The organism is Ruegeria sp. G7 (genome assembly GCF_056535465.1).
On the sequence record NZ_JBQFIL010000001.1, the window covers coordinates 1,124,761 to 1,180,124 of the forward strand.

Genomic DNA, 55,364 nt, shown 5'->3' on the forward strand with positions numbered 1-55,364 from the left:
TATTTATCAAATACCTGAGTTCTATTAACGTCATCGCGTATGGGGATAACTCTCAGGGTAAATCAGGATATTCCAGTTATCCTGTGTGCCCCAGTTATCCTTACCCAGATTGGATGGCGTTCGAACGACTCGGGGAAGTTTTGCGCCAAAATCCCGGGCTTGCGTGTCAACCGGAAAACCATACAAACCATTCAGGAACACTCAACGATTTACACAGGGGGTTTTCCACATGTCTGTCCCCATACTGCTGGCCTCGGGGTCGTCCATTCGGGCGCAATTGCTGCGCAACGCCGGGGTCCCTTTCGACGTGCAGACCGCGCGCGTGGATGAAGAAACCGCCAAGAGGGCGCTGTTGGCTGAGGGAGCGGCACCGCGCGATATCGCCGATACGCTGGCCGAGATGAAGGCGCGCAAGGTCAGCGACAAGAACCCCGGCGCGATGGTGCTGGGCTGTGATCAGGTGCTGGATTTCAACGGTCAGCTTTTGTCGAAACCGCAAAGCCCCGAGGATGCGCTGGCGCAGCTCAAGGCGATGCGGGGCAAGCGGCATATGCTGTTGTCGGCGGCGGTGATCTATCAGGGGTCCGAGCCGATCTGGCGGCATGTCGGGCAGGTCAGATTGCGCATGCGGATGAGCTCGGACGCTTACCTGCGCGACTATATCGACCGGAACTGGGACAGTATTCGCCACGCGGTCGGCGCGTATAAGCTTGAGGAAGAAGGTGTGCGTTTGTTTGCCACCATTGACGGAGACTATTTTAACGTCTTGGGTATGCCTCTGCTTGAGCTGCTGAATTTTCTGGCCATCAAAGGTGTGATTGATCAATGACCAAGACCCGAATTCCTCTGGCCGGGGTGATCGGACACCCTATTGCGCATTCCAAGTCTCCGACCTTGCATGGGCATTGGCTAAAGTCTTATGGGCTGGCCGGGCATTATATTCCGATGGATGTGGCACCGGCGGATCTGGAACAGGTCCTGCGCACATTGCCAAAGGCGGGTTTTGTCGGGGCCAATATCACCGTACCGCATAAAGAGGCCGCGCTGAGGTTGGCGGATCACGTCTCGGACCGGGCATCAGTGATTGGCGCAGCGAACACGCTGGTGTTCCGCGAGGATGGATCGATCCATGCGGACAACACCGATGGCTATGGCTTCATGCAAAACCTGCGCGGCGGTGCGCCTGATTGGGTTCCGGGTGACGGCCCTGCGGTTGTGTTCGGAGCTGGTGGCGCTGCGCGCGCGGTGCTGCAGGCTTTGGCCGAAGCCGGCGTGCCAGAAATATTGCTGACCAACCGGACCCGCGCCCGTGCGGAACACTTGAAAGAGGAATTCGGCCAGCGGATCACAGTGGTCGACTGGGTGCAGGCCGGGAACGTGATCGAAAACGCTGAACTTGTGGTGAACACAACCTCGTTGGGCATGCAGGGCCAGCCGGAACTGCGCGTGCCTTTGGACGGGCTGCAACCGGGCGCGGTTGTCACCGATCTGGTCTACGCGCCGTTAAGAACCCGGCTGCTGCAAACGGCGGAAGAGGCCGGATGCACCACGGTCGATGGCCTCGGTATGTTGCTGCATCAAGCGGTGCCCGGTTTTGAGCGCTGGTTTGGTATTCGTCCCGAGGTGGATGATCACCTACGCGCGGCAGTCCTGGCATGAGTTTCGCGCTGGGTCTGACCGGTTCGATCGGGATGGGCAAAAGCACCACGGCGCAGCTGTTCGCGGTCGAAGGCTGCGCTGTCTGGGATGCGGATGCGGCGGTGCATCGGCTGTATGCGCCTGACGGCGCAGCGGTTGCGCTGATGCAGGAGGCTTTCCCCGACGCAATAATTGAAGGTGCAGTCAGTCGCGACGCGCTGAAGCGGATCATTGCTGCGGACGCCTCGGCACTGAAACGGATTGAGGCGATTGTGCATCCGCTTGTTGCTGCGGATCGGGCGTCCTTTCGGGCCAGTTCTGATGCCGATATTCTGGTTTTTGATATTCCGCTGCTGTTCGAAACCGGAGGTGACGCAGCAATGGATGCTGTCGCATGTGTTTCGATCCCGGCGGACGAACAAAAACGCCGGGTGATGGAACGCGGCACCATGACCGAGGCGCAGTTCGAACAGATCCGCGCCAAGCAGATGCCGAATGACGAGAAATGTGCGCGGTCGGATTTTGTGATCGTGACAGATACGCTGGACCACGCCCGCGCGCAGGTGCAGGATGTGGTCAGGCAGATACGGGCGGGGATGGCAGATGCGTGAGATTGTACTGGACACCGAAACCACGGGCTTTGACCCCGAGACCGGCGACCGCATTGTCGAGATCGGCGCGGTCGAGCTGTGGAACCATGTGGCCACGGGCGAGACTTATCACGTCTACATAAACCCCGAACGCGGGATGCCCGACGAGGCGTTCGGCGTGCATGGCATCGGCCCCGACCTGCTGGAAAACCCGCGCCCGCCGGAAAAGGGCGAGGTGACGCTGAAGGACAAGCCTGTCTTTGCCAAGGTCGGCCAGGGGTTTCGGGACTTTGTCGGCGACGCCAAGCTGGTGATCCACAACGCCTCGTTCGATATGAAGTTCCTGAATGCGGAACTCAAATGGATGGGTGCGTCGCTGATCCCGATGGATCAGGCCATTGACACACTGGCCATCGCGCGCAAACGGTTTCCAGGCTCGCCCGCCTCGCTGGATGCGCTCTGTCGGCGGTTCGGTATCGACAACTCGAACCGTGTGCTGCATGGCGCTCTGCTCGACTCGGAAATTCTGGCTGAGGTATATTTGGAACTGATTGGTGGACGGCAGCCGGATTTCGGCTTGTCCACCGCCACTTCGAATGCTGCGGGTGGGGCCGATGCATGGCGGCCCACTGCGCGCCCGACCGCTTTGCCATCCCGGATCACCGAGGATGAACGCGCCGCGCATGAGGAATTTGTCGAAAAACTGGGCGATAACGCCCTGTGGACCCGCGCCTGACCCAAGCCATGGCGCGGGTCAGGATGTTTAGGCGTCGGTCTGCTGCGCCTGTGCCGCGGCCTGACGGCGCGCCAATTCATTGCGATACAGGGCGACAAAATCAATGTTGTCCAGATTGACCGGCGGATAACCCCCGTCGCGGGTGATGTCGCTGACAATGCGGCGCAGGAACGGGAACAGCATCCGTGGGCATTCGATCATCAGGAACGGGTGCAGCTGATCCTCGGGCACGCCTTCGACGTGGAACAGACCGCAATAGTCAAGCTCGCACAGGAACAGAACGTCCTCCATGCCTTTCGCCTTCGAGGTCAGTTTCAGCTTGATGGAAACCTCAAACTGGTGGTCCGCCGGGCGTTTTTTGGCGTCCAGATTGACCTGAACCGAAATCTCGGGCTGCACATCGCCCGAGACGCCTTTCTGCGCCATCACGTTTTCAAAGGACATGTCGCGAATGAACTGTCCCAGAACACGCATCTGGATTTGCGGGGCGGCCTGAGCCGCGGTGTTTTCTGTGGCGTCTTCGTCGGCCATCGATCTACTCCGAAACTAAAATTCGCCACTGCTTAACAAGTTGGGCCGGGTAGCTCAATGCTGGTGGGGGCCTTCCACCCATTTCGAGGGCTTTGCAGGGTCCTGACGGGGTCGCACCTCGGTAAACTCTCCGTCAATCACATCGTCTTGTTCAAACGGGTTCGCGCCGGATCGGAACTGAGCGCCGGTGCCCATCTGGAAATGGGTGATAGTGGCCTTGGACCTGAGATAGCGGAATACCGCCACGCGGATCCCCGGAACAAGCAGAGCAAAACCAACCGCATCGGTGAAAAACCCCGGAGTCAGCAACAAAACGCCCGACAGCAGGATCATCGCCCCATGGGCCAAAGGTTCAGTCGGATCGTCCAATTCGGCAAAGGACCGCTGCAGATTGGCCAGCGCCATGCGGCCTTGTGTCCGCACCAGAACAGTGCCCAGCACCGCTGTCAGAACCACAATCGCAAGCGTTGGCCACAAGCCGATCAGGCCGCCAACCTGAATGAACAGGGCGATCTCGATGATCGGAACCAATAAAAAAGCCAGGAACAAGTACATTTGCGGTATCCTTTAGCATTTGCCGGGCTGTGGACTTGGCCCCGACAGTCACCTACATAGTGGCAGAGGGCTGCGTATACAAAGCCCGGGTTCTGAAATGAGGACGAAATGAACTCACCCCTGATCCAGCTTCTGGTGCTGGCCGGAATTGCCGTTTTCCTGATCCTGCGTTTGAAAAGCGTTCTGGGGACGCGGGAAGGTTTTGAGAAACCGCCTGTTCAGCAGCAGCCTGATACCAATGGTGCGCGTCGCGACTTTGAGGTGATTGAAGGCGGGCCGGATCATGACATCACCGACCATGTGGCGGAAGACAGCGAACAGGCGCAGACCCTGACCGCGATGAAACGGATTGAGCCCAGCTTCTCGGTCAGCGAATTCGTGCAGGGCGCACGCGGTGCCTATGAGATGATCGTGATGGGGTTCGAAAAGGGCAATCTGGATGAGATTCAGCCTTTCCTGTCCGAAGAGGTTTTCGACACCTTCGTATCCGTGGTTGCCGATCGCGAAGACAAGGGATTGACCATCGAGGCCGAGTTTATCGGCGTGCGCGAGACCACGCTGGCCGATGCGAAGTTCGATAAGGACACCAATGAGGCCGAGATCACCATGCGCTTTGTGGGTGAGCTGACCTCGGTCGTGCGCGATCGCGGTGGCGACATCATCGAAGGCAACCCCAATACCGTGAAACGTCAAAAGGACAGCTGGACCTTTGCCCGTGTGATGGGCTCGGACGATCCGAACTGGCTGCTTGTTGCCACGGACGCATGATTGCCGCGCTTCGGTCGCTTGTTCTGGGGGTTGTCATGACCACCGCCAGCGCCGCCGGAGCCGAGGCGACGCGAACCATCCTGTCATTCGATGACCTTGATGGCTGGGACGCCGACGATCACGGGGCGGCCCTTTCAGTTTTTCTGAATACTTGCGGCGACCTGAATGACCCGGATTGGCAGGCGTTGTGCGGTGTGGCAAAGACCTATGAGTCTGAGGCGGCGCGGGCCTTTTTTGAACTATTCTTTCGCCCCGTTCTGGTGGAAGACGGTGACGACGCCCTGTTCACCGGCTATTTCGAGCCCGAACTGGACGGCTCCAAAACGCCCACGGGCAAATACCGCTATCCGCTTTATCGCATGCCGCCCGAGGCGCGCGGTGCCGGGCAATGGCTCAGCCGTCGCGATCTGCTGACCGGAGAGGTCATGCAAGGCCGCGGGCTTGAAATCGCATGGGTCGATGACCCGGTTGAGCTGTTCTTTCTGCAAATTCAGGGCTCGGGCCGGATACGCCTGCCCGATGGCAGTGCGATGCGGGTCGGCTATGGTGGCGCGAATGGGCACCCCTACCGCTCAATCGGGGCCGAGCTGGTCCGACGTGGTGCGCTGGGCGCCCATCAAGTCAGCGCCCAGATGATCCGCGCTTGGGTGCGCAAGAACCCCGAAGCCGGGGCGGAACTGCTGTTTCACAACCCATCTTATGTGTTCTTCCGCGAAGTCACGCGCGTTGCGCCCGAGTTTGGACCGTTGGGCGCGATGAACCGTTCGGTCACCGCCATGCGCAGTATTGCCGCTGACCCGGCCTATACGCCGCTGGGCGCGCCGGTCTGGGTTGAGAAGGACGGCAAAAACCCCTTGCGACGCTTGATGATCGCACAGGATACCGGGTCGGCCATCAAGGGCGCGCAGCGGGCCGATATCTTCTTTGGCACCGGCGATGACGCCGGTCAGGCCGCAGGCCGTTTGAAAGACCCCGGCCGGATGGTGCTGCTGCTGCCGATCCAGCGGGCCTATGCCCTGCTGCCGGATGAGTTCTGATGACTCGGCGCAAACTGACCTCGGATGAGATCGAGCTGTGGCGCAAGGTCGCCAAACAGGCCGAAAGATTGCACCCCGAACTGCCGCAGACCGTGCACCCGACCACTCTACCCAAGCCGAAGCCGACCAAGACGCCCAAGCCGCGAATTGATGCGTTTGAGCTGGGCCAGACCGCGCCGCCGAAACCTGCGCGGCAAAGTCTGAAACCTACGGTGACCGAAGGGCTGCGCGCCGCGCCCGTGCAGATGGACACCAAAGCTTTTGGCCGCATGAAGCGCGGCAAGCTGAAGCCCGAGGGCAAGCTGGACCTGCATGGGATGCGGATGGCTACGGCTCATCCGGCGCTGATCCGGTTTGTCCTGACCGCGCAGGCGCAGGGCAAGCGGCTGGTGCTGGTGGTCACTGGCAAGGGCAAGGATCGTGACGAACCGGGTCCGATCCCGACGCCGCGCGGTGTGCTGCGCAATCAGGTGCCGCATTGGTTGTCGATCCCGCCGCTCGCGCAGGCGGTGCTGCAAGTCACCCCGGCTCATATTAGCCACGGGGGCGACGGGGCCTATTACGTCTATCTCAGGCGTGTACGCTGAGGGGCTAGGGCGACGTCACCCGCGCCTGTCCGGTTTCGGTCAGAACGATTTCGGTCGCACCGGTTGGATTTCGAACGCTCGCAGGCGCTATGACATCAAATCCGCGTTGCTCGGTTCCGAAAGTGTTACTGACCCGCCGGGCTGATCCAATGATGGCAAGCAAAGCCGGAGAGGTCGCAGCGATGAAGTGCGAAGATTCTGCATCGCTGTTGAAGGCTGTCGTGTCGATGATATTGATCTTATACTCGGACAACGCTTCGGCCGAACTGATATTGCCCAACCGCTCGCCCTTTGTCGTGCCCCGCAACCGCGCCGAGATGTTCAGCAATTTGTCTTTCTGCGAAACCATCACGATGAACGGATCCGGTGGTGTTTTGATGGTATCCATCTGTGAGCGGAACAGGTCGATATCCAGATCGGGTGCAATCAGAATAACGCCCTCAAGATTGCGGTTTGACCAACCGGGTTCGCGCAATTCGGCCTGTCGCATCATTTCCATTGTCAAAGCGGTGCCCATCGAATGTGCGACCAGAAGAACGCGCCGAACCCCCATGGATTTCAGTTGGCGAATGGTCTGCTCTAACCCGTCGCGGGCAAACAACATGCTGTCCAGATCATAGGCGTAGCCATAGCCCGTTGCCTGGCTGGGCCAGGAATAGACCATCGTGGCGCCGGGAATTTCAAGGTCGTGGCGCAACTGCGCGGCACGGAAGGCGGTTTCCGATTGCGTCGTGTTGTAGCCATGGACAAAAATTGACACCTCGTCCACGCCGCGCAGTCTGGATTTCAAATCCGCGGGACCCTGCAACTCTTCGACCCCGGCCATGACGAACTGCTTGTTGGGGTTGGGGTTGGCATAAGAAAAATCCAGTGTCCCGGGCGTATGGCTTGGCGGGATCGACACGGTCATCTCAAGAAACTGCAACCTGTTAGCCCGCCGAAACCCGTAAGAGCCATCGGGCTCGCGTGCGCGGGTTGTCGTGGCATAGATGGTTTCCGGCGTGCCGACGTTCAGCGCTGAAGGCACGACTTCCGAAATGGTGCGGTCAACACATGCGGTCAGAGTCACCGCGACGGATGCAATCAGGATGTAACGAAGCACAAGGCGGCCCTCAGCTAGACTGTGCCCAATGCTAATAAATCCTGACCCGACGTCCAGCGGCGCAGGGTCGCAACAGCGGCGAAAACCGGCCTGCCTGTGTTACAGAACGTAACGGCTGAGGTCGGTGGATTTGGTCAGTTCACCCAGATTGTCCTCGACAAACTGTGCATTCACGGTGATTTCAGCCCCGGCCTGATCGGGCGCGGTGAACGAGAGTTCTTCGAACACGCGCTCCATCACTGTATACAGCCGCCGCGCGCCGATGTTTTCGACGCTCTGGTTCACATCCGCCGCGATCTTGGCCAGCGCGGCAATGCCGTCATCGGTAAAGCTGACGGTAACCTCTTCGGTGCCCATCAGGGCGGTGTATTGGCGGGTCAGAGCGTTGTCGGTTTCGGTCAGGATGCGCACGAAATCTTCTTCGGTCAGCGCGCGCAACTCGACACGGATCGGCAGACGCCCCTGCAATTCCGGCAACAGGTCCGAGGGTTTGGCGATGTGGAACGCGCCAGACGCGATGAACAGGATATGGTCGGTTTTCACCGGGCCATGCTTGGTGGAAACGGTGGTGCCTTCGATCAGCGGCAGCAGGTCGCGCTGCACCCCTTCTCGGCTGACATCGCCGCCGCGTGCTTCGGCGCGGGCGCAGACCTTGTCGATCTCGTCCAGAAAGACGATGCCGTTCTGTTCGACCGACTCCAAGGCCACGCGGTTGACGGTTTCATCATCCAGCAGCTTGTCGGCCTCTTCCCCGATCAGCGCGTCATAGCTGTCGGCGACGGTCATACGTTTCTTGACGGTGCGCCCGCCAAAGGCTTTACCGAAGATATCGCCCAGATTCATCATCCCCATCTGGCCGCCGGGTTGACCCGGAATGTCGAACATCGGCATCGGGTTTGACGTGTCCGAAAGTTCCAGCTCGATCTCGGTGTCGTCCAGTTCCCCGGCTTTCAGTTTCTTGCGGAACATCTCGCGCGTGGCCTCGCGGGCGTCTGTTCCGGCGATGGCTTCGATCACACGATCTTCCGCAGCTTGATGGGCGCGGGCCTTCACATCTTCGCGCATGTATTCGCGGGTCTGGATGATCGCTGCATCCGCCAGATCGCGCACAATCTGTTCCACGTCGCGGCCGACATAGCCGACCTCGGTAAACTTGGTGGCCTCGACCTTGATGAAAGGCGCGCGGGCCAGTTTTGCCAGACGACGGCTGATCTCGGTCTTACCGACGCCGGTGGGGCCAATCATCAGGATGTTCTTTGGATAGACCTCATCGCGGATATCGTCCGCCAGCTGCTTACGCCGCCAGCGGTTGCGCAGCGCCACAGCGACGGCGCGCTTGGCATCCTTCTGCCCGATGATAAAACGATCCAGTTCCGAGACAATCTCGCGCGGGGTCAGGTCGGTCACGGGGGCAGTCCTTTCGATCAGCGGTTTGGCTTACGTAGTCACCGCACAGGCGAAAACAACATCGGCGGCGTTGCTTAGCAATGCCCTTTCCGCTTTGCAAATGCTTTCCTTAGGTGTTCGGCGCGCCCTCTGATACAGTGATTTCAAGGTGTTGAGGGTCCGGAGCGCGCAGATGACGAAAATTGCCAAGATCACCCTGCTGTTTGTGGTGTTTGTGGACCTGATCGGACAGGGGTTGGTCTTTCCCATCATCAACTCTTTGATCATGGAGACGAAATCGGGCTTCCTGCCTGAAAACACCCCGATGGGACGGCGGCATTTCTACTACGGGCTGGTGATCGGATGTTTCTTCCTGTCGTGGTTTTTGGGTGTTGTCTACGTGTCCAAGGTCTCGGATTCCATCGGGCGCAAGAATGCCCTGCTGATCTGTCTGGGCGGGGCGCTGGTGGGCTATGCGCTGACCATCGCCGCGCTTTACATGAACAGCCTGCTGATGCTGATCATCGGGCGCTCGATCACCGGGTTCACTGCCGGCAACCAACCCATCGCGCAGGCGGCGATGATCGACGGCAGTACTGATGCCGCCGATCGGGATCGGAACATGGGCTATATCGTCACCGGCGTCAGCTTTGGTCTGGTCGGAGGGCCCATCATCGGGGCAGTCCTGTCCGACTCGGCCTTGCTGGGCAGCGCGGCGACGCTGAAAACCCCGTTCTACGGTGCCTTTGTTCTGGTCCTGATCGCCATTTTCATGGTGGCCACATTCTTCAAGGATACACGGACCGAGCGGGCACCCTTTGTTTTCCGCCCCCGCGACATCACCGACAGTCTGATCGCAGTGCGCGGCCATCCGATGGTTCTAAAAATCCTGCCGGTCTATTCATTGTTCATGATCGCCAATGTCACCTTCTATGTGTTCGTCGATAACTTCCTGACCAGCAAATTCGGCTACGGGGTTATCGGTGGCAGCGTCGCGATGGTTGTCATCGGCTTTGCGCTTGCGTTCTCCAGCACCTTCCTTGTGAAACCCGCGCAAGAAAGGTTCAGCAAGCATCAGATCATCTATACCGCGCTGATCGTGATGGTGATCTGCGGCGTGGCGTTTGCCTTCATTCCAAACGGGATTCTGATCTATGTCCCCGTGTTCCTGTTCTATTTTCTGTTCGGCGTGGCCTATCCCACAATGCTGGGCCTGTTTTCATCCGCCGTCAGCGAAGCCGATCAAGGTTGGGTCATGGGGGTGACCACGGCTGTCTTCTGTCTGGCCGGAGGGATCATGTCCCTGATCGGCGGTGGACTGATGAGCATCGATATCCGCGTGCCCTACTACATCGTGATCATTGCCGCGATATTCGGCCTGATCGGCATGCACCGGCGCTGGAAGGGTAAAGAAATCAAGGCGTTGTTAGCTTGATGTCGTTTGCGTTTGATTTGAATCGAAATACGCTGCCTCTCCCTTCGGTCGAACGCGCATTTCGATGTATTTTCCTCGGCTAAACGCAGAACGCCTTAGATGGTTTCGACCGTCAGGTTGCCGTTGGTATAGACACAAATATCGGCGGCAATTGCCATAGCCTCACGCGCAACCGTTTCGGCTGGTTTGTCGCTATCCATCATCGCGCGCGCGGCGGCCAACGCAAAGTTGCCACCCGATCCGATGGCGGCCACGTTATGCTCGGGCTCCAGCACGTCCCCTGCCCCGGTGATCACCAGCAAGTCCTTGCCGTCGGTGACGATCAGCATCGCCTCAAGCTTTTGCAGATACTTGTCTGTGCGCCAGTCCTTGGCCAGCTCGACCGAGGCGCGGGCCAGTTGGCCCGGCGTCGCTTCAAGCTTGGCTTCCAGTCGTTCCAGCAGCGTGAAGGCATCCGCTGTGGATCCGGCGAACCCGGCGACCACCTCGAACCCGCCCGGAGAAAGGCGGCGGACCTTGCGGGCGGTGCCCTTGATCACGGTCTGGCCCAAGCTGACCTGCCCGTCCCCGGCTATCACCACCTTGCCGTCTTTCTTGACGCCAATGATCGTTGTGCCGTGCCAACCGGGAAAATCGCTCTCTGTCATTGAAGCCTCCGTTTTCTCTGGCGTTCTATATGGGCCGAGGGCGTGTGCGGCGCAACCGTTCTCAAACTGCCTAAAAGATATGCAACAGACGCAGACCGGGGCTGTCGAGTCAGCATTTGTGGGACTCGGGGCTTAGGTCTAAACGGTCCTCACAACCGACAACGGGTCGGCTGTTTCTGTTTGAAGGAACGCGCACATGGCTAACGCAATCGCAAAAACCCACGCGCCGCTCGGAGCAGTCACCATTCTGCACGTAGTGGACGCAATCCTCCATCGCTTTGAAAGCGTTGTCGAATGGCATCTGTCGCGGAAAACCCGCAAAGAGTTGTCTCTTTTGACCGACGCCCAACTGGACGACATTGGTCTGAGCCGCGGCGATATCGCCAAGTTCTAAGCTCGACTTACTGATCAAAGCAAGATGGCCGTCTGATCCTCAGGCGGCTTTTCTTTTTGGGACAGGGCAAAAGCCCACGAAAAAAGGCGCCCCGAACGAGGCGCCCTTTTTGCCAGATTCTGAAGCGGGATCAGATCGACTCGTCAATCCAGCTTTGCAGCGCCGCTTTGGGGGCCGCGCCCGCGCGGTTCGACACAACCTGACCGTCCTTGAAGATGAACAGCGCCGGAATGCCGCGCACGCCCATGGCGGCGGCCGAGTTCGGGTTGCTGTCCACGTCTACCTTGGCGATCTTCACCTTGCCGCCGTATTCATTGGCCAGTTCTTCCAGCGCGGGACCGATCTGTTTACAGGGCCCGCACCACTCGGCCCAGAAATCCACAACAACGGGAACGTCCGAGTTCTTGACCTCGGCATCAAAGGTATCGTCGGTAACGGCAACGGTCGACATATTCTGTCTCCTGAATGGGGAATGCTTGGGCACAGAACCTAGGTGCCGCATCGTGGGAGGTCAAGATATCGGGTGGGTGGTCAGGCTATCTGTCACAAGATCGTGTGGCAGCCACATCAGCTGCGCCGTGCGCGTCCACAGGATCGCCGTTCGGATTTGATGATCAGGATAGATCTGCGCCAGCGCATGCGCATAGGCTCCCATCTGCCGCAGCAACCCGACTGGGCAGGTTTCAGGTGTGTCCGGGACGGTGGCATTTGACTTGAAATCAATCACATGCACCTCGGTATCTGTGACGATCAGCCGATCGATGACGCCGTGCATCCGGGTGCCATTCAGATCGGCAGAGACGGGAACTTCGGCCAGTGCCTCGGGGGCAAAAACCAGCTTCAGGTGATCTGCGGTCAGCACCGCTTCGGCCTCTTGCAGCAGCTCTTGCCTGTCGGGGTCGTGCATATCTGGCAGCAAACGGGCGCATAGCTGGGGCCATCGGTCCCTGCTGGTGGCGGGCAAATGTTCCAGCAGCAGATGCAGGCGGGTGCCGCGCAGTTTGGCGGCTTCTTCATCCTGCCCGGCATCCCCCGGCAGCGCCTTGGCCCCGCCCAGATCCGATGGGCTGATGATGTCCGCCGGCGCGGGCGGTTCCTTTGCCGTCTGCCGAAACATCTCAGGCAGGTCCTGTTGCCGCGACGTGTCCGCGTGGTGGTCGATCAAGGGCAGCGCATCCCAATCGCCATGCGCCAGCCGCTGCGTCTGCGTTCCGGGCAATTGCGTCGCCCCGGCGCGGGCCATTGCGGCCTCGACCATCTGGTACCAACTGGTTCCATCGCGGCCCAAATCGCCCGCCGCAGCCACGATCAACCACTTTTCGGCCCGTGTTAGAGCCACATATAGTAACCTCAGCCGCTCATTCTCTTCCCGCTTGCGCGCCTCGTCCCGCGCAGCAGCGACCAGCGCAGGCGATGCGTCGGCAGGCACCTTCCACAGCGGCGTCTCTCCGGCCATCATGATCTCAGCATCGCGCGGAGGCTGCCGTTTGCCCGTATCCGGCAGGATCACAATCGGCGCTTCCAAGCCCTTGGAGCCATGCACCGTCATCACCCGGATCATGTTGCCGACACCGCTCATCTGCCGCTTGATTTCCAGATCGTCGGTCTGCATCCAGACCAGAAATCCAGTCAGGCTGGGGATATCCGTGCGCTCATAGGCCAGCGCCTGCGACAGCAGCGCGTTGATCCCATCCTCGGCCTCGGCCCCCAGCCGGCCCAGCAGCTTTCGCCGTCCGTCATGTCGCGTCAGGATGCGTTCGATCAGGTCGTAGGGGCGCAGAAAGTCGGTCTGACCCCGCAGGTCATTTAGGATTTCCAGCGTCTCAGGGAAGTCTTCGGCCCGCTTGCGCAGCGCGGCCCATAGAAAGCCCTCATCGCGCCGATGCGCCAGATCGAACAGTTGCTGTTCCGACCATCCGAACAGAGGCGATTTCAGCACCGTTGCCAGCGACAGGCTGTCTTCGGGCGTGGCCAGAAAACTCAGCAACGCGGCGAGGTCTTTGACCGCAAGTTCAGCACCCACCTTCAGACGGTCAGCGCCCGCGATGGGCAGGTCTGCGGCCTTGCAGGCGCGAATGATCTCGGCAAACAGGTCCGAGCGGCGCTGGACAAGGATCAGAAAATCCGCCGGCTGCACCTTGCGGCGCACAAAGCTTCCGGGCGTTTCGCCATCTTCTGGGATGGTCTCGCCGCGTGCGATCATATCCTTGATCGAACGCGCCACCTGCTCGGCCAGAACAACGGTATGGTGCCGCGCGCCGGGCCGGTCGACGGGGTCGGTCCAGTCGCCTTCGTCGTCTTCTTCAACCTTCTCGACCACGGGCCAAAGATCGACGCGACCGGGAAGATCAGCTTTAAACGCGCGGTGCAGCGCGTCCTTGTGAAACCCGGCCTCAGTGTGGTTTTCGAACAGAATATCGACTAATCCAAGGATCGCGCTGGAGGATCGGAACGAATATTCCAACGTCGAATCCCACAGTTTAGAGCCTGATTCTTGCAATTTCCGCCCAAACTCGGCCTGCATCCGATCAAAGGCCTGCGGGTCAGCGCCCTGGAAGGAATAGATCGACTGTTTCTTGTCACCGACCACAAAGATCGTGCGCTCAACCCCGGACCGGGCCCCTTCCCCGCTGGTGAACTCCTGCGCCAGTTTCTCGATCACGTCCCATTGGTCCGGGCTGGTATCTTGCGCTTCGTCCACCAGAATATGATCGATGCCACCGTCGAGCCGGTACAGAACCCATTCCGCGACCGCGGGGTCGTTCAGAACCTGCCGCGCGCGCAGGATCAGATCGTCGAAATCGAGCCAGCCGCGCAGTTGCTTGCGGCGTTCGTATTCCGGTAGGAAAGCAGCAGCAAAGCGATGTAATACATGGGTTTTTCGGGCCGCCACCAGTGCGAGCCGCTGTTCCCGTGCCGCCTCGACCCGCAGCATCAGCGCCTCAAGCTGTGGCATCCGGTCGGCCAGCGCACCCTCGCGCAGCGCTTTGGTGGGAAAGCTGTTGATTTTGGCAGTGAAGGGTTCCTTTGCGGATTTGCCGGTCAAAAGAACGCCTTCCAACAGCGGCAAATTCCCGAGCGTTGGTTCGGTAAAACCGGCCAGCTTGACCGCGGCTTTGGCATTGTTGCCGCCGCTCTCGGTCAGCGCGGGCAACAGGGACTGGATCAGTTCAACCTCTCCGCCCATGTAAACGAGGTCCAGTAGGGTCTCTTCGTCGAAATCTGATGGCAGATCAAAGCGTTGCAGCAGGTCGGGCCAAGCAAGCGGATGCGCAAATTGGCTGCGTTTCTGCGCGATGGCGGCGGTCAGCTTGTCAAAACCCGTATCGGTGACAAACCGGGCCACGTCCTCGATCAGCGCAGCCTGCGGGCCTTCGGCAAAATCCTCGACAATCTCTTCGCGCAACAGGGCGGCGGCGCGGTCTTCCATCTCGGTGAATTGAGGGCTGACCCCGGCCTCAAGCGGAAACCGCCGCAGCAGAGAGGCGCAGAAAGAGTGGATCGTCTGGATTTTCAGCCCGCCCGGCGTCTCGATGGCGCGGGCGAACAGGGTGCGGGCCTGCGCCAACCGGTCGCCGCTGATCGCACCTTCAACACCCAGATCAGTGAGTTGTGCCAGCAGCAGCGTGTCGCCCAGCATCGCCCATTCGCCCAGTCGTTTGAACAACCGGTTCTGCATCTCGCTGGCGGCGGCCTTGGTGTAGGTCAGGCACAGGATATGTTGCGGCTGCACCCCGTCCAGCAGCAGCCGCGCCACGCGGTCGGTCAGAACGCGCGTCTTTCCCGAACCCGCATTTGCCGCCAGCCATGTCGAGGCATCCGGGCGCGCGGCTTGCACCTGGCGTTCGGTGGCATCATTGCGCGCGCTCATCTCAGGTCCTCTGGCTTGGTCTCGGTGGACCGGTCCCATTCACCGAACCGGGCGAGATGATCGTAGTCGCTGATATCGGTGTCCTTGTGCAGCATCCGGCGCGAGGAAAAGCCCTGATCAGGCTCTAAATAAGCAGAAATGAGCTGTTTGAGGTCGGCCATAACCTTGTCAGCCGGTTCTTTCGCCAGCGGCGCATCGACTTCTTTGTAAATGCCCCCCATGCCGATGAAGACGGCCTGCGCCACGGGCAGCGGATCGAACCCTTCGATCCCGCCCTGTTCTGCGATCGCGGCTTCGATCAGCAGCTGTTTGTCGAACTTGGCCTGTTGGCTCTCGGTTGGGGGGACGCCGGTCTTGTAGTCGATGATCCGCATCGCGCCGCGGCTGTTCAGATCGATCCGGTCGGCGCGTCCTGCGATGGTGAAATCCAGCGGCGTCAGCGCCAGCTTCATCCCAACCTCAAAGGCCACAGGTCCACCGTCACCGCGACGCTGGATTTCAGCGGATAGAAAACTATCAGTGATCCGGTCCAGCCGCGCCAGCCACAGTTTTTGCGCCGTGGGCCACGCGACATGCTCGCTCAGCACCGCTTCGGCACGTTTCAGGAAATTCTCGCGGGTCAGCAGGGCCGGGTCCAGCACACTGTCGCGGACGAATTGTTCCAGAACCTCGTGGATCACGATCCCGCGCAGCAGGGCGTCGGGCGCGCGGACCAGCGGGTCCAGCGGCTGCAGGCGCAGAACGTGGCGGGCATAGATGGCATAAGGGTCGCGGATCAGCCGCTTGATCTCGGTGACCGACAGACGCCGGGGCCGGGCCGCGACCGGGGGCCGGGGCGAGGGGCGATGCGTGGCGTCGATCCGGGGGGCCTGTTCCAGTGCTTCGGCCCAGCCCAGCCATTGCCGCCCCCGTACGCGCATCGCGGCCAAAGCATCCGCGCCACCCTGTTCGGGCAGGCCCTGCAGCAGGTTGGTCATCCGGTTCAGCCAGCGCGACGGTACGGTTTCTGCATCGTCCGAGCGGGTGGCGCGGGACAAAACCACCTCGGGCGCACCCACCGCCTGCTGGAAGTCATGAGCGGACAAGCCGATGCGGCGTTCGGGCAGCAACAGCCCGGAGGCGTTGCGCATCTGCCGGTTCAGCCATGGGTCCGGTGCGGGGGCCTCGGGCCAGCTGCCCTCATTCAGCCCGCCGAGGATCAGCAGGTCGGCCCCCTGAACCCGCGCCTCGAGCGTACCCCAGATCATCAGATGCGGATGCGGGGCGTCGCGGTCGCGCACTTCCTCTCCGGCAAGTAGCGCGCCCAGAAGGTCGGCGAAATCATGTGCGGTCATTGCTCCGCCGTGCTGCGCCTCGGCTTCCAGCGTGGTCATGACCGTCAGCGCTTTTTGACCGGCGTTCTTGTCCCAAAGCGTGCCGGGTGCGTCCGTTGACCCGGCAGAAATTGCTTCGGCCAGCCCTCGCAGCCGTGCCACCCAATCGGCCAGCGGGCGCTCGGCCGGGCTGTATTGATTGCAGAACGATTGGATCACCCAGCGGGTCCAGTCCTCGGGCGCGTCGGCGCGGATGGCAAAGGCGGTTAGGCTGCCGCTGTCGGGGAAGGGCGGGCCGTGGCGGCGCAGGTCAAGCTCAAGATCGCGGGTGTGCAGCAGGTGCGCGCCACGATCCGCACCGTCGTGGCAGAGCGGGTGTTTGAGCAGGGTCAGCAGCGCCTCACCGTCCAGTCGGCGGGCAAACAGGCCCGCCACATGGCGCAGAAACCGGCCCGGTGGCGACAGTTGCAGCGGCAGGCCCGCGCTGTCATCGGGCAGGATGTTCCAGCGATCCAGCGCGGCGCTGACCTGCCGGGTCAGCATCCGGTCGGGGGTGATCAGCGCGGCGGTCTGACCGGTCTCTGCCGCCTGTCGCAGACGCAGCGCAATCGCCAAAGCCTCGGCCCGGGGTGAGGCGGCCTCGATCAGCGTCACGTCCTGGGTTGCGCCCTGCAGATCGGTCAGAGACGGCCCCTCGGCCATCCACGCATCGGTGACCGGGGCAGGGCGCAAGGCAAGTGAAATCAATTTGTTACGTGCGGGTGAGGGCGGCTGCACCTTGACCCAGGGCTGAATCTGGTCGGGCGTCAGATCAAGATCGCGCATCAGTTTACGAAAGCGGTATTGCGGGTGATCTTCCGAGGTTAGCGCGTCATCGAGGCTGTTCCAGACCTGCGCAGGCTGATCGAAATCATAGCCCGGCAACACCAGCGCGCCCTGCGGTAGGCGCGCGATGGCTTGCATCAGCAGCATCGTCGTTCCGCGTGATCCAGTGGACCCGGCGAGGATGATCGGATGCTGCGGCGGGGTTTCATGCCAACGCGCGATCAAACCTTCCACAACGCGCCTTTGCCGCGCCTGCGGGTCCAGCGCGTCAGGTCCGGTCTGCATGAAATGATCGGCGATCCCGATAAAGGCCTGCGCCCGGGCCCAATGACCGGACATATCACTGACATCCAGCCCACGGATCGCGTCGGGAGAGACGCCTTCACCCTGCATCTCGTCGATCAGCGCCGCCAGATTGTCGGACAGATCAAACAAAGACGACCGCGCGGCCAGATCGGGTTGCTGATCCAGCAGCTTGGCGATCAGCTGCGTCAGCTCAAGCCGTCGGCGCAATGGTGGTATTGCGGATGGCACCTCCGCCAGATCAGCGCCGTCGCCCAGATCGGTGACCAGAGACAACCGTGGCAGCAAACAAGGCGGCCCCTGATCGAACAGCTCGCGCACGCGCCGGGCCATGCGGCGGGTGTTGACCACCAGTTGAACCCGGGCCAGCGCCTCGGGCGGGTGCGACGCAAACCGGTTGCGCAGCCCGTCGACCAGAACGCGCGGGAAGTCCGCGCCGGGCGGGACGGCAAAGACCCGGGGCAGGGTGCCGGGCTCAAACATCGGCAAGCAGACCTTCGGCCAGAGCGATTCCCTCGGGGCGGCCGACATCACACCAGCGACCGGGGTAGGCCAGCGCAAACAGGCGGCGATCCTGCAGCATCCGGTCCCACAGGAGGTTCAGCGAGAACGCATCCTCGGCTATATCGTGCAAACCATCGGTCTTCAGGATCTGCGCGCCGCCATAGATCAGATCTTTACCACGGGTGATCCGCCCGGCTGCGTCCTGGGTGAAGTCTCCGGCACCGGTGTGGCCAATCGTCTGGCCGGTGGGAATGCACATCAGCAGCGCGTCCATCCGGGTTGGGTCCCAATGGTCCTTCAGCATTTGCAGCGGGTTGGGCCCGGCCCAGATTGCATCGCTGTTCAGGGTGAACACCGGACCCGGCCCCAGCATCGGCAGCGCAGCCCGCAGTCCGCCGCCGGTTTCCAGAATCTGCGGGGCCTCATGTGACAGCAGCACGCCTTTCGGGGTCAGGTGGCGGGCCATCTGATCGGCGTGATAGTGGGTGTTGGCCACCACGCGCACCTGCTGTAGCGGCGCGAACAGGTCAAGCGCGTGGTCGATCAGGGGCCGCCCGGCCACCTCGATCAGCGGTTTGGGCCGGTCCTTGGTTAGCACACCCATGCGCGTGCCGAATCCGGCGGCAAACAGCATCGCAGCTTGCGGCATTTCGGTCATTGCGGCCTCAGCTTTGCAAGGTTTTCGGGGTTGGGCGCGGGCAGTGCCTCGCGCAGCAGGTCGGCCACCGAAACCAGCGCCGGGTGTTCCAGATCGCGCATCAGATGGGCCCATGTCGCCGGGATCAGATCGATGTAATGCGGTTTGCCGTAGTCGGTCGCCAACCGCGCGAACCCGCCTAGAATACGCAGGCTACGTTGGGCACCCAGCACCGCATAGGCGGTCCGGAAATCATGACCATCAACGCCGGTCGCCGAGATATAGCGGTCGATCATCCGCATCTCGATACCTGCGGGCACGGTGCGGCGCACATCTTGCAGTAGCGACATCAGATCATAGGCGGGATGGCCCAGCATCGCGCTTTGAAAATCCAGCAGGCCGACGCGGGCCAGCCCGTCCCGTTCGGGCAGCCAGATCAGATTCTCGGCGTGATAGTCGCGCTGAACGACCACGCGCGTACCACCAGTTTCGCGGTGAAGTATATCGGCAAACCGCTGTTCGAAACGGGTACGGACCTCGGCGTCATGCGATCCGAGAATACCGTGGGCGTATTTGGTAAAGGACAGCGCTGCGTATTCGGTCATCAGGGCCGGGTCATAGCTGTCCAGTGTCAAGGTCGGGCCTGCATGCAAATGCACCAGAACATCCGTGGCCGCCGCATAGAGTGTGCGTTCAAGCGACGGATCATCGCGTAAGACGCGGGCAAACAGCGCATCACCCAGATCTTCGAGTAACAAGAACCCGTATTCGGAGTCTTCGGCGTAGATTTCCGGTGCGCTCAGCCCCAGAGACCGCAGGTGGTTGGCCATGCGCACAAAGGGTTTGACGTCCTCGCCCTTGTCGGGCGGGGCGTCCATCAAAACCGCAGTGCGGCCGGTGGCGGGATCTGTCAGGCGTTCATACCGGCGGTTCGACGCATCACCGGCCAGCGGTGCATGTTGTGCGCCACGCCATTGAGTCCGAGCAACCAGAGCTTCGGCCAAAATCGCCCGATTGGTCATGGCATTGTCTCCAGTCTGGTTGCCCATTTCGGGTCTGTCCAGCTCAGCGCGAGCTGTCTTGCATCCTGCATGTCGGGGTCCGTTGAAAAGCGGATCATCAGGGCCGTGTCCGGTTGTAGTGAGTCCAGCTTTTCTGGCCACTCGATCAGGCAGATACTGGTATCAAATGCTTCCAGCAAGCCCAGCTCTTCGATCTCTTCGACAGAGGAAAGACGATAGAGATCGGAATGCCAGACCTCGCCAATCTCGGTGTCATAAACCTGCACGAGCGTGAAAGTGGGCGAGGGAACGTCCTCGGGCACCGCCAGAACGGATTGTATCAAAGCGCGAGCGAAATGGGTCTTTCCAGTACCGATCGCGCCGTCCAGCAAGATGGTATCCCCCTGCTGCAACTTGCGCGCCAAACGGGCAGCAAACGAGGCAGTTTCTTCGGGGGAATTCATGGACATTTTCAGTGGCGCAATCATGGCGCCACAATGAACCCGTGCCCGGTCGGCTGCAACCCGGTTCAGGCGCTGATCTTTTCCGGCTCGGCTTTGTTTTCGATCAGATCGGCAGAGGTGAATCGCACGATTGTTGCCCCGTTCTGCATGGGATTGACCATGCATGTCATTCTGGGTCCGGTTTTCAGGATCAGCTCGGCCGACCACTCGACCCGGTTTTCGCGCGAGTTCACAAAATCCCGGATCTCACCCAGAACCGGGGTGGCGGTACAGCGGTCCTGCCATTGGCGGGTCACGTCCAGAACGGTGGCCTGATCCAGTCCGATTTCGCCTGTATCCCCCCAAAGTTCCTGATAGGCGTAGTTGGTCAAGGCCAGCGTACCATCATCGGCAAACACCGCGATAGCATCGGCGAGCTTGTCGAGAATGGATTGCATCAGGTCCATCTCGGATCGGAAGCGCCGGGTCAGAGTGATCTCGGCCGTGATGTCTTCGAACAGAAAAGCCACCGCGCCGTCGGGATGCGGACGACCGCTGACCGAATAGACTGACCCCGAAGGTAAGGACCAGGTTTCCTGATAATTCCCGTCTTCCGCCGCTTCGATCAGGTCGTTCATCTGCCGGCGCCAGCTCAGGTAGTTCTTTGGTTCAGGCATCATGTGCTGATCCCGCAGCCGGTCGAAGAAGCTGGACAGGCTGGGGCGGCAACTTAGGAAATCAGGCGGCAGAGTGGTCAGGTCTATCAGCGCCGGGTTGAACAGGGCCAGTTGCCTGTTGCGATCAAAGATCGCCAGACCGATCGACAGCTGAGCGAAGGTTTTGGTCATGGTCTGGACAAATTTGCGCTGGGCGGTTTCCGCCTCGACAATGGCGTTTATATCAACGGCATAACAAAGCTGTCCTTCATCGCGGATCACCCGCGTCAGGTCGAACCAAAGGCGCGTTTCGCTATTCCTTACCGTGATCGAAACGCGGGTTTTGCGGCTCAGTATCGTATCGTCCACCTGTGCCGGAAACAAAGGTTCGGTCAAATCGGCATCCGGGCCGCCGACCTTGCGAACCAAGGCGACATAGGCCGCATTGCACCAGCTGACAGTGTTCTCGGCATCCAGCAGCCAGACCGGGTAGGGGGCTTGATCCATCGCCAGCCGAATCGGGTCGTTCACGTCCCGGTGCCGCGCCGGGACCTGTCCCGTCAGATCACGCAGTTCGACCCGTACGACACCATCAATCCAGTCGCACCGGACCTCGCGATCGACCGTGCAATCAATGGCTGAAACCACCAGCGTGCGCTTGGTCCGCACCATGTCGGGAGTTTCGGGAAAGGACGGAAAATCGCGTTTCAGCAAGCGTTTGAGTTCGGCCCAGGTATCGACGGTCTCAAACCCGTTCAATGCGATGTCCGAGTGACTGATAAGACGCGTATCATCAAATAGAAAAACCGCATCGGATAGGGTGCCGGGGCAACACAAGCCGTAATCCTCGCTCCGGGCCAGTCGGCGCGGCGACAGCCAGCGCATTGCAAAACCTGCCGAGCCCAGGCTGATCGCTGTCAGCACGATCCAATCGATCATGAATAGAACACCCCAGTTGCCTTATCCGGACCTGTATGGCGCGCAAGTGTTAATGGTCTCTTAACTCAGATCTGGAATGGCTGGTTGGCACCCGACGGTACCGGAGTCACCCCGAGTTGCGCGTCGATCAGTTTGCGCGGCCATACGACCTTGACCACCGCGCCACGCCGCTCGGGCTGTTCGGTGAGGTTCTGATATGGATCTGCGCCGTTGGCAAAATAGAGTTCGGCGCCGCTGCGTTCGAGCAGGGTCTTGGCGATGAACAGGCCAAGGCCCATACCTTCGTATTCCGGTCGACTGCTGCGATCCGTGCGCCGACGCCGCATGAACGGGTCACCGATCCGACCCAGGATATGAGGCGGATATCCACGCCCGTCATCCATGATGCAAACCATGATCTGATCCGAGGTCCACTCGGCCTCGACCCATACGGTGTCCCGCGCGAAATCCACCGCGTTCTGGATCAGGTTGCGCAGCCCGTGGATGATCTCGGGCTTGCGCAGGATCGACGGTTGCTGCACATCGCCGTCTTTCACCGGGCCTTCGGCAAAATGCACTTCTTTGCCGCGGTTGATATGGGGTTCGGCGGATTCGTGGATCACCGTTGACAACGGGGCCTGACGCAGATGCAGGTCGTCTTTGCCCGCCCGGCCCATGTCGCGCAGAATATCGCGGCAGCGATCGGCCTGTTCGCGGATCAGTGCGGCGTCTTCTTTCAACTCGGGCCGGTCATCAAGCTCTTCAATCAGCTCGGAGCTGGCCAGTTTGATCGTGGCCAGCGGTGTGCCAAGTTCATGGGCGGCGGCGGCCACCACACCGCCCAGATCGGTCAGTTTCTGTTCTCGCGCCAGCGCCATATGCGTAGCCGAGAGCGCCTCGGACATCGACTGCACCTCAGAGCTGATGCGGTGGGAATAAGCGCCGATGAAGACGATGGCGATGATGATCGCGGCCCAATTGCCGAACAGCAGGATATCGGGGATATCCAGCACCAGACCCAGACCGGTTCGCAGGGGAAGGTGGAACTGCGCCAGAAGCGTGGTCAGGACCACCGCAACCCCACCGATTATCACGGTCGAACGCGTGCTCATCACACTGGCCGAAATCGTTACGGGCCCGACCAGAAGCAGCGCGAACGGGTTGTTCAGCCCGCCTGTCAGGTACAGCAAAACCGACAGCTGCATCAGGTCGAACAGCACCATCAGGAAGTTCTCGAACTCGGACAGGCGCTTGTTTTCGGGGAACAACAGGATAGCCGTCATGTTGCCCATGACCGACACGCCGATCGCGAAATAGCACAGGCCGAGTTGCAGCTGTACGTCATAATATTGCTGCGCCACAGTGATCGCGGTGAACTGGCCCATGATCGCAACCCAACGCAGCAGAATCAGCGTCCGAAGCCTGATCCATGTGCTGCGCTCTTGCCCGCGCCAGAGGCTGGTATTGGAATCCGTCATCTGTCGATTATGTCCTATTGCATCGGCCCCCTACGTTGATAGGAGTGCAGGCTGAACCGATCAACAACCTTCGTGCCCGGAGAGCCACCATGATCCGTCTTTATGCCGTCCTTGCGACCGTCGTTCTGGCTATTGGTCTGGGGGCCATGTGGCTGCTGACGCGTGGGGGAACCGACGACAAGTTCGCCCAGTGCCGGTCCAGCCAGATTGCAGGCGGGACGGCGGCAATCGGCGGCCCATTCGAGCTGGTGAATGGCAAGGGCGAGACGGTGACGGATACGGATGTGATCACCGAGCCGACGCTGATCTATTTCGGCTATACCTTCTGTCCCGACGTCTGCCCCTTCGATATGTCCCGCAACGCCGAGGCGATCGATATTCTGGCCGAGCGTGGCCAGTCCGTGACACCGCTTTTCATCTCGGTTGACCCGGATCGTGACACGCCCGAGGTTGTCAGTGACTATGCCTTCAACCTGCACGAACGCATGATCGCGCTGACCGGTTCGCCCGAACAGGTCAAGGCCGCCAGTAAGGCCTACAAGACCTACTACAAGGCCCATGACAAAAGCGACGAGTACTATCTGGTCGACCACTCCACCTTTACCTATCTGGTCACCCCCGAAGATGGATTCCTTGAATTCTTCAAGCGCGACGACACGGCGGAACAGATGGCGGACAAGGTGGGCTGCTTCCTCAATCAGGTCTGATCGGTCACGGGTGGTTTGACCTTTGAAATGGCGCTGCTATTACTCATGTTTAAGCCAAAGGCATGAAATAGCGGAAAGACCCACATATGGCAGATAGTTCCCAGCTTGACATCGGCCCCGATAAATCCCTGCTTCTGGTCGATGATGACGAGCCGTTTCTGAGACGCCTGGCCAAGGCCATGGAAAAGCGCGGGTTCGAGGTTGAAACCGCCGGATCGGTCGCCGCAGGCCGCGCCATTTCCACCGCCCGCCCGCCTGCTTATGCCGTGGTGGACCTGCGGCTTGAGGACGGCAACGGTCTGGACGTGGTCGAAGTGCTGCGCGAGAAACGCCCCGACAGCCGGGTTGTGGTTCTGACCGGCTACGGCGCGATTGCCACCGCTGTGGCGGCTGTGAAGATCGGCGCAACCGATTATCTGTCAAAACCTGCAGACGCCACCGACATCACCAACGCGCTGCTGGCCAAGGGCGATGAACTGCCCCCGCCGCCGGAAAACCCCATGAGCGCGGATCGCGTGCGATGGGAGCATATCCAGCGGGTCTATGAGCTATGTGACCGGAACGTCTCCGAGACGGCGCGCAGGCTGAATATGCATCGACGGACGTTGCAGCGGATTCTGGCGAAGCGCAGTCCAAGGTAGATTACCGACTGAGCTTAAAAAATGTTGCAACTCCTAGCTAAAACCGCGCCTGAAACTTGGGTGCAACGTCTGGGTGCATTTGTTTTTGGCGCTATCTCACTAATGTCTTTGCTTGTTGTTGGCGGTGTCGTTTTTCAAGCCTGGACTGAGCCATGGACAATTGCAGGCGTATGGGCGAGTGTCTTTGGTTTGGTACTTTGTACTTTGCTAACTCTGATTGGCATCGTGCATGCTTTGACGGCAATTTTCCCCAATCTTCTCGGAAGCAGGCAAACGCGATCACCTCAACTGCACATTGATGTAAGCGAGTTAAATGCAGAGAAGCTGAAGTTTCTCTATCAGTTTATCGGCTGGCTCTCTCTAATCGGTTTGTCGGCTATAGGGTATTTCTACATTTCCCACTGAATGGCTTCGCCAATCCGAAACCACGTCAACTGTTATTCCATCTTTTGGATTAATGCGCCATGCCGCTCCGCATAAGCCTGCCTTACCTCAACCGGCGGCCTCAACCTAATCTGCAACCCCTCCATCACCGCCCGATCCGGTCGACCAAAGAACTTCGTCGCCTCGGCCTCGGAAAACCCCGCGATCTGCGTTGCCTCCATCCAGGCGCTGATCTTGTCGGCCTTCTTGATCTGCCGTTTTACTGTCTTCGGCACCTCGGCGGGCAGCCCGAACCGGATATGAATCGCCACCGCCAACCGATCATCCAGCGCGCTGTAATCCGGTCCGACGGCGGATTTGACGGGCGAGATCATGTCTCCGATCACATATTCCGGCGCGTCATGTAACAGGGCCGCCAGCCGCCATTTGACCGGTGCTTTTGGCGCAATCCGCCCGAACAACTCCTCGACCAGCAGCGAATGCTCAGCCACGGAGTAGGCGAAATCTCCTGCTGTCTGGCCGTTCCAGCGCGCTACAAAGGCCAGGCCATGGGCGATATCCTCGATCTCGATATCCACCGGGGTGGGATCCAGCAGGTCCAGCCTGCGGCCCGATAACATCCTTTGCCATGCGCGGGGTTGTGTTGCCATTCTGCCATGCCTTGTGAATTGGGACACATTAAAATCTTATTTTTCTGCTATGATGTACCTGTCAGGTTCACCAGCTGCCAACGGTTTCTTGAGCTTTCGTGCTTTGAATCCGCGCCAGGCGATCCCGACATCAAGGACTGAGGGGGGCGCTGACTCCCGTCAGTTGCGCCCTCTCGAAACGAAACTCGTATCGAAAGGAGCTTGTTATGTTCAAGCGTTTGTTTGCAATCGCCCTGACCTTCGGAATGGCTGCCACCGCGCCGCCAGCGTTCGCCAAGAATAACTGTGCCGTCCGCGATCAACTGATTTCGAAGCTGCAGGAAAACTACGCCGAGGAACTGGCCTTTGGCGGTTTGCAGAAAACCCGTGGCGCACAGTCTGTGATGGAGGTCTGGACCTCAAAGGAGACGGGAAGTTACACCGTTCTGGTCACGCAACCCAATGGCATCAGCTGTATCGTTGCCGTTGGCACGGATTTCTTCGAAGCAATCCCGAAGATCAAGGTCGAGGGGACGCCGAGCTGATTTTTAAGGCGTAAATTCCCGTTTCCGGCCATCCACATTGCCACCTGTCCCAAGGAATGCTAGGGGCAGCCCGGACCAAGATTTACCGGAGTGGAGAACCTGATGGCCGGGGACTATATCGTTAAGGACATTTCACTGGCGGGCTTTGGCCGCAAGGAACTGGATATCGCGGAAACCGAAATGCCGGGGCTGATGGCTCTGCGCGCGGAATACGGCGAAAGCAAGCCCTTGAAGGGTGCCCGTATCGTGGGTTCGCTGCACATGACCATCCAGACAGGGGTACTGATCGAAACACTGGTTGCGCTGGGCGCGGATGTGCGCTGGGCGTCGTGCAACATCTTCTCAACCCAGGATCACGCGGCGGCGGCGATTGCCGAGGCGGGCGTTCCGGTGTTTGCCATCAAGGGTCAGACGCTGGAAGAGCATTGGGACTATCTGGACAAATCCTTCCTGTTCGAAGACGGCCCAAACATGATTTTGGACGATGGCGGCGACGCGACGCTGTATATCCTGCTGGGCGCGCGCGCTGAGGCGGGTGAAGACATCATCCCCGTTCCGGGTTCGGAAGAGGAAGAGGTGATCAAGAAGCAGATCGCCAAGCGTATGGCAGCAAGCCCCGGCTGGTTCACCAAGATGCGCGACCAGATTCAGGGCGTGTCCGAGGAAACCACCACTGGTGTGAACCGACTGTATCAGCTGGTGAAAGACGGCCACCTGCCGTTCCCGGCGATCAACGTGAACGACTCGGTCACCAAGTCGAAGTTTGACAACAAATATGGCTGTAAGGAATCGCTGGTCGACGGTATCCGCCGCGCCACCGACACCATGATGGCCGGTAAGGTTGCCGTTGTGTGTGGCTATGGCGACGTGGGCAAAGGCTCGGCCGCTTCGCTGCGTGGTGCGGGGGCCCGAGTGAAAGTGACTGAAGTTGACCCGATCTGCGCGCTGCAGGCTGCGATGGACGGGTTCGAGGTCACCCTGCTGGAAGACGAAGTTGCCAGCGCGGATATCTTCATCACCACCACCGGCAACAAGGACGTGATCCGCATCGAGCATATGCACGCGATGAAGGACATGGCCATCGTCGGCAATATCGGTCACTTCGACAATGAAATTCAGGTGGCCAGCCTGAAGAACCACAAATGGACCAACATCAAGGAACAGGTGGACATGATCGAGATGCCTTCGGGCAATCGTCTGATTCTGCTGTCCGAGGGGCGTTTGCTGAACCTCGGCAACGCCACCGGTCACCCGTCGTTCGTGATGTCGGCGTCTTTTACCAATCAGGTTCTGGCGCAGATTGAGCTGTTCACCAAAGGCGACCAGTACGAGAACAAGGTCTACATCCTGCCCAAACATCTGGATGAGAAAGTCGCGCGACTGCATCTGGACCGTATCGGCGTGAAGCTGACCCAGATGGATAGTGAGCAGGCGGCCTATATCGGCGTAAAACCCGAAGGCCCCTACAAGCCCGAACATTACCGCTACTGATTGCGGACCGGGTATGACCGAACCTTCAGGACGCCGCCGGTTCATGCAACTGGCGGCGTCTTTCTTTTCGATCATCATATTTCTATTCCTTGTTGGATGTGCCGGGTATCTGCTGTTGGCGCATCCCAAGACCCCGCTTCCCTCGCATTGGAACCCCCTTCGGGACCTGACGCTGACGGCCCCGGTCACACCTGCCACCAAATTCCAGTTGAACCGCGCGCTGGCAGATGAGGCACAGTGCCGGGCGGTGCTGTCACAAGCTGGTGCAGCATTCTCGGAGATGGAGGATCTGGTGGTCGATCAGAACTGCGGCATTGCCGGTCGGGGGTCGCTGTCACAGTTGGTCCGTGCCCGGGTCAACGGGGTCGAGACTCGCTGTACGACCGCCCTGCGTTTGGCGATGTGGGAACATCATGTGGTGCAACCCGCCGCGCGCGATTTGCTGGGGACCGAGGTGCGCACCTTGCGGCATCTGGGCAGCTATAATTGCCGCCGCATGCGCACTGCGCAGGGCGAAAACAACGGATGGAGCAGTCACGCGACGGCGGATTCCATCGATATTGTGGGTGTTGAACTCGCGGATGGCAGGACTCTCAGCCTGCTACAGGACTGGACGAAACCGGGCCCCGAGGCTGACTTTCTGCACCGGATCGGGAAAGGGGCCTGCGATTGGTTCCGCGTGGTGCTAGGCCCGAACTTCAATCGCCTGCACGCGGATCATTTCCATCTGCAAGGCCCCGGTTGGGGCTACTGCCGATAGGTGTCCCGGCCCCGCATCAGCAGGGCCGGGTTTTGCTTAGCGCCCGCTGACCGCGTCAGACAGTGACTTGAACCGGACGATCTTGTAGATGCCTTTTGATGCATCCTCGCCATTGTTCAGAACTGGCGAGCGGTGCAACTCGTTAATCGTGGCATAGACATAGCCATCCGCACCGATCGAGAACCCGTCTGGCCACGGCAATTCATCATCCGACTGGAACAGAACCTCATAGGTGCCATCCGGCTTGGTGACACCCAGCGCATTGTCCGTCATCGCGGTGATATAGACATTGCCGCCGGTATCGACGGTCGAACCATCCGAGATCGGCTTGTCGCCATAGCGTTCGACCTTCGCCTCAAGATCAGCGTCTGACAGGCTTTCGTCCAGCAGCGCGGCGGTCGGGATGCGGTACATCGCGCTGGCCGTCATTGGGGCGAAATAGACCCATGTGTTGGTCGGATCGACGGTGATCGGGTTGATGCCGATTTTAGCCGGATTGCCACCCAGCGTGATCTCGCGCCCGTCGATCACCATCGGTGTATCTTCGGGAATGGTATATTTAGAGCCTTCCAAAACACGCCGCGCGCGCCCGGTCTCCAGATCGACCACGATGATGGCCGAGTTCTGCCCGTCGCCCGTGTCCGAGATGTAGATGGCCCCGTGATCGCGGTCCACGGCCAGATCGTTCAGGAACGAAGTCGGGCGCGCGACCGGTGCGCCGATATAGTGAATCGCATGCAGCGTCTCGGTATTGGTGTCCCAGCCCACAATGCGCCCGGTCTGGTTCTCTCCCTGACCGTCCAGCATCCACAGGATACCGTCGCGATCCGCGCGCAGCCCTAGAACACCGTTCAGCCCATCCGCATCATCGTTTGGCGCGCGCGCCCAATCTTCTGTCGGGTAAGGCTTGGTGGACCCGTCCGGCATCACCTCGACCACACGCAGTTCGGGGCCGTAGAATTCATGCACGGACATGAACATGCGCCCATCTGGGCCAATGGCCAGATTGCCCGGGGGCATAGCCTTTTCGAACTCAAGATAGGTTTCCAACTCGGCCGCTGCGGCGGGCAGGGCCAGCGCAAGCGCGCATGTGGCTGCGTAAAGGGATTTCATCGGGTCCTCCTCTGGTGATCCCAAAGCAGATACCATTTGAAAAAATTCACGATAACTGCCTTGATACTGAAACCAGTGTTAGGATTTTTCGAATGTACCACGTGAATGACCTTCTGACCTTTGTCTCGGTGGCCAAGACCGGGGGCATGGGATCGGCGGCCAAGGCGCAGGGCCTCTCGGTCGCGACGGTCAGTCATCGCATCACCAAGCTGGAGGAGGTGCTGAACCTCAAGCTGTTTCATCGCAACAGCCGCAAGGTGCAATTGACCAATGAAGGGCACATCTTTCTGGACCGGATCGAGCCGCTGCTGGCCGAGCTGCGCGAGGCTGAGCTGGATGCAGGCAGCGGGACCGGTGCGTTGCGTGGGCATCTGCGGGTGACGCTGTCGCCTTGGATTTTGTCGCGCTTCATCATGCCGTTGATGGACGCGTTCCAAAACGACAACCCCGATCTGTCGGTCGAGTTTCTGGCTGTCGATCGTTATGTTTCTCTGGTGGATGAGGGCATTGACTGCGCTATCCGGGTGGGCCGGATGGCTGACAGCACGCTGAAGGCACGAAAGCTGAGTGACAACGACCGCATTATCTGCGCCGCTCCCGGCTTTTGTGACCGGTATGGCGTTCCAGCCAGCGTTGAAGAGCTGCGACAGATGCGCTGGGCCTGCCTGCCATGGCAAACCCGGTTCGAGATCCGCGATGGTCCCCAGCGCAGCACGCAGCTGTCGGTTGGGCGTAGGATTGCTGTTTCGAACTCGGATATGTTGACCGAAGCAGCAGTGCAGGGTCTGGGCCTTGCCGTAAAATCCCGACTGGCCGTGCAACGTGAGCTGGACAGCGGCGCGCTGCGCGAGATCATGCCGGGTGCCCTGAAGCACCCGGATGCCCCGATTTCGTTCGTTCATGCAGGCAATGCCACGCCGGGTCGCAAAGTGCGGGCATTCTCCGATCTGGCAGATCAGGCGTTTCAGAACACGGCGTTGGCAGAGTAAACCCGCTTACGGGGAAAGTGCGTGATTTTTCCCTTTGAGCGTGCTGTGCTTCTGGCTACGCTGCCTGCACGTGTTTCAAGGATATGAATATAACGCCGCAACATCTGAATTACGGGAGAGTGCTTAATGGGAAAACGCGACGAACTGATCGCCAAATATGCCGAGGATCTGAAATCCAAATGCGGCATGGACGCTGATATGGACCTGCTGACCAAGGTCACCATCGGCTGCGGTCCGGCCATCTATGATGCCGATGCGGCGACTGTGGCGGCCAGTCAGGAAAGTGAGCTTGAGACGGTCAAGAACAACTTCCTGATCAAAAAGCTTGGCCTGTCTGACGGACCCGAGCTGATGGAAGCGATCAACAAGGCCATGGAAACCTATGGCATGTCCGAGCGTAACAAATACCGGGCCGTCGTTTACTATATGCTGACCAAGCATTTCGGCAAAGAGTCGGTCTACGGTTGATCCCGGCCATTTAACCTGCAGCGCCCGTCGAACACAGACGGGCGTTTTGTATTTGAGACATAGTTTAAAGACTTGGTGTTTGAACCTGAGACCCAGCTTGGGTTAGGTTGAGCTTGTGACCAGGATGGTCAGAACCAGCAAATTCCATACACGTGTGGTGAGTAGGGAGCACGTGGGGTAGGGAAGGTTCTGCACCGTCGGAACCTTCCCTTTATTGCATTTTGCTGTTTCGCTCAGTCCGCTTTCGTCTCGCCCATGGCGCAGATTGCGGCCCATTCGGAATCGCTGACTGGCTGCACGGAAAGGCGCGAGTTTCTGACCAGAACCATGTCGTCCAGGCGCCCGTCGGCCTTTATCTGATCCAGCGTGACAGGTGTATTGAATGGGCGGACAGCCTCGATATCCACGCATTCCCAGCGCTCGTCATCGGTTGTGCTGTCTGGATGCGCTTCGGCGCAGACCTCGACAATACCGACAATCGCCTTTTCTTTCTGCGAATGGTAAAAGAACCCGCGATCACCGATCTGCATCTGCCGCATGAAGTTGCGTGCCTGATAGTTGCGGACGCCATCCCATTCCTCACCCGCGTCGCCTTTGGCGACCTGTTGATCCCAGCTCCAGGTCGAGGGTTCGGATTTGAACAGCCAATACGCCATCAGCCGATCACGCGCTTCCATTGGATCAGCTCGACCGAATCGAACAGCCCCGCCAGTGCGTAGGGATCATTGCGCGCCCACTCCTGCGCGGCTGCCATGTCTTCGACCTCGAGGATGATCAGCGAACCGATCATGGCCTCTCCGTCCAGCAGGGGACCGGCCTGGGTCACAACGCCAGTTTCTTCGAGGTAAGCCAAGTGCGCGGGGCGATTGTCCAACCGGGTTTGCAGAGCGCCCGGTTTGTCACGGGCGATCAGGGCGATGAGCATATTATTCCTCCTTGAGTGGACGACCCAGCAGAGTCCGAATCGCGTCGGCCACACTGTAGGCTCCGCCGCTGAGTTTCGCCACCGTCGTGCTGATGGGCATGTCCAGCCCTTCGGACGCGGCAATGCTCGACATGGCTTGGGCCGTGGCGACGCCCTCCACTGTGGTCGCATCATCGAAGGGCTGATTCAGACCCAAAGACAGGCCAAAACGATAGTTTCTGGACAATTCTGATGAACAGGTCAGGACCAGATCACCCAGTCCGGACAGGCCCATCAGCGTCTCGGGTGCTGCGCCGCGCAGCGTGGCAAAGCGCTGCATCTCGGCGAACCCCCGCGTTATCAATGCGGCCCGTGCGCTGTCCCCCAGCCCGGCGCCGATCGCCGCCCCGCAGCCGATTGCCATGACGTTCTTGAGGGCGCCGCCCAACTCGGCCCCGACTGTATCGGATGTGCGATAAAGGCGCAGATTGGATGTCGTCAGCTGTTGCTGAAGCGATGCGCCCAGTTCAGCGTCTGCGCAGGCAAGCGTCAACGCGGTCGGCAGCCCGCGGGCTATGTCGTCGGCAAAGCTTGGGCCTGTCAACAGCGCCGGATATGCGTCCGGGATCGTCTGCTCGATCACCGAGACCGGCCCCAGCCCCGAGGATTGTTCGATTCCCTTGCAACAGGCCACGAGGGCCTTGCCCGCCAAGCTGCCTGCATGATCGTGCAATGCCTCGCGCAACTTTTGGGTCGGGACGGCGACCAGCACCACATTGCTTTGCGCGACATCCCGCATCTCGGCGGTCACCCGGATTGCAGCGGGTAGGGTGACGTCCGGCAACCGCGCCGCGTTCTGGCGGGTCGCAGCCATCGCGCGCGCGTGTTCGGGGTCGCGGGCCCACAGTGTCACTGGACCATTCTTCGCCAACGAGATCGCCAGCGCGGTCCCGAACGCACCCGAGCCCAATACCGCGACGCTCATGCTTTGGCCCCTTTCTTACCGCTACCCAGCATCGCAGGACTGGTTTGGTCCAGCGGCCATCTGGGGCGTGCGATCAGGTCTAATCCGTCGCGCGCACCGGTGCGGAAGCGTTCCAGACCTGCATACGCGATCATCGCGGCATTGTCGGTACACAACGCCAGCGGTGGCGCGGTAAAGCGCGTGCCTTCTTCCGTCGCAACAGTCTCTAACGCGGCGCGAATGGCGCTATTTGCCGCCACTCCACCCGCCACTGCGATGGTCGGTTCCGAGGGGTAGGATTCAAGATAGCGCGAAATCGCGCGCCGTGTTTTTTCGGCCAGCGTGTCCACAATCGCCTGCTGGAACCCGGCACAAAGATCAGCGCGATCTTGCCGGGTCAGGCCACCCTTTTCGGCCACGATCTGATCTCGCATCCGCATCAGCGCGGTCTTAAGTCCGGAAAAAGACAGATCGCATCCGGGGCGATCAAGCAAAGGGCGCGGAAAGCGGAACCGCTTTGGATCTCCGCCGCGCGCCTCGGCCTCGACGGATGGTCCGCCGGGTTGGGGCAAGCCCAGCAGACGCGCGGTTTTGTCGAAAGCCTCGCCCGGGGCATCGTCGATAGTGCCGCCCAGTCGCGTGAACTGGTTTGGTCCATGGGCGATCAGATATTGGCAGTGCCCGCCCGACACCAGAAGCATCAGATAGGGAAACGCGATTCCATCGGTCAGGCGTGGGGTCAGCGCGTGACCGGCCAGATGGTTTACCCCCACCAGCGGCAAGCCGGTCGCCGCGCTGAGACCTTTGGCGCACATGACGCCGGACATAACCCCTCCGATCAGGCCGGGACCTGCCGTAACCGCGATCGCGTCCAGGGCATCCAACCCGATATTGCCCTGTGTTAGAGCCTCTTTGACGCAGATATCCAGCTTTTCAGCATGCGCGCGCGCGGCGATTTCAGGCACGACGCCGCCATAGGCGCTGTGCAGATCGGTTTGCCCGTGAACGACCGAAGACAGGATCTCGGGCAGTGCGCCTGCGCGATGGCGCACCACGGCGGCGGCAGTATCGTCGCAGCTGCTTTCCAGCCCGAGGACTGTAAGTGTTTGCACCATTGGCCTGATCCGTTGCATCATGATTGGCAAGCGGGGTATCACCCCGCGCGGATGCAAACAATCCCAAGGCCGAAGGCGCCGAACGTTGTATTTGTTGATGACCCGCCCTCGCGCCGCCTCGGACAGGTTCGTCGCGCAATTGCCGGACCGCGTCAGAGCGCAGGTCACAATCCTCATTTCGCCGCTGCTTGAGATCCGGCCGATGGCCGTACCGGTTGAGAGTGAAGGTCTTGGCGGTTTGATATTCACCTCGGCCAATGGGGTCACTGCCGCAGCGGCGCTGGGTGTGGATCGCGATCTGCCCGCTTGGTGCGTGGGGCCGGCAACCACGCAGACGGCGCAATCGGCTGGCTGGTCGGCGCAGATGGTCGGCGCCACTGCCGAAGAGCTGGTCGCCGGTCTGCTGCGTCTCAGGCCGCCGAGCCCATTGTTGCACCTGCGTGGCGAACATAGCCGCGGTCACATCGCCGAACGCTTGACCGGTTCAGGGTTAACCACGCGCGAGCAGGCAATCTATCAGCAACATCTGCTCCCGCTGAGCGACGAGGCCTCATTGGCGGCTGAAGGCAGTGACCCGGTCATCGCGCCGCTTTTCTCTCCGCGGTCGGCGCGACATTTTGCCGAGGTCTGGGCGGGTCCTGCCCCGTTGTGGCTGGCCGCGATCAGCGAGGCAGCGGCGGAACCCCTTAAATCCTTGACGTTTGAAAACCTCAGGATCGCGAGCGAGCCAAATCCGGACAAAATGCAGAAAGCCGTTAAAAAGCTTGTGAAACATGCGATGCGGGTTGAGGGCAAGCCGGGTGCGGATTAACTTGGGTGGGTCTGTAGTTCATGTGTTTTTGGAATCGATAAGGGGATAAGGCGGTGGCTGATAAGAAAAAACCCGATCAGGAACCGGTCGAAGACCCCAGCGTCGAAGAGGCGAAAGAAACCACCGAAACTGAAAACGAAGGCCTGTCTGATGACACGGCGGTTGACGCGGCTGAGCCGCAGGACGAGATAAATTCCGAAGCCGAAGCCGAAGCCGAAGCCGAAGCCGAAGCCGAAGCCGAAGCCGAAGCCGAAGCCGAAGCCGAAGCCGAAGCCGAAGCCGAAGCCGAAGCCGAAGCCGAAGCCGAAGCCGAAGCCGAAGCCGAAGCCGAAGCCGAAGCCGAAGCCGAAGCCGAAGCCGAAGCCGAAGCCGGACGTGTCGAAGAGCCAACGCCTGTCGAAGAACCGGCCCCCGCGGAAGAGAAGGCGATCGAACGTAACGACGACAAACGCGGCGGCTTTATACCGGCCCTGCTGGGCGGAGCCATTGCCGCAGGGATCGGGTTTGTTGTGGGCAATGGCGGCTTTACCTCTCAGGGCGCGGATGGATCCGATGCCATTGCCGCGCTCGAGGCCAAGCTGGCCGACCAGTCGGATCAGATCGCCAAGCTGACCCAATCCCTGAGTGACAGCCCGGATGTGTCGGGTTTGTCGGCTCAGATTACCGCGCTGTCGGACAAGCTCGCGCCGGTCGAAAGCGATTTGGGCGCGGTGAAATCCAGCGTTGATGCCTTGGCCGGACAGGTTGCACCGTTGGGTGACCGGCTGACAGAGCTTGAGAAAAAGCCGATCGAAGCCAATGCCTCGCCCGAGGCGATGGCTGCCTTCGAGGCAGAGTTGAAAAAGCTGCAGGATTCGTTGACAGCCCAGCGCAGCGAAGTCGAAAAGATGGTATCGGACGCCCAGGCGCTTGAGGCGAAGGCCTCGGCCGAGGCGCGCGCGGCCACCAACGCGGCGATCCTGTCGCGGCTGCATGGTCAGTTGGATGCAGGCCAGCCCTATTCCGATCTGGTCAGCGAATTGAAAGCCGGTGGTGTCGATGTGCCCGACGCTTTGGCTGCACCTGCCGACAAAGGCGTCGAGACGCTTTCGGCGTTGCGCAGCGCGTTTGCTCCGGCGGCGCGGACGGCCTTGGCGGATGCGCGGGGCGCGGACAAGGGCACCGGCCTGATCGCGTTTTTGCAGCGTCAAACCGGTGCGCGGTCGGTGACTCCTCAGGATGGGGACGACCCGGATGCCATCCTGTCGCGTGCGCAGGCAGCTTTGTCGGATGGGGATCTGTCCACGGCGCTGAACGAACTGAAATCCCTGCCCGATGCGGCGCAGACCCCATTGGCGGATTGGGCGCAGGCGGCACAAACGCGGCTTTCGGCTGTTGAGGCCGCCAATACGCTGGCTTCAAGCCTGAACTCGAACTGAAGGACCTGCCATGCTGTGGTCATTGTTAAAGATCCTTGTTTTTGTTGCGATTATCGGTCTGCTGGCCATAGGCGCCGGGTATCTGATGGAAACCAGCGGCGGGGTGCAGATCACCGTTGCGGGCACCGAATACACGCTGGGGCCGCTGCAATCGGTGATCGCGCTGGGCGTGCTGGTTTTTGCGGTCTGGCTGTTCTTCAAGCTGCTGACGCTTCTGATCGCGACGCTGAAGTTCCTGAATGGGGATGAGACCGCCCTGTCACGGTATTTCGATCGCAGCCGCGAACAGCGCGGGTATCAGGCGCTGGCGGACGGGTTGATGGCGCTGGCTTCGGGCGAGGGGCGCGTGGCGATGACCAAGGCCAGCAAGGCCGAGAAGTTGTTGAACAAACCCGAGTTGACCAATCTGCTGGTTGCGCAGGCCGCCGAGATGACAGGCGATACGAAGAAGGCGGAAGAGACCTATAAAAAGCTGGTGACCAACTCTACCACGCGATTTGTCGGTGTGCGCGGTATCATGAAGCAGAAGCTGGCCGAGGGTGATGATGAAACCGCCCGTAAACTGGCCGAGAAGGCACTGGCGCTGAAACCGCGCCACGAAGAAACACAGGATGTTCTTCTAAGTCTTCAGACCAAGGCGCAGGATTGGGCCGGGGCACGGTCTACGCTGACTTCAAAACTGAAAGCCGGGCATCTGCCGCGGGATGTGTTCAAACGGCGCGATGCGGTTCTGGCGTTGTCCGAGGCCAAAGAGATTCTGGCGGACGGGGCCACCGTCGAACAACAGGAACACGCGATTGAGGCCAACCGTCTTTCGCCAGATCTGGTGCCCGCCGCCGCGATGGCAGCGCGGGCCTACATCGAAAAGGGCAAGGCGCGGGCTGCGACGAAGATTCTGAAAAAGGCGTGGGAGGTGCAGCCGCACCCCGATCTGGCGCATGCCTTTGCCGAGATCGCCCCCGAGGAAACCCCCGGCCAGCGCATCAAGCGGTTCACTGCGTTGACGCGCATTCACCCTGAGAACATGGAAACCCGGCTGATTCTGGCCGAGTTGAACATCGTCGCCGAAGATTTCCCAGAAGCCCGTCGTGCGCTGGGCGATGTGGTCGAAAAGCAGGGCGACGCGCGGGCGTATACTCTGATGGCGGCAATTGAGCGGGGCGAGGGGGCTTCGGACGCCGTGGTGCAGGGCTGGCTGGCGAAGGCGCTGAACGCGCCGCGCGGGCCGCAATGGGTGTGCGACAACTGCCATGACATTCAGCCCGAATGGGGGCCGGTCTGCCAGAACTGCGGCAGCTTCGATACGCTCAGCTGGCAAACGCCCCAGACACCCGAAATCGCAAGCGCAACCGGTGTGCATATGCTGCCGCTGATCGTGGGCGCGGTTGAGGATCAGTCTGAACCTGAGCCGGAACCCGAGGTCGAAGAGGCTGACGCGGAAGAGGTAATCGACGTCAGCGCCGAGCCGGTTGAGCTCGAGGAAGAGAAGCGGGCCTAGCCGTTCAGGACGGGCCAGTATAGGTCCAGCGATATGCAGGTGGCGTGGGGCCTTTGTTGCGCCCGCCCTGCTGCATCTGCTCCCACGCGTGGGCCAGTATCCCGACCGACCGTGACAGGCAGAACAGACCACGTGCAAGCGGTGGGGCAAAGCCCAGCTCGGCATAGATCACCGCCGTAGCGCCATCGATGTTCATCGGAACCGGTTTGCCCTTTTGGCGGCAAAGCGCGCTTTCGACGTCCCGGCCGATTTTCATGTACCGTCCCTCGCAAGCGCCCGCCCCGACGGCCTCTTCGACCAGCGCCATCAGACGCGGCGCGCGCGGGTCGGTTGGCGTGTGAAACCTGTGGCCAAAGCCGGGCAGAATCCTGCCGTTGATCGCGGTCCAGTCCTCTAACGCGGCATCCAGATCTCTGGGGCTGTTTTCTATGAAATGATACAGCGTGACCGCTTGCTCTCCGGCCCCGCCGTGGACGTCGCCCAGCATGTTGACCGCACTCGCCATCGCGTTGTTCAGGGGCAAGCCGCAGGTCACGGCCATCCGGGCGGTCGCGATTGAGGGGGCTTGTGGGCCGTGATCGACGGCTGCGACCAGTGCCGCTTCGAACAAGCGGGCCTGCGCGGGTGTGGGGCGATCCCCGCGCACCATCAGCCAGATCATCTCGGCGAAGCTGATGTTTCCGATCAATTGCTCGATCGGTTGGCCCCGTAATGCGATCCGTCCGGGCTCCATATCAATGATGGCTGTCTGCCACCAATCGGCGACGTCACTCATATGATTCCCTCTTGCCTTAGCGCGTCGATTTCGGCGTTCGACAAACCCAGTTCAGTCCAGATCGCTGCGTTGTCGGCGCCCAGCGCGGGTGGGGCGGTTTGCGGCATCTTGCGTTCGCCGTCCATGACCACTGGGCTGCCTGCCAGACGCATGTCCTCACCCTGCGCTGAGAGGGTTCCGATCAGACCCCGACCCGCCATCTGTTCGTCCGACAAAGCTTCGGGCACGGTCAGAACCTGCCCCGCGGGCACGCCGCGTGCGTTCAATTCGCGGACCCAATCCGCAGCCGGGCGGGTGGTCAACACGTGCTCCAGTTCCTGTCGCAGTGCTTGTCGGTTCTGTTTGCGATCTTCGCGGGTTTTATAGTCGGGATGGGTCAGCAAGTCGTCTCGGCCCAGATGTCCGGCCAGCGCTTGCCATTGTTCATCCCGATTGGCCGCGATGTTTATCGGCCCATCGAAAGTTGCGAAAGTTCCCGACGGCGCCGAGGTGGTGTTTTCGTTGCCATGGGCCCCCGGCAGGACGCCACCCAGAAGGTAGTTCGATACGACCCACCCCATGGTCGAGACGACGGCTTCGGTCATGGCAACGTCCAGAAACGCCCCGCGTGGCTTGGCGTTCAGGGCGGCGCTGATGGCGAAGGCTGCGGTCAATCCGCCAACCGTATCCGCCAAAGGGTATCCAACCCGGTAAGGTGCGGTATCAGGTGCGCCGGTGATCGACATAACACCGCTGAGGCCCTGCACAATCTGGTCATAAGCCGGGTCGTCGCGACGCGGTCCCGACTGGCCAAAGCCGCTGATTCCGCAATAGATCAGGTTGGGATTCTCGGCGCGTAAGACCTGATACCCCAGCCCCAGCCGGTCCATTACGCCGGGGCGAAAATTCTCTACCAGAACATCGGCGCTTTGGACCAGTCGTCTAAGCAACGCTTTGCCCTGCTCGGCTTTCATATCCAGCGTGACGGATTTCTTGTCGGCATTCTGCGCCAGAAAGCTGATGCCCATGCCGGCCTTGTTGCGGTCAGGGTCCGCGCCCAGCACACGGGCCAGATCACCGGTGCCCGGGCGTTCGACCTTGATGACTTCGGCCCCCATCAATGCCAGCTGGTAGCAGCAATAGGGGCCAGCCAAGACGTTGGTCAGGTCAAGAACCCGGACCCCCGATAGCGGCTCAGTCGCCATCCGCAATCCCGGCTGCGCGGGCTTTGGCCCGGCGGGCGCGATAGCTTGGCAGCAGGACCAGCAGCACCGCGATCACCAGCAGGCCCAAGGTCATCGGGCGCTCCCAGATAAAGGCGATACCATCGTAAAGCTGCATGGAGCGTGCGAAGTTATCCTCCATCATCCCGCCAAGGATAAAGCCGATCAGCAGCGGCGCGAGCGGATAGTCCGCAAATTTCAGCGCTGTCGCGCAGACGCCGAAGCCAACCAGTATCAACAACTCGGTGGCGTTGTTCTGGCCGATATAGGCCCCCATCAGGGTGAAGAACAGGATGAACGGGATCAGGTAGTTGCGCGGAACCGCCAGCACTTTGGCAATATAAGGGATCAGCGGCAGGTTCAGGATCAGCAGAACCAGATTGCCGATGAACATCGACATGATGACGGCCCAGAAGATCTGAGGCTCGTCAACCATCAGGCGCGGACCCGGAGTGACGTTCAAGGCGATCAACGCGCCCAGCAGGATCGCGGTGGTGCCCGAGCCGGGGATACCCAGCGTCAGCAGCGGCACGAAAGATCCTGTACAGGCCGCGTTGTTTGCAGCCTCTGGCGCGGCAAGACCTTTGATCGAGCCTTTGCCGAACTCTTCTTGTTCCTCTTTCGGGGCGATGTTGCGCTCAACCGCATAGCCGAGGAAGCTGGCGATCGTCGCCCCAGCCCCGGGCAGTACCCCGATAAAGAAACCCTGTGCCGACTGACGCCCTACAACCGGTGCGATGGCTTTTGCCTCTTCCTTGGTGATGCGCAGGTCCTTGATGTCGCCGTCATCGCCTTTCAGGTCTTTGGGTTTGAGGACAAGGAATAGCGCCTCGGGCAGGGCGAACATCGCCATGGCCAGCGTGATGAAGCCAAAGCCCGATTGCAGGTCCATGATGCCCATGGTGAAACGCGGCAGGTTGAACAGCGCACCTTCGCCAACGGTGGCCATGATCAGGCCCAGGATCGTCATGATCAGTGCCTTGGCCACTTGCCCGGACCCGGCAAAGGCTGCGATCGCGGACAGGCCCACGACCATCAGTGCGAAGTATTCGGCAGAGTGGAACAGCAGCGCGACCGACGACAGGGCAGGGGCGAACACCATCAACAGGACCGCACCCAGCGTGCCGCCCGCGAAGCTGGCGATCGCGGCGATGGTCAGCGCCTTACCGGCCTTGCCTTGCCGCGCCAGCGGGTAGCCATCAAAGCTGGAGGCCACGGTGCCCGCGACCCCCGGCGCGTTCAGCAGGATGGATGAGGTCGAGCCGCCGAAGATGGCGCCGTAATAGACACCCGCCAGCAGGATCAGAGCGGCCGAGGGGTCGCCCATCGAGATGGCAACGGGGATCATGATGGCGATGATCGACATCGGGCCCAGACCGGGCAGCATGCCAATGAATGTGCCGATCAAACAGCCCGCAACGACCATCAGAAGGTTTTGGATGGAAAACGCCGTTTGCAGGCCAATCAGAAGTCCTTCGAGCATGTCAGCCTCCGAACACGCCCGGCAGGGGGCGCATGTAAATTCCAAGAACTTCCTGAACCAGATACCAGACGAATCCGGCAGCAATCAGGGCGACGGGGATCATGATGTGCCATCTGCGTTCGCCGAGAATGTAAGATCCGATGATCAGAAAGGCCGAGGTTGCAATCAGGAAACCAACCGGGCGCAGACACAGTGCGTAGATGACCATGAGTACCAGCAGCGCGATCGCCTGATCCAGATGGTATTCGCCCAACCGGCGGTAATCGATATCGGCCTCTTTGATCTCGCTCTTTTCAAACCCAAGCAGGATGATTGTCGAGGCGATGATCCCCAGTACCGACAGAACCTTGGGGAAGGTGCTGGGCCAGATGGGGTTTCTTTGCATGAAAGGGGGTAGGCTGCCGTCCATTGTGAACCAGGCCGCATAGCCATAGGTCAGACATATCCCCAACAATACAAGCGCGATCCAGCGATCCAGCGCCATGGTGTCCCCTCCCATTGTGGTGTTGTTTGGTGGGGCAGAGCGGCTGTCCGCTCTGCCGAAGCTGCCTTTAGAGGAAGCCCAGTTTCTTCATCAGATCGCTGATCTGCTGTTCCTGCTCTTCCAGGAACGCTTTGAAGTCATCGCCCGAGTTGTGGATGTTCACCCAACCATTGCGCGCGCGTACTTCTTCCCATTCAGGCGTGTCGTACATCTTGGTGATGGCTTCCTGATAAGCGACCAGCTTGTCTTCGGGCAATCCGGGTGCACCAAAGAACCCGCGCCAGTTGACGAAAGTGGTGTCGATGCCCTGCTCTTTCATGGTCTGCGCATCCGGCGCTGCATCCACGCGTTCCTCGGCGGTCACGCCGATGATCTTCACTTCGCCCTGATTGGCCAGATCAACGGCTTCCGAGAAGCCGGTCGACAGGGCTGCAATCTCACCGGACAAAAGTGCCGCCATGGCTTTGCCGCCTGCGTCATACGGGATGTACTTGACGCTCAGCGCATCTTTGCCTGCCGCTTCCATCACCATTGCCGCCACCAGATGGTCCATGCCACCCGGAACCGAGCCGCCGCCAATGGCCGTGGCGCCCGGATCAGCGTCGAAGGCCGCCAGCAGATCATCCATCGAGTTGATCGGGCTGTCCTTACCGACGACGATTGCGGCATAGTCACCGATCGTGCCCGATACCAGCGTCAGATCGCGGAAATTGTGCGGGAACACTCCGGTCAGCGAACGGATGACGATGGGCGTCGAATTGACCATCAGCGTGCCATGGTTGCTGTCGGCGTTTTCGATCAGGAAGCCGATGGCCTTACCACCGCCGCCGCCGGACATATTCTCGTAAGATGCTGTGCCGACCAGACCTGCGTTTGTCAGTGCTTCGCCGGTTCCGCGCGCGGTCCCGTCCCAGCCACCACCGGCACCCCCGGGGATCAGAAAGTGGATGCTGTCCACAACCTGATGACCATCGGCCAATGCGGGCCCGGTCAGGCCTACGGCGGCCACAGCTGCGATCAGGGCCCGACGGCCCAGTGTGAATGTTGTCATGATGTCCTCCCATTTGACAACCGGCCGCGGTGCGGCTCAGATTATCGGGAAGTTTAAACACACGAACCTGACATCAACCTGTCACGCGTTAGGATACGCCCGATCCCCGATGAAATTCCTACTGGTCGAAGATAATCTTGATCTCGCAAACGCGATGTGCGCCCGAATGCGTCTGGATGGCCATGTCGTTGATCATGCAGCGAAATTGGATGATGCGACCGCCTATGCCGAGGTCGAGGAATACGACCTGATCCTGCTGGATATCATGTTGCCCGACGGCGATGGGCGGGACTTTCTGCAACGCCACCGGGCCCGTGATCCTGACACACCCGTCATCGTTCTGACCGCCCGCAGCCAGGTTTCGGATCGAATCGGGTCGCTTGATCTGGGCGCTGACGACTACATGACCAAGCCCTTTGACCATGCCGAGCTTGAGGCCCGTTGCCGCGCCGTTCTGCGGCGCAAATCCGGGATCGCCAAATCACGGATCGAGGTCGGTGGGATCGTTTTTGACCCGGTCGCAGGCCATCTGAGCGTCCAGGGTGAGACCATATCCCTGCGCAACCGCGAATTGCGGATGATGGAACTGTTCATCAACGCACCGGGTCAGGTGTTCTCGAAACAAAAGCTGGCTGACCGGCTGTTTTCCTACGACGACAATGTCTCGGACAACGCGATCGAGGTTTATGTGGGCCGGTTGCGCAAGCACCTAGAGAAGTCCGAATTGAAGATCACCACGTTGCGCGGATTGGGCTATAGGCTGGATCATGACGGTTAGCCCGGCTGTTTCAGGATCGCTCAGAAATCGGCTGGTGCTGACGTTGATCAGCGGTGCGGCCCTGTTGGCCATCTTGTTGTTCTTCGCCGTTCGAAGCTACGCCGTGCAGGTGGCACAACAGGGGCAGGACAACATCCTTGGTGCATCAGTGTCTTCGATCCTTGATGCAGCCGCGCTGCGCGATGGTCAGCTTGAGATCGATATCCCCTACGCCGCGTTCTCGATGCTGGCGACGCCATCGGATGATCGGGTGTTTTATGCGATCTTTCAGGATGGCGCATTCTTAACGGGTTATGAGGATCTTCAGGTCGCCCAGAATACGGATGATGGAACGTGGTCCTTCGATGAAGGCGAAATTCGCGGCGAGCGCATAAGGCAGGTGAATGCCAGCCGCACTCTGGTGGGTCTGGGTCGACAGACCGAGATTGACGTTGTGCTTGCCCAGACGCAGGATGCCCTGTCCGAAACGCTGGATCAGATCTCGCGCAATGCCGCGTTTCTGGGGCTTGGGTTTTTTGTGCTGACGGCGGCCCTGTCCTTTTGGGTGACGTCCGCGACCATCGGGCAACTGAACAAGCTGACGACATCCGTGACCCGTCGCGGGCCGCAGGACCTGAGCCCGTTCAGAAAATCGGTGCCCAAGGAAATGGCACCACTAGTGACATCCCTGAATTCGCTGATGGGGCGTCTGGACCAGTCCCTGACCCAATCCGAAGACTTCATCGCCGAGGCGGCACATCGGGTGCGCACGCCGCTTGCCACCGTCCGATCCTATGCCGAGGCGACCCTGCACCGTGTCGAACGCAAGGAAAACCGCGAAGCGCTGCGCGCAATGGTTCGGGCGATTGACGAAAGCTCTCGGGCGGCGGGGCAGCTTTTGGATCATGCCATGATCACCTTCCGGGCCGATCATCTGGAGCGCGAGGATCTTGATCTTGTCGCCCTGACGCAAGAGCTTGTGCAGCGGCTGACACCCATTGCCGAAATGAAAGACCTGTCGTTGTCTCTGACGGGTGACAGCGCTGTCGCGTATTCAGGTGATCCGATCCTGTTGCAGAACGCGGTACGTAACATGGTGGACAATGCGCTGAAATACGCACCCCCAGACAGCACGGTCGAGATCAACGTGACCGTATCGCCCCAACCGCAGATCAGCGTTAGGGATTGGGGGCCGGGGTTCCCTCCTGATGAGATCGGCACGCTGACCCGCCGGTTCGAGCGGGGCCAGAACGCGACCGGCACGATCGGCTCGGGGCTGGGTTTGACCATTGTGCAAGACGTGGCAACCGCGCATGGCGGCAAGCTTGTCCTGACCAACCAACCAGAGGGCGGCGCATGCGTTACCTTATCGCTCTGAGCCTGTTGCTGCTGCCCTGTGTCGGCATGGCCGAGGAGTGGGAAGACAGGCAGCTTTTCAACGACGGGGCGACGGGCACGCCTCTACGAGTCATATCAAGCACCGATACGGTTCTGTTTGCACCCTTCATCGAAGAATTTGTCGCCGAATATCCAGAGATTAGTGTCGAATATCTGGTTTCTGGCACGGCTGATATCTATGACCGCGTGCGGTCAACGCCCGACGCATTCGATGTCGTCATTTCCAGTGCGATGGACCTGCAGCTGAAGCTGGCCAATGACGGTTTTGCGCTGCCTTTGGACGATATGCCGGGGCCCGACTGGGCTCAGTGGCACGACAGCCTGTTTGCCTTCACCTCCGAGCCCGCGACCATCGTGGTTAACCGTGCGGCCTTTGCCGGTCAGCCCATCCCGGACACCCGACAGGGTCTGATCGAAGCGATGCGGGAACGGCCTGAGACCTTCCGGGGCAAGGTCGGAACGTATGATGTGCGGCAATCCGGGCTGGGCTACCTGTTCGCCACGCAGGACGCGCGCGCGTCAGAAACCTTTTGGCGCCTGATGGAGGTCATGGGCGGTCTGGATGTGCGCCTGTATTGCTGCTCCGGTGACATGATCCGTGATCTGGCGAATGGCAAGATTCTGGTCGCCTACAACGTGCTGGGCAGCTACGCGGCGGTCCAGACCGAAGGCAAGGATGCGCTTGAGATTGTACTGCCGTCCGATTTCCAGACGACAATGATGAGAACGGTCATGGTCTCGGACGCAACGCAAAGGCCCGAGGCTGCCGAGGCCTTTGTGCGCTACCTGATCGCGGGTGCCGCACATTCTTCTGAAAACGCGCCCCTGCCCGTTTTGTCGGCATCCGTTGACGGTGCGCAGGAAGCCATCGGATTGAACCCCGCTTTGCTGACCTATCTGGATGTATTGAAACGCAGAAAGTTTATTTCGGCCTGGGAAAACGCTGTTATCCAGTAAGGGGGTCGCGCCGATTGTGGTAAGCGATTGCGTTTGCTAACGTCGCCCTCGCGCCGGGGGAGGGCGCCATAACCCGAATGCTGGACTATTCCCATAACGCCTGGCTGGTCGCAGCCTCATTGGCCGTGGCGCTGATGGCGGGCTTTACTGGCCTGTATCTGACCCACGGCGCGTCGCGGCTGGATACCCAGCGGCGCAAGCTGGTGGTGGCGCTGGCGGCGGTCATTCTGGGTGGCGGCATCTGGTCGATGCATTTTGTCGCGATGCTGGGGCTGCAACTGCCGATCCTGTTCTACTATGACGCTCTGATCACGCTGATTTCAGCGTTGGTGGCGATCCTGATGGTGGGGCTGGCGCTGCTGCTGCTGCATTTCCGTCCGCGCACGCCTCAGATCATGATCGGGTCCGGCGTGATCGTCGGGCTGGGGATTGTGGTGATGCACTATATCGGCATGGCCGGAATGCAGCTGTGCCGCCCGGTCTATAACGCGCTGGACGTTGTTCTGGCGACGCTGGCCTCGGTGATGCTGTCTGTGGCGGCCATTTGGGTTGCCTATGGCAACCGGACACAGCGCAACATCCTGCTTGGGACGGTCTGTTTCGGGCTGGCCGTGTTCACCATGCACTTCGTGGCGACCGGCCTGACGGATTTTGTGGCCAGCGACAGTGCCGCCGGTGCAGGGCCCGCGCTGGACAATCAGGTTCTGGCAATGGGGGTCACCGTTTCGGTCTTTCTGATTTGCGGCGCCTTTCTGCTGACCGGGATTTCATTCATCGAACCAAAAGAGCAACCCGTTGAAGAACCCGCGCCGGAACCCGCAACGCTGCGCGCTGGGGTGCCCTTTGAGCGCGAGGGGCAAACCTTTTTCACCGAACCCTCCAGCATCGCCGCCATACGGGCCGAAGGGCATTACACGGTGCTTTATATGGGGGCTGAAAAACTGTTCTGCCCCTGGTCGATAACCGAAGCCGAGACACGGCTTATTCCCGACGGCTTTCTGCGCTCCCATCGCAGCTATCTGGTGAACCCAAGGCATGTCTCAGGCTTTGAGCGGCACAAGGACAATGGCACCTGCTACTTCGATGGTGTCGATGCCTTGGCGAAAGTGCCGGTCAGCCGATCCCGCCTGAATGACATCCGCGAGGCGCTGGGTCTCTGATCGCAACTGGTGCAGCCTATTCGCATTTCGTGAAACAAGCTGCGCGGCCGGTTCCCATTGGCTGGAACCGTTCATCCTGGCGTCTTTTCCTTTCCGCAGGTCCCCCAAGGCATACCGCTCGGACCCAGGGAGGAAAAATATGATACCAGCCGGTTTTGAGTATCACCGGCCAGGCGATATCGCCTCGGCCATCGGCATTTTGCAGGAACACGGAGACGAGGCACGCGTGATCGCGGGCGGGCACAGCCTGATCCCGATGATGAAACTGCGCATGGCCGAGATGGGCCATCTTGTCGATCTGCAGGCCATCGAGGAATTGAAAGGCATCGAGGTCGGGTCCGACACCGTGACCCTTGGCGCGATGGTCACGCAGCACGAATTGATCACCCATGATGGCCTTGCCTCGGCCATTCCGCTGATCCGCGAGGCGGCGTTGCAGATCGCGGATCCGCAGGTGCGCTATGTCGGGACGGTTGGCGGCAACGTGGCCAATGGAGACCCGGGCAACGACATGCCGGGGCTGATGCAATGCCTGAACGCGACATTCGATCTGTCCGGCCCGGATGGGTCCCGCAGTGTCGCCGCGCGGGAGTTTTACGAGGCTGCGTATTTCACCGCCCGCGAGGACGAAGAAATCCTGACCCGGATTTCGATCCCGGTGCCGGGTGCCGGTGTCGGTCAGGCCTATGAAAAGCAAAAGCGCAAGATCGGCGACTATGCCACCGCCGCCGCTGCCGTGATGGTGGGCAACGGCACCGCCTCGGTCGCGATGACCAATCTGGCCGATACGCCTGTGTGGTCCGAAGGGGCCAGTGCTGCGCTGGCCGCTGGCGATGTGGATGGCTGCGTTGCAGCGATGTTGGACGCCATCGAGCCCGTTGCCGACAACCGTGGGCCTGTCGAATTCAAGAAACACGTGGCCGCCGTGATGCTGCGCCGCGCCATCGACCGTGCGCTAAGCCGCGCGGGTTGAGGGGAGGAACCAATGTCGAAAATGCACGTCAAACTCACCGTGAACGGCAAAGAGGTCGAAGGTCTGGCCGAGCCGCGCACGTTGCTGATCCACTTCCTTCGGGAAGACCTGAAAATCACCGGCCCTCATATTGGCTGTGAAACCAGCCATTGCGGCGCCTGCACCGTGGATATTGATGGTAAATCCGTCAAATCCTGCACCACCTTCGTGGCGCAGGTGAATGGGGCCGATATCACCACGGTCGAAGGTCTCACCAATGAGGATGGCAGCCTTGGTGTTCTGCAGGAAATGTTCCGCGAACATCACGGGCTGCAATGCGGCTTCTGCACACCGGGCATGATCACTCGTGCGCATCGTTTGCTGCAGGAAAACCCGAACCCAACCGAGGAAGAAATTCGTTTCGGCATGGCCGGGAACCTGTGCCGCTGCACCGGCTACCAGAACATCGTCAAGGCAATCTCGGCCTCGGCTGACATGCTGAACGCTCAGAAGGAGGCCGCGGAATGAACGACCAGACACTGACCCCCGAAGAACGCGCCGCCAACCTCAAAGGGATGGGCAGCTCGCGCAAACGCGTCGAGGATGTGCGCTTTACCCAAGGCAAGGGCAATTATGTCGATGACATCAAGCTGGATGGCATGCTGTTCGGCGACTTCGTGCGCTCCCCCTACGCACATGCCCGCGTCGTCAGCGTGAACAAAGAGGCCGCCTTGGCGATGCCCGGCGTGATCGCTGTTCTGACCGCCGAGGATCTGGCTCCGCTGGGTCTGCATTGGATGCCAACGCTGGCCGGTGACAAGCAGATGGTTCTTGCCGACGGCAAGGTGCTGTTCCAAGGCCAGGAAGTCGCCTTTGTGGTCGCCGAAGACCGCTATATCGCAGCCGATGCCGTCGAGTTGATCGAGGTCGAATACGAAGAACTACCTGTTCTGACCGATCCGTTCGAGGCGTTGAAATCCGATGTGGTCCTGCGTGAAGACCTTGAGGGCCAGACCGAAGGTGCGCACGGGCCGCGTAAGCATCACAACCACATCTTCACCTGGGAACAGGGCGACAAAGACGCGACTGAGGCCATTTTGGCCGAGGCTGACGTGGTGGCGGAAGAGATGGTCTACTACCACCGCACCCATCCTTGCCCGCTGGAGACCTGCGGGTCTGTGGCCAGCATGGACAAGGTGACCGGCAAGCTGACTCTGTACGGTACGTTCCAAGCCCCGCACGCGATCCGGACGGTTGTATCGCTGATTTCCGGCATCGCCGAGCACAATATCCGCGTGATCAGCCCCGATATCGGTGGCGGTTTCGGCAACAAGGTTGGGGCCTATGCGGGTTATGTCTGCTCGGTCGTGGCCTCGATTGTCACCGGCAAGCCGGTGAAATGGGTCGAGGATCGGATGGAGAACCTGATGTCCACCGCCTTTGCCCGCGACTACTGGATGCAGGGCAAGATCGCGGCCACCAAGGATGGCAAGATCACCGGGCTGTGGTGCCACACTACGGCAGATCACGGTGGCTTTGACGCCTGTGCGGACCCGACCAAATTCCCCGCAGGCTTCATGAATATCTGCACCGGGTCCTATGACATCCCGACCGCTTATCTGGCTGTCGATGGGGTCTATACCAACAAGGCTCCGGGCGGGGTGGCCTATCGCTGTTCCTTCCGCGTGACCGAGGCTGCTTATTTCATCGAACGGATGATTGAGGTTCTGGCCATCAAGCTGAACATGGACGCGGCCGAGCTGCGCCGGATAAACTTCATCAAGGCCGATCAGTTCCCCTATCAGTCCGCGCTGGGGTGGGAGTATGACTCGGGCGATTATCACACCGCCTGGGACAAGGCGCTGAAGGCTGTCGATTACGACGGTTTGCGAGCCGAGCAGGCGCAACGGGTCGAGGACTTCAAGGCTGGGAAAACCCGCAAGCTGTTGGGCATTGGCCTGACGCATTTCACTGAAATCGTTGGCGCTGGTCCGGTCAAGAACTGCGATATCCTCGGGCTTGGTATGTTCGACAGCTGCGAAATCCGCATCCACCCAACGGGGTCTGCCATCGCGCGGTTGGGGACGATCTCGCAGGGTCAGGGTCACGCCACGACCTTTGCGCAGATCATCGCCAGCGAGATCGGGTTGCCCGCCGATGACATCACGCTGGAGGAAGGCGACACCGACACCGCGCCTTATGGTCTGGGGACTTATGGGTCTCGGTCCACGCCTGTGGCCGGAGCGGCGACCGCAATGGCCGCGCGTAAAATCCGGGCCAAGGCGCAGATGATCGCGGCTTATCTGCTTGAGGTCCACGACGACGATGTCGAATGGGATGTGGATAGGTTCTCGGTCAAAGGCGCACCTGAGCGGTTCAAGACCATGAAAGAAATCGCCTTCGCTGCTTATAATCAGGCGATTCCTGGATTGGAGCCCGGTCTGGAGGCCGTCAGCTACTATGACCCGCCGAACATGACCTACCCGTTCGGGGCCTATATCTGCGTCATGGAGATCGACGTGGATACCGGCGAATGGGACGTTCGGAAGTTCTACGCGCTGGACGATTGTGGCACACGGATCAACCCGATGATCATTGACGGGCAGGTCCATGGGGGCGTGACCGAAGCGCTGGCCATCGTGATGGGGCAGGAGATTGCCTATGACGAGATGGGCAATGTGAAGACCGGCACGTTGATGGACTTTTTCCTGCCGACGGCATGGGAGACGCCGAACTATATCACCGACTACACGGTGACCCCTTCCCCGCATCATCCGATTGGTGCGAAGGGTGTTGGTGAGAGTCCGAATGTCGGGGGAGTGCCCTGTTTCTCGAACGCGGTGCATGATGCGTTCCGTCCTTTTGGCTTGGTTCAAAGCCATATGCCGCACGATCATTGGCGGATCTGGAAGATCGCCAATGGGCTGGGGATGCATGGGTGATTGGGGTCGGACCGGCTGGGGCCGGTCCGATCAGGCAAGGGGGCTCTGCCCCCTTGGACCCCCGGGATATTTTTAGCCAGATGAAGATTGGATCCTGGTTTTGACTTTGAGTGATGTGCAGAACGGGTTGGCCGCACAGGGCTATGTCGCCGATGATCGGTTGGCGATGGCGTTGCATCTGGCGCAGGCCTTGGGGCGGCCTTTGCTGCTGGAGGGTCCTGCCGGGGTCGGCAAGACCGAGGTGGCCAAGGCGATGGCGGCCTGGCTTGAGGCTCGGCTGATCCGGTTGCAGTGTTACGAAGGGTTGGATGCGAGCCATGCAATTTATGAATGGAATTATCAGCGGCAGTTGCTGGCGATCCGTGCGCATGAAGGGCAGGGGGCAACCGATGAAGCACACCTGTTTTCGGATAGGTTCTTGCTGAAACGCCCATTGTTAGAGGCTATTTCTGAGGATGAGCCGCCGGTTTTGCTGATTGATGAAATCGACCGCGCTGATGAAGAGTTTGAAGCGTATTTGTTGGAGATCCTTTCGGATTTTCAGATAACGATCCCCGAGCTGGGCACGGTCAAAGCGCGGGTGCGCCCGGTCGTTGTCCTGACGGCCAACGGAACGCGCGACTTGTCCGATGCACTGCGGCGCAGGTGTCTGTACAGTTTCCTTGATTACCCGTCAAAAGAGACTGAGATGGCCATCCTGCGGGCGCGAATGCCAGACGTCGAAGGTATTTTGGCCCGGCAGATCATTGGCGTTGTTCAAGCGTTGCGGCAAGAAGATCTGGAGAAAGTGCCGGGCGTGGCCGAGATGCTGGATTGGGCCGCAGCGCTGTCCGGTTTAGGTGTCAACGATCTGGCGAAATCGCGCGAAGAGGTTCAGGCGACGCTTGTCTGCCTTCTCAAGACTGCGGCGGATTATGATGCTGCGCCGCCCGAGCTGATGGATCGTCTGATCGGGAAGGTCGCGTGATGCAGGTGACGCGCTTTCCGTCTCGGGCTGCGGGGCTGGCCGACAGGATGTCGGGCTTTGTCGCACATTTGCGCATGAACGGGCTGAAGGTTGGACCGCAGGAGACCGGGGACGCTCTGGCCGCGTTATCGCTGGCCGATGCTACAAATGCCGATCAGGCGCGGCAGGCATTATGCGCCCTGTTGGCTGGAAATGCTGAAGACTGGCGGCGTTTTGATGCGCTGTTTGATGCGTATTGGTTCAACGCCGGAAAGCAACGTGGCGGTGTGGCGCAAAATACCCATGTGCGGGTGCAATCTGCCAAACCGATGATCTGGCAAGGTGCGGAAGCAGCCACAGAAGACGACCGAACGGGCGACAATCAGGAAGCCACCACTCCTGATCCGGGCGATGGAGAGGCCGAAGGGATGGACGGGAAGCTGATAGCGACCCGAACGGCCAATCTGTCGCGCCGGGATTTGCGTGAGTTGATGGATGAACAGAGTCTAAAACAGGCGGAAAGCGCTGCAATACAGATTGCGCGTGCCATTCGAGACCGCCGGTCCCGGCGGCGCAAGCAGGCGTTGCGTGGGCCTGCTTTGGACATGCGACGCATTCAGCGGGCCAGCCTTGCGCGGGGGCGAACCGATTGACCTCTATCGGCGCGCGCGCCCACCGCGCCCGATGCGGATCGTTGCCCTGTGTGATGTCAGTGGATCCATGACGGTGTATTCGCGGGTGTTTCTGGCTTTTCTGAAGGGCCTGATCGGCAGCGGTACCGAAGCGGATGCTTACCTGTTCCACACGCGTCTGATGCGGGTCACGGATGCGTTGCGGGATCACGATACGCTGCGGGCGGCAGGCCGTCTGTCGCTGATGGCCGAAGGGTTCGGCGGCGGCACTGATATCTCGGGCAGTCTTGAGAGCTTTCTGAACGGCTATGGCGCGCGGGCGTTGAATGGGCGCACCATCGTTTTGATCCTGTCGGATGGGTATTGCAGTTCAGACCCCGATGCGTTGGGCGCTGTTCTGACGCGGATCAGGCGCAAGGCGCGCCGGATCGTCTGGCTGAACCCGCTGAAGGGGTGGGACAGCTACGCGCCCGTGGCGGCGGCAATGCGTGCTGCGCAACCACATCTGGATGCGCATCTGCCCGCCAATTCGCTTGAGGCGCTTGCCGCCCTTGAACCTCAGTTTCGCAAGTTGTGAAAGGACGCCTGCATGCCTGGTTTCGACATATTCGACACGATTGAAGAGCTCCGCCAGAGCGGCGAAAGCTTCTGCGTGGCCACGGTTTTGCGCACGGCGGATGCGACCTCGGCCAAGGCGGGGGCGAAGGCGGCGATCACGCGGGATGGCCGGATACTGGGTCATCTGGGCGGGGCCTGCGTTCAACGCGCGGTCCGGGCCTCGGCCAAATCTGCGCTGGACAGCGGCCAATCCGGCATGATCCGTGTGAAACCTTCTGACAAGGTGGTGGCGATGGCAGACCCCGACGGCGTGCAGACTTTTAAGAGCGGATGCCCCAGCGGCGGGACGGTCGATCTGTTGGTTGAGCCGTATCAGCATGCACCGCGGCTGGTGATTTTCGGCGATACACCTATCGCGTCGGCCTTGGCTGCGCATGCCAGTTTGGCGGGCTTGCGGGTATGTGTCCCCAAGGGATCAGAACACACGGGCCAGATCGGATTTGACGCGGAAGATCTGCCAGCGCTGGGCGTTGAGCCGCGGGATTTCGTCGTGGTCGCCTCGCAGGGCAACGGCGATGGCATCGCGCTGCAGGCGGCATTGGAATCACCTGCATTGCGCGTTTCGATGGTGGCCAGCCGTCGCAAGGCAAAGGTGCTGTGTGATAAGCTGGTCGAGCGCGGATTGGACGCGCATCGTGCCGCGCAGCTGAAGGCGCCGGCGGGGTTGGATATCTGTGCGGTGGATCCGCATGAAATCGCACTTTCGATTCTGGCCGAGATTGTGCGCTGGCGAAACACCGACACATCAACGGAGAGCTGCGATGATGAAAAACTTGCGTAAATGGGTGCGTGCGGTCTGGCCTGCGCGTCCGGAATTGACCACAAAGGAAGCAACCGAAGAGGCGCTGCGCGTCTACCCGAGATGCTGTTGATCAAAGGAACGAGCATATGGAACTGAGTGATGAAATCCGCATCAACGCGTCGCGTGATGTCGTTTACGAAGCGCTGAACAACGTCGATGTGCTACGCGAGTGCATTCCCGGATGTGAAGAGCTGACGCAGGCGGGGCCGAACCAGCTTGAGGCGAAGGTGGTTTTAAAGATCGGGCCGGTCAAAGCGAAATTCGCGGGCGAGGTCACGCTTGACACTTCGAATGCGCCAGACGGGTTTTCGCTGACGGGCGAAGGCAAGGGGGGCGCTGCCGGTTTCGCCAAGGGGGGCGCAGACGTGACGCTGACCGAGGACGGGGATGAGACCGTGCTTGCCTACACCGCCAAAGTGGATATTGGCGGCAAGATTGCGCAATTGGGCAGCCGTTTGATTGCCGGCACGGCCAAAAAGCTGTCGGGTAAATTCTTCACCAAGTTCGGCGAGGTTGTTTCAGAGCAGACCGTCTCGTGACCTTGTGATCTGAAACAGGGTCTCGTGGCGGTAAGACGATCCCGGACGCAGGATGGCAGATGGAAAGCCGGGCTGGTTCGGGGCGTCCGGCCAGCTTTGCGGTTCCAACGCAAGACCTGCAAAGGGACCGTAGCAATGGCCGTTCAAACCGGTGCGATCTGTTTCGTCAAAACCGGCGGCGGAATAGACCTGCAACCCCGGCTCGGTGGTGGCGAGATGCAGGCAAAGCCCCGTTTCAGGACCAGTCAGTGACGCCACGGGGCGCAAACCCTGCGGTGTGTCGGACGTGCAGAAGTTGTGATCCATCGCTTGTGTTCCAATCGGACGACGCGTCCGAAAATCGAACGGCGTGTCCTGCACGGGTTGTTGTGCGCCGGTTGGGATCAATGCCTCGTCAACCTCAAGATAGCTGTGCGCGTTGATCTGAAGCGTGTGCGCGGAAATGGTTGGATTACCATCAAGGTTGAAATAGCTGTGGGGTGCAAAACTGCAGGGGCTGGGTTGATCGCATTCGGCCTGAATCAACAGGTGCAAACGGTGGTCTGCCCGTAGCGAATAGGTCGCTTTTACCCTCAGAGCCCCGGCAAAGCCCATATGGCCGTCCGGCATCTCAAGCGACAGCGTCGCAGCGGCTTTGCTGACCGCATCCACCTGCCAGAGCTGACGGGCGCTGCCCTGAGAGCCGCCGTGCAGAGTATGCTGGCCCAGAAAATTGGGGTCCGTGTGGCTGATGCGACCGTCGATTTGGTACCGCGCCCCGCCGATCCGGTTGGCAAATCGTCCCACGATGGCACCGAAATAGGCATTGCTGTGAACATAGCCTTCAAGGCTGGGCCAGCCCAGAACAAGGGGGTGGTCTGTTCCATCCAGCCTC

General features: G+C 60.4%; 57 protein-coding genes (1 of these 57 running past the window's edge). 32 read left to right on the plus strand and 25 right to left on the minus strand.

Annotated features, from left to right (window positions below; genetic code table 11):
* Positions 1-229 precede the first annotated feature (229 nt).
* From ACR3EN_RS05660 to dnaQ, 4 genes are read left to right on the plus strand one after another with little or no spacing between them, the layout of a single operon-like run.
* A complete protein-coding gene (locus ACR3EN_RS05660) occupies positions 230-829 on the plus strand; it encodes a Maf family protein (protein ID WP_480823805.1) in 600 nt (199 codons plus the stop codon).
* On the plus strand, positions 826-1,659 hold the full coding sequence (locus ACR3EN_RS05665) for a shikimate dehydrogenase (protein ID WP_480823803.1): 834 nt from the start codon (positions 826-828) through the stop codon (positions 1,657-1,659). Before ACR3EN_RS05660 ends, ACR3EN_RS05665 begins: the two co-directional genes overlap by 4 nt.
* Positions 1,656-2,249: a dephospho-CoA kinase gene (gene coaE, locus ACR3EN_RS05670; protein ID WP_480823801.1), complete on the plus strand. Its 594-nt coding sequence runs from the start codon at positions 1,656-1,658 to the stop codon at positions 2,247-2,249. The genes ACR3EN_RS05665 and coaE overlap by 4 nt, the downstream gene beginning before the upstream one ends.
* Positions 2,242-2,964, plus strand: coding sequence for a DNA polymerase III subunit epsilon (dnaQ, locus tag ACR3EN_RS05675; RefSeq protein ID WP_480823799.1), 723 nt, complete (start codon positions 2,242-2,244; stop codon positions 2,962-2,964). The genes coaE and dnaQ overlap by 8 nt, the downstream gene beginning before the upstream one ends.
* A 27-nt stretch (positions 2,965-2,991) precedes the next feature.
* On the opposite strand, the gene secB is transcribed toward dnaQ, so the two are convergent.
* Positions 2,992-3,495 carry a protein-export chaperone SecB gene (secB, locus tag ACR3EN_RS05680; protein ID WP_480823797.1) on the minus strand — a complete coding sequence of 168 codons (504 nt, stop codon included), beginning with the start codon at positions 3,493-3,495 and terminating at the stop codon, positions 2,992-2,994.
* 54 nt (positions 3,496-3,549) lie between these two features.
* Positions 3,550-4,050, minus strand: a complete 501-nt coding sequence (locus ACR3EN_RS05685; RefSeq protein ID WP_480859018.1) for an FxsA family protein — start codon at positions 4,048-4,050, stop codon at positions 3,550-3,552.
* Positions 4,051-4,158: 108 nt separating this feature from the next.
* Between ACR3EN_RS05685 and ACR3EN_RS05690 the strand changes: the two genes are divergently transcribed.
* The 3 genes from ACR3EN_RS05690 to ACR3EN_RS05700 are packed head-to-tail and all read left to right on the plus strand — an operon-like array spanning position 4,159 to position 6,442.
* On the plus strand, positions 4,159-4,818 hold the full coding sequence (locus tag ACR3EN_RS05690; protein ID WP_480823793.1) for a Tim44/TimA family putative adaptor protein: 660 nt from the start codon (positions 4,159-4,161) through the stop codon (positions 4,816-4,818).
* Positions 4,815-5,855, plus strand: a complete 1,041-nt coding sequence (mltA, locus tag ACR3EN_RS05695; protein WP_480823791.1) for a murein transglycosylase A — start codon at positions 4,815-4,817, stop codon at positions 5,853-5,855. The genes ACR3EN_RS05690 and mltA overlap by 4 nt, the downstream gene beginning before the upstream one ends.
* Positions 5,855-6,442: a Smr/MutS family protein gene (locus ACR3EN_RS05700; protein ID WP_480870892.1), complete on the plus strand. Its 588-nt coding sequence runs from the start codon at positions 5,855-5,857 to the stop codon at positions 6,440-6,442. The genes mltA and ACR3EN_RS05700 overlap by 1 nt, the downstream gene beginning before the upstream one ends.
* Before the next feature lie 4 nt (positions 6,443-6,446).
* Here ACR3EN_RS05700 and ACR3EN_RS05705 read toward each other — a convergent pair whose 3' ends face one another.
* Together ACR3EN_RS05705 and hslU are read right to left on the minus strand one after the other, a co-directional pair.
* The gene (locus ACR3EN_RS05705; protein WP_480870890.1) at positions 6,447-7,544 is read right to left on the minus strand and encodes an alpha/beta hydrolase; all 1,098 of its coding nucleotides are present in this window, start codon (positions 7,542-7,544) and stop codon (positions 6,447-6,449) included.
* A 99-nt stretch (positions 7,545-7,643) separates the two neighbouring features.
* Positions 7,644-8,951: an ATP-dependent protease ATPase subunit HslU gene (gene hslU, locus ACR3EN_RS05710; RefSeq protein WP_480519718.1), complete on the minus strand. Its 1,308-nt coding sequence runs from the start codon at positions 8,949-8,951 to the stop codon at positions 7,644-7,646.
* A gap of 172 nt (positions 8,952-9,123) precedes the next feature.
* On the opposite strand from hslU, the gene ACR3EN_RS05715 reads away from it, so the two are divergent.
* Positions 9,124-10,365, plus strand: a complete 1,242-nt coding sequence (locus tag ACR3EN_RS05715; RefSeq protein ID WP_480823784.1) for an MFS transporter — start codon at positions 9,124-9,126, stop codon at positions 10,363-10,365.
* Positions 10,366-10,460: 95 nt separating this feature from the next.
* Here ACR3EN_RS05715 and hslV read toward each other — a convergent pair whose 3' ends face one another.
* Complete coding sequence (gene hslV, locus ACR3EN_RS05720; protein ID WP_480823782.1) at positions 10,461-11,012, minus strand: ATP-dependent protease subunit HslV; 552 nt, start codon at positions 11,010-11,012, stop codon at positions 10,461-10,463.
* A gap of 196 nt (positions 11,013-11,208) precedes the next feature.
* Here hslV and ACR3EN_RS05725 point away from each other — a divergent pair, with 196 nt between their 5' ends.
* Entirely contained in the window at positions 11,209-11,406 is a 198-nt protein-coding gene (locus tag ACR3EN_RS05725) for a DUF1127 domain-containing protein (protein ID WP_480823780.1), read from the plus strand.
* 130 nt (positions 11,407-11,536) lie between these two features.
* Here the strand turns inward: ACR3EN_RS05725 and trxA are convergent, their stop codons facing one another.
* From trxA to regB, 8 genes are all read right to left on the minus strand, one after another.
* Positions 11,537-11,857 carry a thioredoxin gene (gene trxA, locus ACR3EN_RS05730; RefSeq protein WP_170410773.1) on the minus strand — a complete coding sequence of 107 codons (321 nt, stop codon included), beginning with the start codon at positions 11,855-11,857 and terminating at the stop codon, positions 11,537-11,539.
* 60 nt (positions 11,858-11,917) lie between these two features.
* Positions 11,918-15,277, minus strand: coding sequence for a double-strand break repair helicase AddA (addA, locus tag ACR3EN_RS05735; RefSeq protein ID WP_480870888.1), 3,360 nt, complete (start codon positions 15,275-15,277; stop codon positions 11,918-11,920).
* The gene (gene addB, locus ACR3EN_RS05740; RefSeq protein ID WP_480870886.1) at positions 15,274-18,201 is read right to left on the minus strand and encodes a double-strand break repair protein AddB; all 2,928 of its coding nucleotides are present in this window, start codon (positions 18,199-18,201) and stop codon (positions 15,274-15,276) included. Before addB ends, addA begins: the two co-directional genes overlap by 4 nt.
* Entirely contained in the window at positions 18,194-18,880 is a 687-nt protein-coding gene (locus tag ACR3EN_RS05745) for a nucleotidyltransferase family protein (RefSeq protein WP_480823773.1), read from the minus strand. Before ACR3EN_RS05745 ends, addB begins: the two co-directional genes overlap by 8 nt.
* Positions 18,877-19,881 carry an aminoglycoside phosphotransferase family protein gene (locus tag ACR3EN_RS05750; RefSeq protein WP_480823771.1) on the minus strand — a complete coding sequence of 335 codons (1,005 nt, stop codon included), beginning with the start codon at positions 19,879-19,881 and terminating at the stop codon, positions 18,877-18,879. Before ACR3EN_RS05750 ends, ACR3EN_RS05745 begins: the two co-directional genes overlap by 4 nt.
* Positions 19,878-20,348 (minus strand): tRNA (adenosine(37)-N6)-threonylcarbamoyltransferase complex ATPase subunit type 1 TsaE, encoded by a 471-nt coding sequence (tsaE, locus tag ACR3EN_RS05755; RefSeq protein WP_480823769.1) that lies wholly within the window; start codon positions 20,346-20,348, stop codon positions 19,878-19,880. Before tsaE ends, ACR3EN_RS05750 begins: the two co-directional genes overlap by 4 nt.
* A gap of 41 nt (positions 20,349-20,389) precedes the next feature.
* Entirely contained in the window at positions 20,390-21,898 is a 1,509-nt protein-coding gene (locus tag ACR3EN_RS05760) for a PAS-domain containing protein (protein WP_480823767.1), read from the minus strand.
* Between the two features lie 65 nt (positions 21,899-21,963).
* The gene (regB, locus tag ACR3EN_RS05765; protein WP_480823764.1) at positions 21,964-23,355 is read right to left on the minus strand and encodes a sensor histidine kinase RegB; all 1,392 of its coding nucleotides are present in this window, start codon (positions 23,353-23,355) and stop codon (positions 21,964-21,966) included.
* A gap of 89 nt (positions 23,356-23,444) precedes the next feature.
* Here regB and ACR3EN_RS05770 point away from each other — a divergent pair, with 89 nt between their 5' ends.
* From ACR3EN_RS05770 to ACR3EN_RS05780, 3 genes are all read left to right on the plus strand, one after another.
* On the plus strand, positions 23,445-24,062 hold the full coding sequence (locus ACR3EN_RS05770; protein ID WP_480823762.1) for an SCO family protein: 618 nt from the start codon (positions 23,445-23,447) through the stop codon (positions 24,060-24,062).
* Between the two features lie 86 nt (positions 24,063-24,148).
* Positions 24,149-24,703, plus strand: coding sequence for an ActR/PrrA/RegA family redox response regulator transcription factor (locus tag ACR3EN_RS05775; protein ID WP_050604676.1), 555 nt, complete (start codon positions 24,149-24,151; stop codon positions 24,701-24,703).
* 21 nt (positions 24,704-24,724) lie between these two features.
* Complete coding sequence (locus ACR3EN_RS05780) at positions 24,725-25,108, plus strand: hypothetical protein (RefSeq protein ID WP_480823760.1); 384 nt, start codon at positions 24,725-24,727, stop codon at positions 25,106-25,108.
* A 32-nt stretch (positions 25,109-25,140) separates the two neighbouring features.
* Here ACR3EN_RS05780 and ACR3EN_RS05785 read toward each other — a convergent pair whose 3' ends face one another.
* Positions 25,141-25,737 carry an HD domain-containing protein gene (locus ACR3EN_RS05785; RefSeq protein ID WP_480823758.1) on the minus strand — a complete coding sequence of 199 codons (597 nt, stop codon included), beginning with the start codon at positions 25,735-25,737 and terminating at the stop codon, positions 25,141-25,143.
* Between the two features lie 206 nt (positions 25,738-25,943).
* On the opposite strand from ACR3EN_RS05785, the gene ACR3EN_RS05790 reads away from it, so the two are divergent.
* The 3 genes from ACR3EN_RS05790 to ACR3EN_RS05800 all read left to right on the plus strand — a co-directional run bounded on the left by ACR3EN_RS05790 (position 25,944) and on the right by ACR3EN_RS05800 (position 28,512).
* A complete protein-coding gene (locus ACR3EN_RS05790; RefSeq protein ID WP_480823756.1) occupies positions 25,944-26,261 on the plus strand; it encodes a hypothetical protein in 318 nt (105 codons plus the stop codon).
* A 102-nt stretch (positions 26,262-26,363) separates the two neighbouring features.
* Entirely contained in the window at positions 26,364-27,752 is a 1,389-nt protein-coding gene (ahcY, locus tag ACR3EN_RS05795; RefSeq protein WP_480823754.1) for an adenosylhomocysteinase, read from the plus strand.
* A 13-nt stretch (positions 27,753-27,765) separates the two neighbouring features.
* Entirely contained in the window at positions 27,766-28,512 is a 747-nt protein-coding gene (locus ACR3EN_RS05800) for an extensin-like domain-containing protein (protein WP_480823752.1), read from the plus strand.
* A gap of 36 nt (positions 28,513-28,548) precedes the next feature.
* Here ACR3EN_RS05800 and ACR3EN_RS05805 read toward each other — a convergent pair whose 3' ends face one another.
* Positions 28,549-29,625 carry an L-dopachrome tautomerase-related protein gene (locus ACR3EN_RS05805; protein ID WP_480823750.1) on the minus strand — a complete coding sequence of 359 codons (1,077 nt, stop codon included), beginning with the start codon at positions 29,623-29,625 and terminating at the stop codon, positions 28,549-28,551.
* 92 nt (positions 29,626-29,717) lie between these two features.
* Between ACR3EN_RS05805 and ACR3EN_RS05810 the strand changes: the two genes are divergently transcribed.
* Together ACR3EN_RS05810 and ACR3EN_RS05815 are read left to right on the plus strand one after the other, a co-directional pair.
* Positions 29,718-30,614 (plus strand): LysR family transcriptional regulator, encoded by an 897-nt coding sequence (locus ACR3EN_RS05810; RefSeq protein ID WP_480823748.1) that lies wholly within the window; start codon positions 29,718-29,720, stop codon positions 30,612-30,614.
* Between the two features lie 126 nt (positions 30,615-30,740).
* The gene (locus ACR3EN_RS05815; RefSeq protein WP_480823746.1) at positions 30,741-31,082 is read left to right on the plus strand and encodes a DUF2853 family protein; all 342 of its coding nucleotides are present in this window, start codon (positions 30,741-30,743) and stop codon (positions 31,080-31,082) included.
* A 233-nt stretch (positions 31,083-31,315) separates the two neighbouring features.
* Here ACR3EN_RS05815 and ACR3EN_RS05820 read toward each other — a convergent pair whose 3' ends face one another.
* The 4 genes from ACR3EN_RS05820 to tsaD are packed head-to-tail and all read right to left on the minus strand — an operon-like array spanning position 31,316 to position 34,065.
* Positions 31,316-31,738 (minus strand): EVE domain-containing protein, encoded by a 423-nt coding sequence (locus ACR3EN_RS05820; RefSeq protein ID WP_480824127.1) that lies wholly within the window; start codon positions 31,736-31,738, stop codon positions 31,316-31,318.
* Positions 31,738-32,007 carry a YciI family protein gene (locus ACR3EN_RS05825; protein ID WP_480823744.1) on the minus strand — a complete coding sequence of 90 codons (270 nt, stop codon included), beginning with the start codon at positions 32,005-32,007 and terminating at the stop codon, positions 31,738-31,740. Before ACR3EN_RS05825 ends, ACR3EN_RS05820 begins: the two co-directional genes overlap by 1 nt.
* Position 32,008: 1 nt before the next feature.
* The gene (locus ACR3EN_RS05830) at positions 32,009-32,971 is read right to left on the minus strand and encodes an NAD(P)H-dependent glycerol-3-phosphate dehydrogenase (protein ID WP_480823742.1); all 963 of its coding nucleotides are present in this window, start codon (positions 32,969-32,971) and stop codon (positions 32,009-32,011) included.
* Entirely contained in the window at positions 32,968-34,065 is a 1,098-nt protein-coding gene (gene tsaD / locus ACR3EN_RS05835; protein WP_480823740.1) for a tRNA (adenosine(37)-N6)-threonylcarbamoyltransferase complex transferase subunit TsaD, read from the minus strand. The genes ACR3EN_RS05830 and tsaD overlap by 4 nt, the downstream gene beginning before the upstream one ends.
* Positions 34,066-34,162: 97 nt before the next feature.
* Here tsaD and ACR3EN_RS05840 point away from each other — a divergent pair, with 97 nt between their 5' ends.
* The 3 genes from ACR3EN_RS05840 to ACR3EN_RS05850 are packed head-to-tail and all read left to right on the plus strand — an operon-like array spanning position 34,163 to position 37,792.
* Positions 34,163-34,876, plus strand: coding sequence for a uroporphyrinogen-III synthase (locus ACR3EN_RS05840; RefSeq protein WP_480823738.1), 714 nt, complete (start codon positions 34,163-34,165; stop codon positions 34,874-34,876).
* 53 nt (positions 34,877-34,929) lie between these two features.
* Positions 34,930-36,294, plus strand: a complete 1,365-nt coding sequence (locus ACR3EN_RS05845; protein WP_480918397.1) for a COG4223 family protein — start codon at positions 34,930-34,932, stop codon at positions 36,292-36,294.
* Between the two features lie 10 nt (positions 36,295-36,304).
* A complete protein-coding gene (locus ACR3EN_RS05850) occupies positions 36,305-37,792 on the plus strand; it encodes a heme biosynthesis HemY N-terminal domain-containing protein (RefSeq protein ID WP_480823734.1) in 1,488 nt (495 codons plus the stop codon).
* 4 nt (positions 37,793-37,796) lie between these two features.
* Here ACR3EN_RS05850 and ACR3EN_RS05855 read toward each other — a convergent pair whose 3' ends face one another.
* The 5 genes from ACR3EN_RS05855 to ACR3EN_RS05875 all read right to left on the minus strand — a co-directional run bounded on the left by ACR3EN_RS05855 (position 37,797) and on the right by ACR3EN_RS05875 (position 42,787).
* The gene (locus ACR3EN_RS05855; RefSeq protein WP_480823732.1) at positions 37,797-38,567 is read right to left on the minus strand and encodes a citryl-CoA lyase; all 771 of its coding nucleotides are present in this window, start codon (positions 38,565-38,567) and stop codon (positions 37,797-37,799) included.
* Positions 38,564-39,751, minus strand: a complete 1,188-nt coding sequence (locus ACR3EN_RS05860) for a CaiB/BaiF CoA transferase family protein (protein WP_480823730.1) — start codon at positions 39,749-39,751, stop codon at positions 38,564-38,566. The genes ACR3EN_RS05855 and ACR3EN_RS05860 overlap by 4 nt, the downstream gene beginning before the upstream one ends.
* Positions 39,741-41,252 (minus strand): tripartite tricarboxylate transporter permease, encoded by a 1,512-nt coding sequence (locus ACR3EN_RS05865; protein WP_480823728.1) that lies wholly within the window; start codon positions 41,250-41,252, stop codon positions 39,741-39,743. The genes ACR3EN_RS05860 and ACR3EN_RS05865 overlap by 11 nt, the downstream gene beginning before the upstream one ends.
* Position 41,253: 1 nt before the next feature.
* Positions 41,254-41,736, minus strand: coding sequence for a tripartite tricarboxylate transporter TctB family protein (locus ACR3EN_RS05870; RefSeq protein ID WP_480823726.1), 483 nt, complete (start codon positions 41,734-41,736; stop codon positions 41,254-41,256).
* A 67-nt stretch (positions 41,737-41,803) separates the two neighbouring features.
* Positions 41,804-42,787, minus strand: coding sequence for a Bug family tripartite tricarboxylate transporter substrate binding protein (locus ACR3EN_RS05875; protein WP_480823724.1), 984 nt, complete (start codon positions 42,785-42,787; stop codon positions 41,804-41,806).
* A gap of 109 nt (positions 42,788-42,896) precedes the next feature.
* Here ACR3EN_RS05875 and ACR3EN_RS05880 point away from each other — a divergent pair, with 109 nt between their 5' ends.
* The 12 genes from ACR3EN_RS05880 to ACR3EN_RS05935 all read left to right on the plus strand — a co-directional run bounded on the left by ACR3EN_RS05880 (position 42,897) and on the right by ACR3EN_RS05935 (position 54,490).
* Positions 42,897-43,565 carry a response regulator transcription factor gene (locus ACR3EN_RS05880; RefSeq protein ID WP_480823722.1) on the plus strand — a complete coding sequence of 223 codons (669 nt, stop codon included), beginning with the start codon at positions 42,897-42,899 and terminating at the stop codon, positions 43,563-43,565.
* A complete protein-coding gene (locus ACR3EN_RS05885) occupies positions 43,555-44,922 on the plus strand; it encodes a sensor histidine kinase (protein ID WP_480823720.1) in 1,368 nt (455 codons plus the stop codon). Before ACR3EN_RS05880 ends, ACR3EN_RS05885 begins: the two co-directional genes overlap by 11 nt.
* Complete coding sequence (locus ACR3EN_RS05890) at positions 44,901-45,899, plus strand: ABC transporter substrate-binding protein (protein WP_480823718.1); 999 nt, start codon at positions 44,901-44,903, stop codon at positions 45,897-45,899. Before ACR3EN_RS05885 ends, ACR3EN_RS05890 begins: the two co-directional genes overlap by 22 nt.
* Positions 45,900-45,976: 77 nt before the next feature.
* Positions 45,977-47,059: an MHYT domain-containing protein gene (locus ACR3EN_RS05895; protein ID WP_480823716.1), complete on the plus strand. Its 1,083-nt coding sequence runs from the start codon at positions 45,977-45,979 to the stop codon at positions 47,057-47,059.
* A gap of 139 nt (positions 47,060-47,198) precedes the next feature.
* Positions 47,199-48,032 carry an FAD binding domain-containing protein gene (locus tag ACR3EN_RS05900; RefSeq protein WP_480870881.1) on the plus strand — a complete coding sequence of 278 codons (834 nt, stop codon included), beginning with the start codon at positions 47,199-47,201 and terminating at the stop codon, positions 48,030-48,032.
* A 12-nt stretch (positions 48,033-48,044) separates the two neighbouring features.
* On the plus strand, positions 48,045-48,539 hold the full coding sequence (locus tag ACR3EN_RS05905) for a (2Fe-2S)-binding protein (RefSeq protein ID WP_480823712.1): 495 nt from the start codon (positions 48,045-48,047) through the stop codon (positions 48,537-48,539).
* Positions 48,536-50,953 carry an aerobic carbon-monoxide dehydrogenase large subunit gene (locus tag ACR3EN_RS05910; RefSeq protein WP_480823710.1) on the plus strand — a complete coding sequence of 806 codons (2,418 nt, stop codon included), beginning with the start codon at positions 48,536-48,538 and terminating at the stop codon, positions 50,951-50,953. Before ACR3EN_RS05905 ends, ACR3EN_RS05910 begins: the two co-directional genes overlap by 4 nt.
* Positions 50,954-51,053: 100 nt before the next feature.
* Positions 51,054-51,920: an AAA family ATPase gene (locus ACR3EN_RS05915; RefSeq protein WP_480823708.1), complete on the plus strand. Its 867-nt coding sequence runs from the start codon at positions 51,054-51,056 to the stop codon at positions 51,918-51,920.
* Positions 51,920-52,552: a hypothetical protein gene (locus ACR3EN_RS05920; RefSeq protein ID WP_480918398.1), complete on the plus strand. Its 633-nt coding sequence runs from the start codon at positions 51,920-51,922 to the stop codon at positions 52,550-52,552. Before ACR3EN_RS05915 ends, ACR3EN_RS05920 begins: the two co-directional genes overlap by 1 nt.
* 31 nt (positions 52,553-52,583) lie before the next feature.
* Positions 52,584-53,108, plus strand: coding sequence for a VWA domain-containing protein (locus ACR3EN_RS05925; protein ID WP_480918399.1), 525 nt, complete (start codon positions 52,584-52,586; stop codon positions 53,106-53,108).
* A 12-nt stretch (positions 53,109-53,120) separates the two neighbouring features.
* A complete protein-coding gene (locus ACR3EN_RS05930) occupies positions 53,121-53,930 on the plus strand; it encodes an XdhC family protein (RefSeq protein ID WP_480823706.1) in 810 nt (269 codons plus the stop codon).
* Positions 53,931-54,037: 107 nt separating this feature from the next.
* On the plus strand, positions 54,038-54,490 hold the full coding sequence (locus tag ACR3EN_RS05935) for an SRPBCC family protein (RefSeq protein WP_480823704.1): 453 nt from the start codon (positions 54,038-54,040) through the stop codon (positions 54,488-54,490).
* On the opposite strand, the gene ACR3EN_RS05940 is transcribed toward ACR3EN_RS05935, so the two are convergent.
* Positions 54,470-55,364: the 3' portion of an aldose epimerase family protein gene (locus ACR3EN_RS05940; protein WP_480843508.1), read on the minus strand. 92 nt of this gene lie beyond the right edge of the window; 895 of the gene's 987 nt are visible here — the last part of the coding sequence; the start codon falls outside the window, past its right edge; its stop codon occupies positions 54,470-54,472. The two genes, ACR3EN_RS05935 and ACR3EN_RS05940, sit on opposite strands and share 21 nt — an antisense overlap.

Coding starts and splice junctions, on each gene's coding strand:
- ACR3EN_RS05660 (WP_480823805.1), top strand. CDS start 230: ATGTCTGTCCCCATACTGCTGGCCTCGGGGTCGTCCATTCGGGCGCAA.
- ACR3EN_RS05665 (WP_480823803.1), top strand. CDS start 826: ATGACCAAGACCCGAATTCCTCTGGCCGGGGTGATCGGACACCCTATT.
- coaE (WP_480823801.1), top strand. CDS start 1,656: ATGAGTTTCGCGCTGGGTCTGACCGGTTCGATCGGGATGGGCAAAAGC.
- dnaQ (WP_480823799.1), top strand. CDS start 2,242: ATGCGTGAGATTGTACTGGACACCGAAACCACGGGCTTTGACCCCGAG.
- secB (WP_480823797.1), bottom strand. CDS start 3,495: ATGGCCGACGAAGACGCCACAGAAAACACCGCGGCTCAGGCCGCCCCG.
- ACR3EN_RS05685 (WP_480859018.1), bottom strand. CDS start 4,050: ATGTACTTGTTCCTGGCTTTTTTATTGGTTCCGATCATCGAGATCGCC.
- ACR3EN_RS05690 (WP_480823793.1), top strand. CDS start 4,159: ATGAACTCACCCCTGATCCAGCTTCTGGTGCTGGCCGGAATTGCCGTT.
- mltA (WP_480823791.1), top strand. CDS start 4,815: ATGATTGCCGCGCTTCGGTCGCTTGTTCTGGGGGTTGTCATGACCACC.
- ACR3EN_RS05700 (WP_480870892.1), top strand. CDS start 5,855: ATGACTCGGCGCAAACTGACCTCGGATGAGATCGAGCTGTGGCGCAAG.
- ACR3EN_RS05715 (WP_480823784.1), top strand. CDS start 9,124: ATGACGAAAATTGCCAAGATCACCCTGCTGTTTGTGGTGTTTGTGGAC.
- hslV (WP_480823782.1), bottom strand. CDS start 11,012: ATGACAGAGAGCGATTTTCCCGGTTGGCACGGCACAACGATCATTGGC.
- ACR3EN_RS05725 (WP_480823780.1), top strand. CDS start 11,209: ATGGCTAACGCAATCGCAAAAACCCACGCGCCGCTCGGAGCAGTCACC.
- trxA (WP_170410773.1), bottom strand. CDS start 11,857: ATGTCGACCGTTGCCGTTACCGACGATACCTTTGATGCCGAGGTCAAG.
- addA (WP_480870888.1), bottom strand. CDS start 15,277: ATGAGCGCGCGCAATGATGCCACCGAACGCCAGGTGCAAGCCGCGCGC.
- addB (WP_480870886.1), bottom strand. CDS start 18,201: ATGTTTGAGCCCGGCACCCTGCCCCGGGTCTTTGCCGTCCCGCCCGGC.
- ACR3EN_RS05745 (WP_480823773.1), bottom strand. CDS start 18,880: ATGACCGAAATGCCGCAAGCTGCGATGCTGTTTGCCGCCGGATTCGGC.
- ACR3EN_RS05750 (WP_480823771.1), bottom strand. CDS start 19,881: ATGACCAATCGGGCGATTTTGGCCGAAGCTCTGGTTGCTCGGACTCAA.
- tsaE (WP_480823769.1), bottom strand. CDS start 20,348: ATGATTGCGCCACTGAAAATGTCCATGAATTCCCCCGAAGAAACTGCC.
- ACR3EN_RS05760 (WP_480823767.1), bottom strand. CDS start 21,898: ATGATCGATTGGATCGTGCTGACAGCGATCAGCCTGGGCTCGGCAGGT.
- regB (WP_480823764.1), bottom strand. CDS start 23,355: ATGACGGATTCCAATACCAGCCTCTGGCGCGGGCAAGAGCGCAGCACA.
- ACR3EN_RS05770 (WP_480823762.1), top strand. CDS start 23,445: ATGATCCGTCTTTATGCCGTCCTTGCGACCGTCGTTCTGGCTATTGGT.
- ACR3EN_RS05775 (WP_050604676.1), top strand. CDS start 24,149: ATGGCAGATAGTTCCCAGCTTGACATCGGCCCCGATAAATCCCTGCTT.
- ACR3EN_RS05780 (WP_480823760.1), top strand. CDS start 24,725: ATGTTGCAACTCCTAGCTAAAACCGCGCCTGAAACTTGGGTGCAACGT.
- ACR3EN_RS05785 (WP_480823758.1), bottom strand. CDS start 25,737: ATGGCAACACAACCCCGCGCATGGCAAAGGATGTTATCGGGCCGCAGG.
- ACR3EN_RS05790 (WP_480823756.1), top strand. CDS start 25,944: ATGTTCAAGCGTTTGTTTGCAATCGCCCTGACCTTCGGAATGGCTGCC.
- ahcY (WP_480823754.1), top strand. CDS start 26,364: ATGGCCGGGGACTATATCGTTAAGGACATTTCACTGGCGGGCTTTGGC.
- ACR3EN_RS05800 (WP_480823752.1), top strand. CDS start 27,766: ATGACCGAACCTTCAGGACGCCGCCGGTTCATGCAACTGGCGGCGTCT.
- ACR3EN_RS05805 (WP_480823750.1), bottom strand. CDS start 29,625: ATGAAATCCCTTTACGCAGCCACATGCGCGCTTGCGCTGGCCCTGCCC.
- ACR3EN_RS05810 (WP_480823748.1), top strand. CDS start 29,718: ATGTACCACGTGAATGACCTTCTGACCTTTGTCTCGGTGGCCAAGACC.
- ACR3EN_RS05815 (WP_480823746.1), top strand. CDS start 30,741: ATGGGAAAACGCGACGAACTGATCGCCAAATATGCCGAGGATCTGAAA.
- ACR3EN_RS05820 (WP_480824127.1), bottom strand. CDS start 31,738: ATGGCGTATTGGCTGTTCAAATCCGAACCCTCGACCTGGAGCTGGGAT.
- ACR3EN_RS05825 (WP_480823744.1), bottom strand. CDS start 32,007: ATGCTCATCGCCCTGATCGCCCGTGACAAACCGGGCGCTCTGCAAACC.
- ACR3EN_RS05830 (WP_480823742.1), bottom strand. CDS start 32,971: ATGAGCGTCGCGGTATTGGGCTCGGGTGCGTTCGGGACCGCGCTGGCG.
- tsaD (WP_480823740.1), bottom strand. CDS start 34,065: ATGGTGCAAACACTTACAGTCCTCGGGCTGGAAAGCAGCTGCGACGAT.
- ACR3EN_RS05840 (WP_480823738.1), top strand. CDS start 34,163: ATGACCCGCCCTCGCGCCGCCTCGGACAGGTTCGTCGCGCAATTGCCG.
- ACR3EN_RS05850 (WP_480823734.1), top strand. CDS start 36,305: ATGCTGTGGTCATTGTTAAAGATCCTTGTTTTTGTTGCGATTATCGGT.
- ACR3EN_RS05855 (WP_480823732.1), bottom strand. CDS start 38,567: ATGAGTGACGTCGCCGATTGGTGGCAGACAGCCATCATTGATATGGAG.
- ACR3EN_RS05860 (WP_480823730.1), bottom strand. CDS start 39,751: ATGGCGACTGAGCCGCTATCGGGGGTCCGGGTTCTTGACCTGACCAAC.
- ACR3EN_RS05865 (WP_480823728.1), bottom strand. CDS start 41,252: ATGCTCGAAGGACTTCTGATTGGCCTGCAAACGGCGTTTTCCATCCAA.
- ACR3EN_RS05870 (WP_480823726.1), bottom strand. CDS start 41,736: ATGGCGCTGGATCGCTGGATCGCGCTTGTATTGTTGGGGATATGTCTG.
- ACR3EN_RS05875 (WP_480823724.1), bottom strand. CDS start 42,787: ATGACAACATTCACACTGGGCCGTCGGGCCCTGATCGCAGCTGTGGCC.
- ACR3EN_RS05880 (WP_480823722.1), top strand. CDS start 42,897: ATGAAATTCCTACTGGTCGAAGATAATCTTGATCTCGCAAACGCGATG.
- ACR3EN_RS05885 (WP_480823720.1), top strand. CDS start 43,555: ATGACGGTTAGCCCGGCTGTTTCAGGATCGCTCAGAAATCGGCTGGTG.
- ACR3EN_RS05890 (WP_480823718.1), top strand. CDS start 44,901: ATGCGTTACCTTATCGCTCTGAGCCTGTTGCTGCTGCCCTGTGTCGGC.
- ACR3EN_RS05895 (WP_480823716.1), top strand. CDS start 45,977: ATGCTGGACTATTCCCATAACGCCTGGCTGGTCGCAGCCTCATTGGCC.
- ACR3EN_RS05900 (WP_480870881.1), top strand. CDS start 47,199: ATGATACCAGCCGGTTTTGAGTATCACCGGCCAGGCGATATCGCCTCG.
- ACR3EN_RS05905 (WP_480823712.1), top strand. CDS start 48,045: ATGTCGAAAATGCACGTCAAACTCACCGTGAACGGCAAAGAGGTCGAA.
- ACR3EN_RS05910 (WP_480823710.1), top strand. CDS start 48,536: ATGAACGACCAGACACTGACCCCCGAAGAACGCGCCGCCAACCTCAAA.
- ACR3EN_RS05920 (WP_480918398.1), top strand. CDS start 51,920: ATGCAGGTGACGCGCTTTCCGTCTCGGGCTGCGGGGCTGGCCGACAGG.
- ACR3EN_RS05925 (WP_480918399.1), top strand. CDS start 52,584: ATGCGGATCGTTGCCCTGTGTGATGTCAGTGGATCCATGACGGTGTAT.
- ACR3EN_RS05930 (WP_480823706.1), top strand. CDS start 53,121: ATGCCTGGTTTCGACATATTCGACACGATTGAAGAGCTCCGCCAGAGC.
- ACR3EN_RS05935 (WP_480823704.1), top strand. CDS start 54,038: ATGGAACTGAGTGATGAAATCCGCATCAACGCGTCGCGTGATGTCGTT.